The sequence below is a fragment of the Christiangramia marina genome, assembly GCF_048285865.1.
GTDB lineage: Bacteria > Bacteroidota > Bacteroidia > Flavobacteriales > Flavobacteriaceae > Christiangramia > Christiangramia marina.
The window spans coordinates 784224-836024 of the sequence record NZ_JBLVTK010000002.1 but is presented as its reverse complement, the minus strand read 5'-3'; the positions used below and the strand labels follow the sequence as shown (position 1 = coordinate 836024).

Genomic DNA, 51801 nt, shown 5'->3' with positions numbered 1-51801 from the left:
TCCAATATTATGGAGGTGCCAAAACTGGAGAAGATAGTAATCAGCCGTGGAGTTGGTGGAGCAGTGGCAGATAAGAAACTTATCGACCATGCAATCGACGAACTTTCTGCAATTAGTGGACAGAAGGCTGTTGCTACGATCTCTAAGAAGGATGTTGCATCATTCAAATTACGTAAAGGAATGCCAATTGGCGCTAAAGTTACTTTACGTGGATATAGAATGTATGAGTTCCTGGATAGATTGATTACAAGTGCATTGCCACGTGTTCGTGATTTTAATGGTATCAAATCTAATGGATTTGATGGTAGAGGAAATTACAACCTTGGAATCACTGAGCAAATCATCTTTCCTGAGATCGATATCGATGCTGTGAATAGAATCGCTGGAATGGATATCACTTTTGTTACTTCCGCGGAAACCGATAAGGAAGCAAAAGCATTGTTAACCGAACTAGGATTACCTTTTAAAAAGAACTAATTATGGCTAAAGAATCAATGAAAGCCCGTGAGGTGAAAAGACAGAAATTGGTAAAGAAGTATGCTGAGAAACGCGCTGCTCTTAAAGAAGCAGGTGATTACGAAGGCTTACAGAAACTACCAAAGAATTCTTCTCCGGTTCGTTTGCATAACAGATGTAAACTAACTGGAAGACCAAAAGGGTATATGAGACAATTTGGTCTTTCTCGAGTAATGTTCAGAGAGATGGCTAACCAAGGTCTTATACCAGGTGTTAAAAAGGCAAGCTGGTAATATTATAAACTGGATGAAGGTTCAATAAGGAAAACCACATCCGCAAATAAATTTAAATGAATACAGATCCTATTGCAGATTACTTAACAAGAATCAGGAATGCAAATGCTGCAAACCACAGAGTTGTGGAAATTCCTGCTTCCAATGTTAAAAAAGAGATCACTAAGATATTATTCGATCAGGGATATATTCTAAGTTACAAATTCGAAGACACTACCGCTCAGGGAGTGATCAAGATCGCGCTTAAGTATGATAAGATTACTAAAGAGCCAGTAATTAAGAAGATTCAACGAATAAGTAAACCTGGTTTACGTAAGTATGCCGGATCAACAGAGATTCCAAGAATCCTGAATGGTCTTGGTATCGCGATTGTTTCAACTTCTCACGGAGTAATGACTGGAAAACAGGCTAAAGCCGACAAAGTTGGCGGTGAAGTACTGTGCTACGTTTACTAATACTTAAAAGACTAAAGAAATGTCAAGAATAGGTAAAAATCCAATTACAATTCCAGAAGGTGTGACAGTAGAGCACAAAGATGGTCTTGTAACGGTAAAAGGAAAGTTAGGAGAGCTTAAGCAGCAGGTACAGGATATCGATGTTAAAATCGAAGATAATGTAATTACTTTTGAGCGTACTTCTGATAAAAGTGATCAGAAAGCAAAACACGGTCTTTATCGTGCTTTGGTTAATAATATGATTGAAGGTGTATCTAATGGATTCACTAAATCACTTGAACTTGTAGGTGTTGGTTATAGAGCTAGCAACCAGGGTAACAAGCTTGATTTGGCTGTTGGTTATTCTCACAATATTATACTAGATTTGGCTCCCGAAGTTAAAGTGGAGACGATCTCAGAAAAAGGTAAGAACCCTGTCGTTAAACTTACTTCACATGACAAGCAACTTGTTGGACAGGTAGCTGCGAAGATCCGATCAATGAGAAAACCTGAACCTTACAAAGGGAAAGGTATCAAATTTGTTGGTGAGCAATTGAGAAGAAAAGCAGGTAAATCAGCATAATAAAGATAGTTATGGCAGTGTCAAAACAAGATAGAAGAAATAAAATTAGAAAACGTATCCGTAGGGATATCGTTGGAACAACAAGCCGTCCTAGATTATCTGTATTCAGAAGCAATAAAGAGATTTATGCTCAGATTATCGATGACGTTGAAGGTAAAACTTTAGCTTCAGCATCTTCAAGAGATAAAGATATCGTGTCTGCTTCTGCAGATAGAAAAGAGCAGGCTCAAATGGTTGGAAAAGCCATTGCTGAGAAAGCGAAAAGTGCTGGTATCGATACAATCTCCTTCGATAGAGGTGGATATCTATATCACGGTAGAGTTAAATCATTAGCAGAAGGTGCTCGCGAAGGAGGACTTAAATTCTAGAAAATATGTATCAAGATTATAAAAACGTAGAACATGTAAAACCAGGAGGTCTTGAATTGAAGGACCGTTTGGTTGGAGTACAACGTGTTACTAAAGTTACAAAAGGTGGTAGAGCCTTTGGATTCTCAGCTATAGTAGTAGTTGGAGATGAAAATGGTGTAGTAGGTCAGGGACTTGGAAAATCTAAGGAAGTGGCAGATGCTATCTCTAAGGCTGTAGAAGACGCTAAGAAAAATCTGGTACGCATACCTTTACATAAAGGAACATTACCTCACGAACAAAAAGGTAAGTATGGCGGAGCAAGAGTTATGCTACTTCCAGCTGCTGCTGGTACCGGTATTATTGCTGGTGGAGCGATTCGTGCGGTACTTGAGTCTGTAGGTGTGCATGATGTACTTTCTAAGAATCAGGGATCTTCGAACCCACACAACGTAGTTAAAGCTACCTTCGATGCTTTACTTCAATTAAGAAGTGCTGAAACTGTTGCAAAACAGAGAGGTGTTTCTTTAGAAAAAGTATTTAAAGGTTAAAATCAAGGAATAAGATGGGAAAGATAAAAGTCACTAAAAGGAAAAGTGCTATTAATCGCACAAAAAATCAAAAGCTTGTTCTTGAGTCTTTAGGACTTAAGAAAATCGGGCAGACGGTTGAACATGACGATACGCCAAACATCCTTGGTATGGTAAATAAAGTTAAACACTTAGTTTCTGTAGAAGAAACAAAATAATAATCTCTCATGGATTTAAGTAACTTAAAACCTGCAGAAGGTTCAGTTAGAAAGAATAGCAAGCGTATTGGTCGTGGTGAAGGATCTGGTAAAGGTGGAACCTCTACCAGAGGTCACAAAGGAGCCAAGTCTCGTTCTGGTTATTCGAAAAAGATCGGATTTGAAGGAGGGCAGATGCCACTTCAAAGACGTGTACCTAAGTTTGGATTCACAAACAGAAATCGTAAGGTTTACCAGGGAATTAACCTGGATACTCTTCAATCTCTTGTTGATGAAGGAAGAATTAAGGATACAGTTGATATGGACGTGCTTGCAGAAAACGGTCTTGCCGGAAGAAACGAGCTTGTTAAGATATTAGGTAGAGGTGAATTAAAGGCAAAGTTGAAAATATCTGTTCATAAATTTACGGCCTCAGCGAAAGAAGCTATCGAAGCTGCCGGAGGTGAAGTTGTTACTTTATAATAGATAATCAAATGAAATTCATCAATACGATTCAAAATATTTGGAAAATCGAGGAACTAAAAAACAGAATTTTAGTAACCCTCGGTTTGCTTTTGGTATATCGTTTCGGGGCGCAGGTAGTGCTTCCCGGAATTGATGCCGCTCAGCTTTCAAGCCTGGCTAACCAGACAGATAGTGGACTATTAGGTCTACTTAACGCATTTACGGGTGGAGCGTTCTCAAATGCTTCAGTATTTGCTTTAGGTATTATGCCTTATATCTCTGCTTCTATTGTGGTGCAATTAATGGGGATTGCTATTCCTTACTTGCAAAAGCTTCAGAAAGAAGGTGAAAGTGGACGTAAAAAGATCAATCAAATCACCCGATGGTTAACCATCGCAATTACATTGGTGCAGGGGCCTGGTTATATTTATAACCTGTTTGCAACCCTTCCTGGAGAAGCATTCTTGCTTGGAGATAACTTAACTTTTGTTATCTCTTCAGTAATAATACTTACCACAGGTACAATTTTTGCAATGTGGTTAGGTGAGAAGATCACAGATAAAGGGATTGGTAATGGTATTTCATTGTTAATTATGGTGGGTATTATTGCTACTCTTCCACAGGCATTCATTCAGGAATTTGCTTCCAGAGTATTTGAATCCAACGGTGGTATGGTAATGATCCTTATCGAACTTGTGATCTGGTTTGCTATCATCATGGCATCTGTAATGCTGGTAATGGCAGTACGTCAAATACCTGTACAGTATGCAAGAAGATCTGCTTCTGGTGGATATGAAAAGAACGTTTTTGGTTCTAGACAGTATATACCTTTGAAATTAAATGCATCTGGTGTAATGCCAATCATTTTCGCTCAGGCGATCATGTTCATTCCTGTAGCTCTTGCGGGTCTATCAGACTCAGATACTGCTCAGGGTGTAACAGCAGCATTCCAGAACATCTTTGGTTTCTGGTATAACCTTGTATTCGCTCTATTGATTATTGTTTTTACATATTTTTATACAGCGATCACGGTGCCAACAAATAAAATGGCAGATGATCTTAAAAGAAGTGGTGGTTTTATTCCAGGGATTCGTCCAGGAACTGAAACTGCTGAATACTTAGATAGGATCATGTCTCAAATTACGCTTCCTGGATCTATTTTCCTGGCTCTTATTGCGGTGTTCCCTGCAATAGTTTTCTCTTTGTTGGGTGTACAGCAAAGTTGGGCGTTGTTCTTCGGAGGTACTTCACTTCTGATTATGGTTGGAGTTGCAATAGATACTATGCAGCAGGTAAATTCTTATCTACTGAATAGACACTATGACGGATTAATGAAAACAGGTAAAAACAGAAAAGCAGTAGCTTAATTATGGCAAAGCAGGCAGCGATTGAACAAGACGGAACCATTATTGAAGCATTGTCTAATGCGATGTTTCGAGTGGAATTAGAAAATGGTCACGTAGTGACTGCACATATCTCTGGAAAGATGCGTATGCATTACATTAAATTACTTCCTGGAGATAAGGTGAAACTGGAAATGAGTCCTTACGATTTAACTAAGGCTCGAATAACTTACAGATACTAAAAAGTAATTTTCAGCCTTTTATAAATTTTTTATACTTTTGCACTCTGAAAAATTTATGACGGCTAAAATTTCACAAAAAGGATAATTCCTTGTAAGTGAATTAAAAAGAGATAAGATGAAAGTTAGAGCATCAATAAAAAAGAGAAGTGCCGACTGCAAGATTGTTCGCAGAAAAGGGCGCCTTTACGTTATTAACAAAAAGAATCCTAGATTTAAACAAAGACAAGGCTAATTATGGCAAGAATTGCAGGGGTAGATATACCTAAACAAAAGCGAGGAGTTATAGCGTTGACCTATATCTTCGGAATTGGTAGAAGCAGGGCTCAAGAGATACTTGCACAAGCTAAAGTAGACGAGAGTAAGAAAGTTTCTGAATGGGACGATGATGAAATCGGTAAAATTCGTGAAGCCGTTGGTCAGTTTACAATCGAAGGTGAGTTGCGTACTGAAGTTCAGATGAGCATCAAGCGTCTTATGGACATTGGATGTTACAGAGGAATTCGTCACAGAGCTGGTTTACCTTTAAGAGGACAGCGTACTAAGAATAACTCGAGAACCAGAAAAGGTAGAAGAAAAACAGTTGCTAACAAGAAAAAAGCGACTAAATAGTAATTAGTATGGCAAAGAAGACAAATCAAAAGGCCGGTAAGACTCAGAAGAAACGTAAAGTAATCGTTGAATCCAACGGTGAAGCTCACGTTACTGCTTCTTTCAACAACATTATAATTTCCCTTACCAACAAAAAGGGTGATGTTGTTTCGTGGTCATCTGCTGGTAAGATGGGCTTTAGAGGATCTAAGAAAAATACACCTTACGCTGCGCAATTAGCTGCTGAAGATGCTTCCAAAGTAGCACATGAGGCTGGAATGCGTAAAGTAAAGGTATATGTTAAAGGTCCTGGAAATGGTAGAGAGTCTGCTATTAGAGCAGTACACAATAGTGGTATCGAGGTTACTGAAATTATCGACATCACTCCACTTCCACACAATGGATGTCGTCCACCTAAGAGACGTAGAGTTTAATAAAATTTAATCATAGAGAAGGATTAAGATTATCGAAGGACTTATGCCTTAATTCATAATCCCTTCTCAAAACAACTTAAGTAATGGCAAGATATACAGGTCCAAAAACTAAAATAGCCCGTAAATTCGGTGAAGCTATTTTTGGTGACGACAAATCTTTCGAAAAAAGAAATTATCCTCCAGGACAGCACGGTAATAACCGTCGTAGAGGAAAGAAATCGGAATATGCAATCCAGTTGATGGAAAAGCAAAAAGCTAAGTATACGTACGGTATTCTTGAGCGTCAATTCCGTAATATGTTTGAAAAAGCAACCAGAGCACAGGGTATTACTGGTGAGGTTCTTCTTCAACTTTGTGAGTCTCGTTTAGATAATGTAGTGTACCGTATGGGTGTAGCGCCTTCAAGAAGAGCTGCGCGCCAGTTAGTAGGTCACCGTCATATCACTGTAAACGGAGAACTTGTAAATATTCCTTCTTACCACCTAAAGGCTGGTGATGTTGTTGGGGTAAGAGAAAAATCTAAATCACTTGGTGTGATTCAGGAGTCATTATCTAATAGCAGTAATGTTTACGAATGGCTTTCATGGAATTCTGAAAAGAAAGAAGGTACTTTCGTATCTGTTCCGGGAAGAGTTCAAATTCCTGAAAACATCAACGAGCAATTTATAGTCGAATTATATTCGAAATAATAATTCATCATACAGAAGTCGAAATATGGCAATACTAAATTTTCAGAAGCCCGATAAAGTTATAATGATTGATTCTACAGATTTCGAAGGGAAATTTGAATTTCGCCCTTTGGAACCTGGATATGGATTGACTGTTGGTAACGCTTTAAGACGAGTGCTTTTATCTTCTTTGGAAGGTTTCGCGATCACTTCAGTAAGAATTGAAGGTGTAGATCATGAATTCTCTACCATCGCAGGTGTAGTGGAAGATGTAACTGAGATCATTTTGAACCTAAAACAAGTTAGATTCAAAAGACAGATCGATGAGATCGATAACGAATCAGTAACAATTTCAGTTTCCGGAGAAGAGCAATTAACTGCCGGTCACTTCCAGAAATTTATCTCAGGTTTTCAAATCCTAAATCCAGATCAGGTGATCTGTCATATGGATAAGAAAGTAAGCCTGAACATGGAAGTAACTATTGAAAAAGGTAGAGGTTACGTTCCGGCAGAAGAAAACAAGAAGGCCAATGCACCACTAGGTACCATATTCGTAGATTCTATTTATACTCCTATAAAGAATGTAAAATATAGTATCGAGAATTACCGTGTGGAGCAGAAGACTGACTATGAGAAGCTGGTATTCGAAATCATTAGTGATGGTTCTATCCACCCTAAAGATGCTTTAACTGAAGCTGCAAAAACTCTTATACACCACTTTATGTTGTTCTCTGATGAGAGAATCACTTTAGAGGCTGATGAGATCGCACAGACTGAAACTTATGATGAAGAAAGTCTTCATATGAGACAACTGCTCAAAACTAAACTTGTCGACCTTGACCTGTCTGTTAGAGCTTTGAACTGTCTGAAAGCTGCTGAAGTTGATACTTTAGGAGATCTTGTTTCTTACAATAAGAATGACCTTATGAAGTTTAGAAATTTCGGAAAGAAATCTCTAACTGAATTGGAAGAACTTGTAAGTAACAAAGGTTTGAACTTTGGAATGGATCTTTCAAAATATAAACTCGATAAAGACTAATATAAAGGCGGGATCTCTCGCCTTTCTTTTATAATTAAAATCTGTCATATTTTGCTCCCCATAAAGGGTAGAAGCAAGATGGCAAAAGATAAAAAGTCATGAGACACGGAAAAAAAACAAATCATTTAGGTAGAAAAACAGCTCATCGTAAAGCTATGCTTGCGAATATGGCATGTTCCCTAATTGAACACAAGCGCATCAACACTACAGTTGCAAAAGCTAAAGCTTTAAAAGTTTTTGTTGAGCCTCTAGTAACTAAGTCTAAAGATGATACTACTCACAACAGACGTATCGTTTTTAGTAAGTTAAGAAGTAAAGAAGCAGTTAGCGAACTTTTTCGCGAAGTTGCTCCTAAAGTAGGTGATCGTCCAGGTGGTTATACAAGAGTTATTAAACTTGGTAGTCGTCTTGGAGATGCTGCTGAAATGGCACTTGTGGAATTGGTTGATTTCAATGAGACTTACAATGTAAGCGGAGATAAACCTAAAAAGAAAAAGTCTACTCGTAGAGCAGGTAAGAAGAAGGCTGAAGAAACTACAGCTCAACCTGAAGAAGCGAAGGCTGAAACTAAAAAGGAAGAGTCTAAAGCTGAAGAGCCTAAGACTGATAATAAAGAAGATAAAAAAGACGAATAGAAATGAATCTTTTCAACTTCTAATTTTTAAAAAGGATAAGCTTTCAGAGTTTATCCTTTTTTTATATCCATACGATAATTGTTTAATTTTATTGCCACAACAACATAACTATGAAATATCAGGCTAAAAGAAAAGCGATCATTTTACTGGAAGATGGAACGATCTTCTACGGAAAAGCCGTAGGTAATGCGGAAGGAGAGGCTTCAGGTGAAGTATGCTTCAATACAGGTATGACCGGGTACCAGGAGATCTTTACAGATCCTTCTTATTATGGGCAGCTTATGGTGACCACTAATGCTCATATAGGGAATTATGGTACGAGCAAGGATGAGAATGAATCCAACGGAGCTAAAATTGCAGGTTTAATTTGTAAAAATTTCAGCTACGTTCAAACCAGACCTTCAGCTGATCAAACACTACAGGAATTTTTAAATGCCAATAAGATCTTTGCAATATCTGATGTAGATACCCGTGCGCTGGTTACTTATATTCGTGAGAATGGCGCCATGAACGCTATTATATCTACAGATGTTGAGAATATTGAATCTCTTCAGAATAAGCTTAAAAAGGTTCCTGATATGAACGGTCTTGAACTTGCTTCCAAAGTTTCCACAAAAGAAGCTTACTATTATGGAGATCAAAATTCAGATTTAAAGATAGCAGCTTTGGACGTTGGCATTAAAACCAACATTCTACGTCACCTTGCTCAACGTGGAGCTTACATTAAAGTTTTTCCTTTTGATGCCAGTTACGAAGATATGAAGTCATGGAACCCGGACGGTTATTTCCTGTCCAATGGTCCCGGAGATCCTCAGCCACTTGAAAACGCAATAAGTGTAACGAAACAGATCATAGAAAACGATCATCCTTTATTCGGAATTTGCCTTGGTCACCAGATCATTGCACTTGCTAATGGTATTGAAACTTATAAGATGCACCATGGTCACCGCGGAATCAATCACCCGGTAAAGAACCTGATTACAGGTAAAGGCGAGATCACTTCTCAAAATCACGGCTTCTCTGTCGATAAAGCTCAAACTGAAGCTCACTCCGATGTAGAAGTAACCCATGTATGCCTAAACGATCAAACGCTAGGTGGATTAGCTATGAAATCAAAGAATGTGTTTTCTGTGCAATATCACCCGGAAGCTGGTCCAGGACCACATGACGCTAGTTATCTTTTTGATGAATTTATAGATCGAATCAAGAAAAAGCAGTCAGCATAGTAAAAAGCCGGAGTTCAAACTCCGGCTTTTTTTTGTTACTCTTACAGGTAGAATAAATTTGTTTGCTAACTTGAATGGTCTAGATTTGATTGCAAATCTACATCATGAAAAAAATCATCGTTATTTTCCTATTACTAACAGGAATTTCAGCTAATTCCCAATCCACAGAAAATCAGTTCTCCATAAATTTTTTAATGCCTTCAGCAGAATATGAGCTTGCCCTAGGTGAAAATACGAGTCTTGATGCTATCCTCGGTTTGGGTTTCGGCTATCATTATTCAGACTTTACAGATGAAAGTGAATTCGGCGTTTATCCCAATCTAAGAGCGCAATACCGCTGGTACTATAATTTTGATAAAAGAATCGATAAAGGAAAGAAAGTTTCTGAGAATAGCGGGAATTATGTAGCCGGAATACTATTGTTATCCAGTGGTGAGCCAATCATTGGCGATATGGAATTGCGAAATGATCTGTCAGGATTTGTAGGTCCAGCCTGGGGATTACAACGAGTATATGGTAGCAATTTCAAACTAAACCTAAATTTGGGGATTGGATATGGTTTTAACGATAATGGTGATGGCTATGTTTCTCCCCTTATCGATATTCAACTAGGATTTAAGCTGGGAAAAGATAAAAGCTAATGTTTATAATACCTCACAAATCAATCCTAATCCTGGCATCATACCGAAATTTTCGCTTTCCTAACTGGTGCAACTTCGAAAACGTTTTAGTAAATTTCCTGTTATAAATGCTTTAAAACTAGCTCTCTCAGTCGGAATTTAATCCTTGTATTCGTATCTTGCCTGTAATTCAAATAAAAATTAAAATACAGAACATGAGCGCAATTTTAGATATACATGCACGTCAAATTTTTGATTCTAGAGGAAATCCAACCGTAGAAGTAGATGTTTATACAGAAAATGGAATAATGGGTAGAGCTGCAGTTCCATCTGGAGCATCCACCGGAGAGCATGAGGCTGTTGAACTTCGTGATGGAGGAGATGACTTTATGGGTAAAGGAGTGTCTAAAGCGATCGAGAATGTAAATGGGGAGATAGCTCAAAAGCTTCTTGGTTTTTCTGTATTTGAACAAAATCTTATCGATCAAACGATGAGAGATCTTGATGGTACTCCGAACAAATCAAAGTTAGGTGCGAATGCCATTTTAGGTGTTTCTCTTGCTGTCGCTAAAGCAGCTGCGAATGAACTTAACATGCCGTTGTATAGATACATTGGTGGAGTTAGTGCTAACACGCTACCTGTACCTATGATGAATATTATTAACGGAGGTTCACATAGTGACGCTCCTATCGCATTTCAGGAATTTATGATCATGCCGGTAATGGCTGAAAGTTTTTCTCATGCTTTAAAGACTGGTACAGAGATCTTCCATAATTTGAAAAAAGTACTTCATGATCGTGGGTTGAGTACCGCAGTAGGTGATGAAGGTGGTTTTGCTCCCACTCTTGATGGAACTGAAGATGCACTTGACACGATTTTAAAAGCTATAAAGCAGGCTGGATACGAACCAGGTAAGGAAGTAATGATTGCACTGGATTGTGCTGCTGCTGAATTTTTCGTTGATGGTAAGTATGATTATACCAAATTTGAAGGTGATAAAGGTAAAATTAGAACTAGTGAAGAGCAGGCAGAATACCTGGCAGAATTAGCTTCTAAATACCCAATTATTTCTATTGAAGATGGTATGGACGAAAATGACTGGGAAGGTTGGAAAGCCGTTACCGACAAGATCGGAGATAAAGTTCAGTTAGTTGGAGATGACCTGTTTGTGACAAATGTGGAACGTCTTGGAAGAGGAATTAAAGAAAATATCGCCAACTCGATACTTATCAAAGTAAACCAGATTGGTACTTTAACTGAAACTATCGCTGCTGTCAACATGGCTCACAATGCTGGGTATACATCAGTAATGTCACACCGTTCAGGAGAAACAGAAGATAATACAATTGCAGATCTTGCAGTTGCGCTGAATACGGGACAAATTAAAACAGGGTCTGCATCAAGAAGTGATAGAATGGCTAAATACAATCAACTACTTAGAATTGAAGAAGAATTAGGAGAGGTTGCATATTATCCACAGGACAAAGCTTTTAAGATAAAATAAGCAAAACATATATATTTCTAAAGCCTCTTCAGTTTGAAGGGGCTTTTTTTGTGAAGTAAATAGTATATTAACAATCATTTAATTAAAAGAATACTTCGGTATTCAATAGAATCCTTATTTTCAATTAAATAACCAACCATACTATTGAAATCTAAATTCTTATTTGTCGCTGCGGAAAATGATGCAATTCCACGTTGTAAAGCTGGGGGAATGGGCGATGTTGTAAGGGATGTTCCAAGGCAGATCGCTGCGAGAGGCGACGAAGCAATTGTGATTACTCCATCTTACTCCAGGATCCATCTTCAGGATAGCAATCGTATTTCTGAAATTAAATTTACTTTTAGAGGGGTGCCTCATACCGGTGAGCTTTATGAAGTTCAGGGGAAAAAAGTAATTGAAGGTATACGGCATTTCGTATTTCACCATCACGATATAAAAGCAGGTGATATTGCGCATATTTACTTTAATGATGCTGACCAGCCATTTTTCACAGACGCTAACATATTTTCTCTCTTTTGTTCTGCAGTTGCAGCTACCATAAAAGATGGTGTCTTCGGAGAGATCAATTTTGTTCATTTACACGACTGGCACACCAGCATGTTATTATTCTTGCGAGAATTCGATCCTGAGTATAAACTTCTGCAAAGCATTCGTTTTGTGTATTCGATTCACAACCTGGCAATACAGGGGATAAGACCTTTCAGTAATAATTATTCCTCGGTAGATGCATTTTTTCCAGATGTTCCTTATGATCATGAAGTTTTGATTGATAGAAGATATCCAGATTGTATAAACCTTATGGCTGTTGGAATCAGGCTTGCTGATGCTGTTCATACAGTTTCACCATCTTATATGGAGGATATACAGAAACCGAGTGATCCACCTCACTTTATTGGTGGAGAAGGTCTGGAAGATGACCTTAAGAAGGCAAATCAGGAAAACCGACTTTTTGGAATTCTCAATGGTGCGAATTATACTGATATAAATTCCGTAGAAAAAGGAATACTATTTAGACAATGCATCCGTCGACTTTTTCGATGGTTACAGGAAGAGAACAAGGATTATAAATCACATTACTTAGCGCATACAGGTGAAAAACTTACACGCTGGCAGCAAAAGCAGCCGGATTTTATCTGTAGCAGCGTAGCACGTTTAACGGAGCAGAAGTTCTTTTTCTTCAGGGAGAATCCAGACCTTTTACCAGCTTTAATGAAAAAACTTGAAGAAGTAAATGGCATATATCTTTTGTTAGGTACAGGTGCGCCGGAATACGAAACAATATTTAGAGAAGCTAGCTATCAATACAAGAATTTGATCTTCATCAACGCCCAGTCTGAAAGTGTTATTGATATGCTTTATCAGGAATCTGATCTTTATCTGATGCCAAGTCAGTTCGAGCCTTGTGGAATTAGTCAGATGCTGGCTATGAGAAATGGTCAACCCTGTTTGGTTCATAATACCGGAGGTTTAAAAGACACGGTTATTCATGGTGTAACCGGTTTTAGTTTTGATGGTGAAACTACCGCGGAAAAGACGGCCGACTTTTTAAAGCAGTTCTCTTATGCGGTTGATCTTTTCTTTCAGAATAAAAATGCATGGAAGACAATTAAACAGAATGCTAAAAAACAGCGCTTCACCTGGGATAAATCTGTAGATGCATATTACGAGTTTTTGTATAAAGCTAAAGTGGATTCGGTAGACTGATTTTCTCCTGCTTCTAATCTAATAACCGGATACTTGCCGGCATATTTTTTCCATATTATTTTCGGAATTATTAAATCAGGCCAGACTTAATCATCAGACTTAGTTAAAATTCACGAAAACGGAAGAAAATAGGGGTATTTCTGAAATTTCGTTAGTCGGCTTAAAATAATTTTAACACTAAAATTCGTAAATTAGCAATCCTTAAAAATTAATCTAAAGAACAATATATAATATGTCTAAAACAGCAACTTTCGAATTTGACGGAAAGAAATATGAATTTCCCGTTACTGTGGGAACTGAAGATGAAATTGGTATAGATATCAAGACGCTTCGTGGAGAAGCCGGACTTATCACATTGGACCCAGGATTTAAGAACACTGGTAGCTGTGAAAGTGCGATCACCTTCCTGGATGGTGAGAAAGGAGTTCTTAGATATAGAGGTTACGCAATTGAAGATCTTGCTGAAAAAGCTGATTTTCTTGAAGTAGCTTACCTTTTGATTTTTGGCGAGCTTCCAGACAAGTCACAACTTGATAAATTCACTAAGGATATTAAAGAGCAGTCTCATGTTGATGAAGAAATGAAGAAGATCCTTGACGGTTTTCCTAAATCTGCTCATCCTATGGGTGTTCTTTCATCATTAACCAGTGCTCTTATCGCATTCAATCCATCTTCTGTAGATGTTTCTTCAGAAGAAGATATGTACAAAGCAATTGTAAAGATTCTTGGGAAATTCCCGGTTCTTGCTGCATGGACATTGAGAAAGAAAAACAGTCTTCCGCTAAATTATGGAGATGAAGATCTGGGTTATGTAGAGAATCTGCATAAGATGATGTTCGAGAAACCAAATAAATCGTACAGTGCAGATAAAGCGGTGATTGAAGCTCTAGATAAACTATTAATTCTTCATGCAGATCATGAGCAGAACTGTTCTACTTCTACGGTAAGAATGGTAGGTTCATCACATGCTGGTCTTTTCGCATCTATTTCAGCAGGTATTTCAGCTTTATGGGGTCCATTACACGGTGGAGCTAATCAGGCTGTAATCGAAATGCTTGAAAAGATCAAGGAAGATGGTGGTGATACGCATAAGTTTATGCAAAAGGCGAAAGATAAGGAAGATCCATTCCGTTTGATGGGATTTGGACACAGAGTCTACAAGAACTTCGATCCACGAGCTAAGATCATCAAGAAATCTGCAGATGAAGTATTAGGGCAATTAGGTGTGCAGGATCCTGTCCTGGATATCGCAAAAGGACTGGAGAAAGAAGCTCTTGAGGACGATTACTTCGTAGAGAGAAAATTATATCCAAACGTAGATTTCTATTCAGGAATTATTTACAGAGCATTGGGAATCCCAGTGGAAATGTTCACCGTAATGTTTGCTTTAGGTAGACTTCCAGGATGGATCGCACAATGGAGAGAAATGAGACTTAGAAAAGAGCCAATTGGAAGACCTCGCCAGATCTATATTGGAGAGAATCTTAGAGATTTTAAACCACTTGGAAGCAGATAATTTTCTGTTTATCATATTTTACGAATACCACAAAAAAGCTTCATCATCGTATGAAGCTTTTTTATATTTGTCAAAACCCTAGCAATGAAATTGCATATATCAAGTGAAACATCCAGATTACGCTCCGTAGTGCTGGGAACCGCCAAAAGTATTGGACCTATTCCAACTCTTGAAGAAGCATACGATCCCAAGTCTCAGGAACATATTAAAGCTGGAACCTATCCAACTGAAGAAGATATGGTGGCAGAAATGGAAGCTGTAGCCGCGGTGTTGGAGAAGTATGATGTTCAGGTTTTCAGACCTAAAATCATAGAAGATTATAACCAGATATTTACACGGGATATCGCTTTCGTGATCGATGATAAATTTATTAAATCAAATATATTGCCCGACAGAGATCAGGAGATCGAGGCCATAGAGCATGTAATGAGACAGTTCGACCCTGCAAAGATCATTACCTTGCCCGAGGAAGCTCATATTGAAGGAGGGGATGTGATGCCTATGGGAGATCATATATTTGTTGGGACCTATAAAGGAGAAGATTACCGGAACTTTATCACAGCCAGAACAAACCAACAGGCTGTAGACGCCTTAATAAGGGAATTTCCTGATAAAAAGGTGATTAGCTTTAGTCTTAAAAAAAGCAATCATATTGCTAAGGATAATGCTTTGCACCTGGATTGTTGCTTCCAGCCTGTAGGTAAGAACAAGGCAATTATTTACAAAGGTGGATTTTTGATAGAAGACGAGTATAACTGGCTTGTTGATTTCTTCGGAAAAGAAAACATTTATGAGATCACCCGTGATGAAATGTACCATATGAATTCCAATATCTTTTCCATTTCTGAAGATGTGGTAATTTCAGAAAAAGGATTTACACGACTTAATTCGTGGTTGAGAGAGCAGGGAATTACCGTAGAGGAAGTGCCTTATGCTGAAATATCGAAACAGGAAGGATTGCTTCGCTGTTCAACCTTACCATTAATCCGCGATTAACAGATAGCTATGAAACAGATTACAGATACTATTTTAATGGTTAGACCGGTAAATTTCAGAATGAATGAACAGACTGCGGTCAACAACTATTTTCAGAAGAAATTAGATAAATCCAATGTGAATAGCCTTGCAACTGAAGAGTTCGACACGTTCGTGAACAAATTGAGAGACGTAGGAGTAAAGGTGATCGTGGTAGATGATATCAAAGAAGAAGATACTCCAGATTCTATTTTTCCAAACAATTGGGTGTCATTCCACAGCGATGGAGAGATAGCTTTGTATCCAATGTTTGCTGAAAACAGGCGTAAGGAAAGACGACTGGAATATTTCTCCAAACTGGAAGAAGCTGGTCTTAAGATCAATAATATCGTAGATTATACTTCTGCGGAAGAAGATGATATTTTCCTTGAAGGAACGGGAAGTTTGATCCTGGATCGGGTAAATCAAAAAGCATATTGTGCAATTTCACCTCGTGCAGATGAAGATCTGGTCATTGAGTTTTGTGAGGATTTCGAATTTACACCGGTTATTTTCAATGCCTATCAAAGTGTTAAGGATAAGCGACTTCCAATATATCATACCAACGTAATGATGTGTCTCGCTGAAGAATTTGCGGTTATATGTCTTGATACCATAGATGACAAGAAAGAACGCAAGAATGTTGTGAAACATCTTAAAATGGATAGTAAAGAAATTATATCCATTAGTGAGGAACAAATGCACGAATTTGCTGGTAACATGTTGCAGGTCCAGGGTGCTGAAGAAAAGTTTTTAGTGATGAGTGCCCGGGCGCACAGAAGTCTTAATGTGGAACAGGTGAAAACTATAGAAAAGTACTGTAAGATCTTAAGTTCTGAGATCGAGACGATCGAAACCTGCGGAGGCGGAAGTGCTCGTTGCATGATGGCTGAGGTTTTTCTACCTAAAGCCTGATTCTTGCTAATTTCTCTTTTGTAGAAGTTTTTTGCTGAAGAGAAAAACTATAATTACGCTAAATATGGCAAATGGAAGGGAACTGATGATCAAAAATTTTTGCATTGCCGTGAGTACGTTGGAATCTGGTTTCGTATGACCGAGTACAATAATTGCCTCACAAAATATAAATATCAATACCGCCCATACCAGGCGGTATTTCTTTTTTGGTTCGGTATTTCCTTTATCTGTAAACATACTGAGTACAAAGATGGCCGAGTCTACTGAAGTAACCAGGAAACTAATCAATAGTAATATTACGACTAAACTGGATACGGCAGGTAGAGGATAATTTTCGAAAAAGATAAAAACTGAAGTAAAGACATTACTAAATTCGTTACTGTAAGTACCAGCATCTTCAATGAATTCAAATGCGGAAGTTCCAAATATGCTAAACCAAAAGAAACTTCCCAGGGAAGGAATCAATAGAACTCCAAAGATCAACTCTCTAATGCTTCTGCCTTTCGAAATTCTCGCTATAAATACGCCCGTGAAAGGCGCCCACGCCAACCAAAATGCCCAGTAATAATATGTCCAATCGGTAAGAAATTGCTTTCCCGGATCGAGATTTCCTCCGGCGAGACTCAGCGGGATAAAATCGAAGACATAGTGATATAATGAATTCAGGAAATTTGAGATAATTTCAGGGATGTTTCCCAGTACGAAAACAAATAATAGCAATGAAATAGTGATATAAATATTCCAGTTGGAGATCCTTTTTATACCCTTATTTACACCGGCCCATGCCGAGAAGAATGCCAGCACGCATATGATAAGAACGAGAAATAAGTTCGTTAATAGGTCCCCGGGATCTTTTGATTGTAAATGACTTATTCCTCCTTCGATTTGCGAAGTTCCAAGTCCAATTGCGGCGACTAAACCGATCACGGTGGTTAGAATCGTGAGAATATCAATAGATTTTCCCCAGCGATTACTATGAAATACTTTGAAACTGGAACTTAGTCGTATATCCTGTTTTTCTACAAATAAGCTGTAAGCAATGATCAATGCAAATAATCCATAGAAGGCCCAGGCAGTAAAACCCCATTGATAAAATGTGTATTCCAGAGAGATGATTTCTGGAGCAGAACCTGTTGCTATCGGTGGGTTCATGAACATGAATACCGGTTCCTGAACAGCTCTTAATAAAATGCCTGCTCCCATTCCGGCACTGTAAAGCATTGCTATCCAGGATAACCTGTCATACTCCGGTGGAGATTTTCCTAATCTTATCCTTCCGATTTTTGAAATAGCGATTATAAGGAGGAACAGAACGCAGCCTAATCCAAGCCATAAGTAGAACGTTCCGAAGTATTCGCGAACCCATAAAGATCCATTTTCTATAGCTTCATAAAATCTGTCTGTAAATAGAAAGATGAAAACCGATCCTGATAATAAAATCGAACCAGAGAAGGTGAGTACTTTATTTCTAAGCAATTCTTTCATGGAACGCAAACAGAGCCGCCTTTAAGATTTTTTGCCGGAGGGGCCATAGGCGATTTTGTTGATCATCCCTTCAAATATGAAGAAATGAAACGGGTACATCGCATACCAGTAAGCACGACCTAAAAGTCCTTTCGGTCTAAAAGTGGCATTTTGATGAAGCACATTGTTTTCATCGATCTTAAATTCCAGCCAGGCTTCCCCGGGAACTTTCATTTCTGCAAATAACAAAAGTCTTTTTTCTTCTTTATCGGCAAGTAAAACTCTCCAGAAATCTAGAGAATCACCTGCATGAAGTTTTGTAGCATGTGTACGGCCTCTGCGAAGTCCAACACCACCTACAAGTTTATCCAGATATCCTCTAATCTTCCAGAGCCAGTTTCCATAATACCATCCGGTTAGTCCACCAATTGCCCATACTCTTTCAAGTACTTCTTCAGTATCGCCTATTTCCTTGGATTTCTTATCCAGCATACACCCGTATTTGGGTATTTGTATGTATTTATTCAGCTCCCTGCGAAAACGACCACTACTCATGCTGTCTTTCCAGCTAGAGATGACTTCATTCTGCTCGATCTTATAGAAGGCCATTCTAATAGCTTCTTTATACGGAATAAGGTCAACGTTTAAAAGTTCCTGTAAACGTGTGTCTTTTGTGATCACTTCTACAGACATGCTATCTACCAGGTTCTGCGCAAGTTTATAGGATGTTGAGGTCACAAAATAAAGCCAGTACGAACTTAGTTTTGGAGACATGATGGGAACACGAAAAATCCAGAGCTTTAATTTTCTGACCTCTGCATATTGTAACATCATTTCCTTATAGGTGAGAATATCGGGACCTCCTATGTCATAAGATTCGTTATAGCAGTCCTCGCAGCCAATAACCCGAATAAGATACTGTATCACATTCCTAATAGCAATTGGTTGTATACGCGTGTCTACCCATTTTGGAGTTACCATTACAGGTAACTTTTCACAAAGATCGCGTATGATCTCGAAGGACGAACTCCCACTACCTACGATGATCGCAGCACGAAGAACCGTGACATTAAATTCTCCTTTATATAGGATTTCCTCAACGGCCTTTCGTGACTTTAAATGTTTGGATAGTTCTTCCTCATTGATAATTCCACTGAGGTAGATCACTTGTTCTACGGAAGTTTCAGCCATCATCGTATTGAAGTTCGTAGCGGCTTGAGCTTCCTGTTTGTCAAAATCATCAGTAGAGCCGGTCATCGAATGGATGAGATAATAGGCGGCATCAATATTCTTAATAGCTTCCGGCGCTTTTGAGTCTTCAAGATAATCGATCTCTACGATCTCTACCTTTTCCCGGAGTTCCTCATTAGAAGTGAATCTATGTTTATTTCGAACTGCACAAACTACATCATGGCCTTGTTCAAGTAATTGAGGCAGAAGCCTCATGCCAATATAACCGTTAGCACCGGTAAGTAGTATGCGCATTTGAGAAATTTGATCTTCAAATTATAAATTAAATTGCTACTTTCACCTGAGATTAGTAAAACTTTATTAAATGAATAACGTACTCAAATTTGTTCTGCTCATCATTGGGATAGGGCTTATTGGCTATGGGTTGTATGATATTCTGACTCCTGAATTTTCCATCGATGCTGGACCCCTTCAGGTAGAAGCTCATGGTGATAACACACAATCTTATGCAATGATCGCATTTGGAGTGCTCGCTCTGGTAGGAGGTTTAGCATTTGGCAAGCGTTAATTACAGACTTATTGTTCGGAAAATATTGATCACAGAGGAACTTATATATTCAATTCCAATGGCGATCACAATAAAACCTATGATTCTGGAAATAGCATTAATCCCAGATGCACCAAGTATGGACACTATATAATAGGAGCTTCTAAGAACTAGCAGCGTAGCTAAACAAACACTAAAAATTGCTCCTACCGCAATTAGTTTCTCATTCCAGGTCGCATATTCCTCGTATAGTCCAATCAAAAAAGATATGGATCCAGGGCCAGCCAGCATAGGAATGGCCAGTGGAGTGAGCGATACGCCATCACGCTGAAAAGCGTCTTCCTGAACCTTCGGCTTATCCATACCTTTATGCTTAGCAAAAGAGCCAGTTAGCAAGGCAAAACCAGAAGTAGTAATAATTAAGCCTCCAGCAATTCTTAAAGAATCGAGGCTTATTCCGAAGAAATTGAGGATATATCTGCCAGTAAAAAAACTTATAAGCAGGATCACGAAAATATTGATCGCTGTAAGGAGGGAAGTACGAGACCGCTCAGATTTAGTGTCCTCTTTGGTAAGTCCAACGAAAATAGGGACAGTGCCCAGGGGATTGATCACAGAGAACAAAGCAGCGAAAACATAAATGAATAGTTCCATTGATTTTTTTCCGCAAATGTGCATCGATAAACGATTTACCGCGGAAAGTTGAAATCAATTTTAGGTTAAGGAATTGTTTCGAAATTCGCTTGAAATTACACATTTATAAGTCATCGATCTGCGTAGGAGCATTGTCGGTCTTGTAATTAATAATTTTCTGGAAGAACTTATGAATACCGGGCTTGTCTGCCTTGACCTTGATGAAATGATGATCCCTGTAAATACTATATTCTTCAGCTTTTCCTTTATATAGATTTAATTTGTAATAAGGAATCACGAGAGCGTAAGTTTCAAGTAGTGATCTAAACATTACGATAATCCCGTTGCCTCTCATTTCAGCATTGCAAACATTGGCATTATTATCTAAAATGAGCAGGTTGTAGATTTCTATACTGGAGGAAGTTATCTGTAATTTTGGAGATCCTGAGCCACGAAGTTTGACCCGTTCCATTAGCGTAAATGGTTTTCCTACTTCAGCACTAATCTTTTCTGAGATCGCAGGACGATTGTAAGAGATATTAATTAGCATTTCTTTTTTCCTAAATATAAGGATTTGCGCTAAAAGGCTGGCGACCGGAACTTCAATTCTTTTTATCTTTGCGCACTTAATAGAATACAAAACAGGCATAAAAGCGTTGAAAATGACCATAGAACAAATTCTTGCAGCAAAAGTTAATGAAGCAGTTACCAAACATTACGAGGTGGAAGCTCCAACCATTGAGTTCCAGCCAACACGCAAGGATTTTGAAGGAGACATCACTTTAGTTGTATTTCCAATGCTAAAACAAATAAAGACCAATCCGGCTCAGCTGGCAGAAAACATTGGGAGCTATTTAAAAGAAGAGGTAATTGAAGTAGCAGATTATAATGTAGTAAAAGGATTCCTTAATATCGTAATAAGCGATGCTTACTATATTAATTTCTTTAATCAAATCAAAGATCGATCAGATTTTGGAGTGCTGTTGCCCCAAAGTGATGCCAGCGGGATCATGATTGAATATAGTTCGCCGAACACCAACAAACCTCTACACCTTGGTCATATTCGAAATAATCTCTTAGGTTTTTCTGTAGCCGAAATCTTAAAAGCTGCGGGAAATACTGTCCACAAAGTACAGGTGATCAATGACCGTGGAATACATATTTGTAAGTCTATGGTGGCCTGGCAGAAATTTGGAAATGAAGAAACACCAGAATCTGCCGGTTTGAAAGGTGATAAATTGGTTGGGAACTATTATGTAAAATTTGATCAGGAATATAAAAAAGAGATCGCTGAATTAAAGGAACAGGGGAAATCTGAAGACGAAGCAAAGGCGGAAGCTCCGATTTTTGTTGAAGCTCAGCAAATGTTACGTAACTGGGAGGCGAACGATCCCGAGGTTGTAAAGTTATGGTCTACCATGAACCAATGGGTTTATGATGGTTTTGAAAAAACCTATGATTCTCTCGGAGTCGATTTCGATAAGAACTATTATGAAAGTGAAACCTACCTTTTAGGTAAGGATAACGTTATGAAAGGTCTGGAAGATGGAGTTTTCTATCAGAAGCCTGATGGCAGTGTCTGGATCGATCTAAGTGATGAAGGCCTGGATGAGAAGATCGTACTTCGAAGCGATGGAACTGCAGTTTACATGACGCAGGATATTGGAACGGCCATCCAGAGATTTGCCGATTTTGATATCAATCAAATGGTGTACACAGTAGGAAACGAACAGGAATATCATTTCAAAGTATTGTTCCTTATTCTGAAGAAATTAGGCTACGACTGGGCAGATGCGCTTTATCATTTAAGTTACGGAATGGTGGATCTTCCAAGTGGTAAAATGAAAAGCCGTGAAGGAACTGTTGTAGATGCAGATGATCTTATCAAGGAAATGACCGAAACGGCTCGTACTATTTCTGAAGACCTTGGGAAACTTGATGGTTATTCAGATTCAGAAAAAGAGGAGCTATATAGAATTATAGGTCTTGGCGCCCTGAAATATTATATTCTGAAGGTAGATCCTCGAAAAAGAATTCTTTTCAATCCTGAAGAATCTGTAGACTTCCAGGGTAATACTGGACCTTTTATTCAGTATACCTATGCGAGAATCCAGTCGATCCTTAGAAAAGCAGATTTTGATACTACCGCGTCGCTTTCCGAAGATTTCAAATTTCATGAGAAAGAGAAGGAGTTGATCAAACAATTACAGTTATTCCCGGAAACCATTGCACTGGCGGCAGATAATCATTCACCTGCTCTAATTGCCAATTATACGTATGAACTGGTGAAATCCTTCAATTCCTTCTATCAAAATGTACAAATACTTGGTATTGATGATGAAGCTGAAAAGGTTTTCAGGGTACAACTTTCAGGAACTGTAGCCAGCGTAATTAAATCGGCTTTCAAGCTACTTGGAATCGAAGTGCCGGAACGTATGTAATGGTGATCGTGTAGTAGCGATATTTAAGAAGATGGACTTTATACTTCAGCTTCAAATCATTAAATTTGCAATTCGCTGCCAGTCAGCAGGAGAATAAAACCACAGGAAAAATTATGTTTGATAATTTAAGCGATAAGTTAGATAGTGCCTTTCACGTCCTCAAAGGACACGGGCAGATCACCGAAATAAATGTTGCGGAAAGCCTTAAAGAGGTTAGACGTGCTTTAGTTGATGCCGATGTTAACTATAAGATTGCCAAGGAATTTACCAGTACGGTGAAGGAAAAGGCAATGGGTCAGGATGTACTAAAGACGTTAAAACCAGGCCAGTTAATGGTGAAACTCGTAAAAGATGAGTTGACCCAGCTAATGGGTGGTGAAGCGGAAGGAATTAATTTAAGCGGGGATCCATCCATTATTCTTATGTCTGGTTTACAGGGTAGTGGTAAGACCACTTTTTCCGGTAAACTCGCAAATTTCCTTAAAAATAAAAAAACTAAGAAACCTCTATTGGTAGCCTGTGATGTTTATCGTCCGGCGGCGATCAATCAGCTGCATGTTGTTGGAGAACAGATTGGAGTGGAGGTATTTTCGGATGAAGGGAATCAGGATCCGGTGGCGATCTCTAAAGCGGCAATTGCCTATGCTAAAGAGAATGGTCATAATGTAGTGATCATTGATACCGCAGGTCGACTTGCTGTGGATGAAGCGATGATGACCGAGATTTCCAACATTCACAAAGCGATCCAGCCTCAAGAAACATTATTCGTAGTGGATTCCATGACGGGTCAGGATGCGGTGAATACGGCCAAAACATTTAATGAGCGCCTTAATTTTGATGGTGTTATCCTTACTAAACTGGATGGTGATACTCGTGGTGGTGCGGCAATCTCCATTAAATCTGTTGTAAATAAACCAATCAAATTTATTGGTACCGGTGAAAAAATGGATGCGATCGATATATTCTATCCATCGCGTATGGCAGACAGGATCCTTGGAATGGGGGATGTTGTTTCGCTTGTGGAAAGAGCTCAGGAGCAGTATGACGAAGAAGAAGCTAGAAAACTTCAGAAGAAGATTGCTAAAAATAAGTTCGGCTTTGATGATTTTCTGAATCAACTTCAGCAGATCAAAAAAATGGGATCCATGAAAGATCTTTTGGGAATGATACCAGGAGCTGGAAAAATGCTGAAGGATGTAGACATTGATGACGATGCATTCAAGGGAATTGAAGCGATCATTCACTCAATGACTCCGTTGGAAAGAAGTGAACCTAAAGTTATCAACGCCAGCCGTAAGAAAAGAATTGCTAAAGGTTCTGGTACAACAGTACAGGAAGTAAATCAATTACTCAAGCAATTTAATCAAATGGGTAAAATGATGAAGATGATGCAAGGTGGCGGAGGCCGAAAAATGATGCAAATGATGAAGGGAATGAATTAATTCCCTTTTTTAATACAACGCAAACACAACACACAATGACAATACTCGATGGTAAACAGGTGAGTAGCGATATCAAAAATGAGATCGCTACTGAAGTTACCAAACTAAAATCTCGTGGAGAAAAAGTACCACATCTTGCTGCGATCATCGTAGGAAAGGATGGAGCAAGTTTAACTTATGTGAACAGTAAAGTAAAGGCCTGTGAAAGAGTAGGATTTCAATCCTCACTTTACAGAATGCCGCATACTGTAAGCGAGATCGAGCTGCTGGACAAGATCCAGGAATTGAACGAGAATGATGATATTGACGGATTCATAGTTCAGCTTCCTTTGCCACCACAAATTGACACTCAAAAGGTATTGAATGCAGTTGATCCAGATAAAGACGTAGATGGATTTCACCCTACGAACTTCGGAAAAATGGCATTAGATATGACCACCTTCATTCCTGCAACACCATTTGGAATACTGGAACTTCTTGAGCGCTATGATATTCCTACAAAAGGGAAGCATACAGTGGTGATAGGAAGAAGTTATATCGTAGGAAGACCTATGAGTATCCTGATGGGTCGTAGTGGTTTTCCCGGTAATTCCACGGTAACCTTAACTCATGAGTTTACAAAAAATATTACGCAGGTAACTTCGCAGGCAGATATCATTATCATCGCAGTAGGAATACCAGATTTTCTAAAAGCTGAAATGATCAAGGACGATGCTGTGATTATTGATGTTGGAATTACCAGAGTACCAGATGATAATACAGAGAAAGGTTATGTTATTAAAGGAGATGTAGATTTTGAAAACGTGAGCAAAAGGGCTTCTTATATAACACCGGTTCCAGGTGGAGTTGGGCCAATGACGGTTTCGATGTTACTTAAAAATACACTTCTTGCAAGGGAGCGACATAAAAAAAGAGCAGATATCAAGTTGTTAGAACGATAAAAAAAAGAGGGAATTTAATTCCCTCTTTTTTTTTAAGCTTCCTCTTCAATTTTCCAGTCGAGATAATTATGAAGATCAGACTCTATAAATCTCAATCCAAAAGTAAAGATTGCCATATCATCAATATATCCCAGACCTGGAATAAAGTCGGGTATAATATCAAGTGGATTCAAAATATAAAGAAAAGAGAATGCGACAGTAGCAATTGTGAACCAGGGCACCTTGCTATAAACACCTCTTCTATAGTCTTTTAGCATCCCATACATTAACTTTGCTAGCTCGCTATATTTCTGTAATAACCCCGAATTGTTGATCTTATCATCAACTTTATCCTGGCTATCCATAGCGATGCTTACATCATTGTCGTCGATCTTTGTTACTTCAGTTTTAAAGTAATCTTCGTCTATTTTTTTCTTTAGGTTTCCAAACATAGTTTTTTCTTTTAGTTATAATCGGTGGTGAGCATTTCCATACTCTTTCTTGTAGATCTTCAGAATTAATAAAAACAAGGATACCAGTAATGGTCCAAATATCAATCCTATAAATCCAAATAGTGGTACTCCCACGATCACCCCAAAAAGTGTGATCAATGGATGAACACTTGCCAGTTTTTCAAGTACATAAAGTCGTATAATATTATCAGTTGAGCCTACAACCACTAGTCCGTAAATTAACAGAGCTATTGCCTGGAAGTCGTTTCCCTGCGCGAATAATAGAATGACCGCGGGTAGGACTCCTATAGCTGTTCCTATGAATGGAATCATCGAGCCAATTGCAGTGATCACAAACCAGAAAAATGGGTCTGGAACTCCAAATATCAAGTAACCTATAAGTGCTATTACACCCTGCACGATGGCTACCAGTGGAATTCCCAAAGCATTACTTCTTACCAATTGATCACTTTCGTCGCCAATCACCCGAATATTATCCTTTCCTAACGGAATATAATCGATCAGGGAATGTCTCATTGATTTCTGATTCATAAGCATGTAGTACAGCATGAAATACATGATCCCGATCGCAATAAAGGCATCAAATGTTCCACCGGCGAGGTTCTGTAGGTTGTTCGACAGCCATCCTGTAATTGCAGAAGTGTCAATACTCTCGCTAATATTGTAACCTATATAATCTTCGGCTATATTCAGCTGGTCTTTTAAAGCGCTAAGCACCCTTTCAGAATTTGCAACGGCTTTTCCTATTTTACTGGTAAGCATAATTGCAATTAGTGTGACTGGAACCAGGATGCCAATAATACTTCCGGTCATTAACAGCGTAGCTGCTAAGGCTGGTTTCCATCCTCGGTTTACCAGTTTTTTTTGCCAACCCTTCATGATAACATAAAGTGTTACCGCACCCAGAACTCCAGAGAGGTAAGGAATTACCTCCCTAAAAATCAATACTGAAAGGAACAGTATTAATAGCAATACAAAAATTTGCCGTACAAGTGACGGTTTCAGTTTATCCATTTGATTGGTTGGTGATGAATAAAGGTTATTAACTCGCGAATAATTGACTCATGTCTTTAAATGCTTTGAACTCCAATGCATTTCCGCAGGGATCTTTAAAGAACATGGTAGCTTGTTCGCCTGGCTTTCCCTCAAACCTGATATAAGGCTCGATAATAAAATCGATATGTTTTCGTTTTAGGAGGCCGGCAAACTCATGAAATACATCCCATTGCAATACTACCCCAAAGTGAGGTACTGGAACATCCTTTCCATCTACAGGATTGGAAGTCGAACTGGCGCTTTTTTGTGGGTCCTGATAATGTATTACCAATTGGTGTCCAAAAAAATTGAAATCCACCCAGTGATCACTACTTCGGCCTTCGCCACAACCTAAAGTTTCTTTGTAAAATTTTCTACAGGACTCCAGATCAGATACTGGGATCGCTAAATGAAATGGCTGTACTTTCATAAAATTAAAATTGGTTGGTTCAAAATCATGAACGCATAAGGTTCATCCTCTAAATGTAAAAAGAACTACCAATATTAGTACAATAACCGGCCTAATTCTGTGTTAAGATTTGGAGATTCTGGGACGCTTTTTCTTCTCGGTTTGACTATCGTCAAGTACAGAGCCCTCTTCGGTTTTGGTAGATTCGCCGGTGAGTCCATTAATAGTGTCAAGCTCTTCCCTCGTAAGATCACGCCATTCACCTACCGGAATGTCCAGTGAGACGTTCATGATCCGTACCCTTTTTAAGGAGGTCACTTCGTAGTCTAAATATTCACACATTCTACGAATCTGTCGGTTTAAGCCTTGAGTAAGAATGATCTTAAAAGTATGTTTGCCAAGTTTTTCCACTTCGCATTCACGAGTTACTGTATCCAGAATAGGTATTCCTGAAGACATTTTCTGTATAAAATCTGATGTGACGGGTTTGTTGACGGAAACTACATATTCTTTTTCATGATTGTTTCGTGCCCGCAGGATCTTGTTCACAATATCTCCGTCGTTGGTAAGAAAGATTAGACCCTCACTAGGTTTATCTAAACGCCCGATAGGGAAAATCCGCTTTGGATAATTGATGTAATCAACAATGTTATCCTTCTCAACCCGTGTATCTGTAGTGCAAACGATACCAACAGGTTTATTAAAAGCGATGTAGACATTAGGTTCTTTTAGTTCGGCTTTGGATACTGGTTCTCCATTCACTTTAACCACATCTCCCGGTTTTACTTTAGTTCCCATTTCTGGAACTACGTCATTTATCGTGATGCGACCCTGGTCAATTAATTTGTCTGCCTCTCTACGGGAACAATATCCTAACTGACTCAAATACTTATTAATTCGAACTTCTTCTGCCATGTCACAAAGATAATAGATACAATCGGGACGTCGGAATTTGAAAAAAAATAAAATTTTTAAAACCTCAGGCAACCTTTCGTAACTTTCTCTCGTCTATATAAATAGAAGGCCTTTTAAAAATGGTAAAAGTAATACAGCTTTTTAAAAACGAATCCTCTCTCATCAAAAGAGCGAGTGCAGGAAACAGGGATGCCCAGAAGCAGATCTATGAAACGCACGCTCCAAAGATGCTAAGTGTTTGCCGGCAGTATATAAAAGATCTGCACCATGCCGAGGATACCATGTTGAAGGGTTTTATGAAAGTGTTCACTTACCTGGATACCTTTAAAGATGAAGGTAGTTTTGAAGGTTGGATTCGAAAGATCATGGTGAGAGAAAGCATTAGCTTTTTAAGACAGTTCAAAGAACTACAATTTCAGGAAGATGACGAATTTGGTCATGAAGTGGCAAATAATATTAATTCTGAAATGGACGTGGCAGACATACAGTCGCTTATAGATAGTTTGCCTGAAGGTTATAAAGCGGTTTTTGTATTATATGCGGTAGAAGGTTACAAGCATAGTGAAATTGCTAAGATGCTTGAGATAACCGAAGGGACCTCAAAATCCCAGCTGTTTAAGGCTCGAAAGATGCTTCAGCAAAAAATTAAATCTAATAACACATCTAGTTATGGCGCCAATTAAATTTGAAGAACATATCAGGGAAAAACTGGATTGCCGGGAGATCAGTCCATCAGCTGGAAGTTGGGATAAACTTAGTGAACAGTTAGATGAAAAGGAAAGCTCGGGAAAGAATAATAAATGGTGGATCTCCTCAATAGCTGCAATTTTTGTCCTTGCTCTCTGCGGAATCATCTACCTGAATATGAATAGTAGTGTCGAAAATACTATAGTGAATACTCCGGAAATCCAGAAGCCTTCTGAAAATGCAATCGATGAATTTGAGAGTCCGGTGCGATTAGTAGAACAGGAAAAAACTGAAGAATCCCAGGCTCAGCCGGAGTTGGAACCGAAGTATGTACAGAAGACAGCTTCCGAAGAGATAAGAACTACATCAAATAAAAAAGAGCAGATCGCATCAGTTGAAGTAGAGGAAATGATTAACATAGAGTCTATAAAAACTGCAACACAAGCTAGTTTGCAGGAATTAAAAATTTCCGAAGAGGTGAGTAAAGTATTGGCGGAGGTTTCCAGGCTAGAATCTCAATACGGAGATGTAAGCGATACTGAAGTGGAAGCATTGCTCAATAAAGCCATTGCAACTATAGAATATGAAAATGTGCAGAAGTCGAGTGAAATTTCGGCAGACGCTTTACTGGCCGATGTTGAAGCTGAGGTGTACGAATCATTTAAAGAGAAAGTTTTTGAGATCGTTAAAAACGGTTATCAGAAAGCTGCGGTGGCGGTATCCAATAAACTTGATCATTCAGAAGAAAAATAATTTTCCCTATCAGGGTCATTCATCAATCAATAACTAAATACCAAACATCATGAAATCATTACTAATTACATTCGCATTATGTATTCTCAGTTTTAGTCCATGTGACGCTCAAACTGTCGAGATCACCAGCGGGAACAAGATCGAAGTTTTAAAAAAACAGCGTGAAAACATTATTAAACAGGAAAAGGAAGAGCTTAAGGCAGCAGTAGAAGCCATCAATGAGCGGCTGGATAACGAAGAAATTTCCATGCAGGAAGCTGATGAGCTAAAGGAGGAAGCCGCTAAAAAGCATGCGCTGAATATCGAAAATCGCTTGGCTATCCTTGATAATAAAATCGCACTTCTGGAAAGAAACGAGGAATCTAAAGTTGAAAGTGACAAAACTTTCGTTTTCTCCTGGAAAGATGAGGACGACAAAGAAGATCCCGATTACGAGGACAAGCGTACAACTTCTACTTTAATGGTAGCTGCAGGATTCAATAATGCTTTACAAGATGGGCAGTCGCTCAATGATTCAGATTTCAAAATTGGCGGTAGCCGGTTTTTTGAAATAGGTTGGGTGTGGAGAACCAGAGTTTTCGATGAATCTAACTGGTTAAGACTTAAATACGGAGTTTCATTTCAGTTCAACGGACTCAAACCTACAGATAACAGATTCCTGGTTGACAATAATGGAATTACAGAATTACAGGAATTTGAGTATGACCTGAACAAGTCAAAATTTAGAATGGATAACCTGGTCATCCCTGTGCATTTTGAATTCGGACCTTCAAAGAAAATTGAAAATGATGGGGATTATACATTTTCGACTTATAAAAAGTTCAAAGTTGGTCTTGGTGGATATACCGGTTTCAGCTTAGGTGAAAGACAGAAACTGAAATATAAAGAGGATGGTGACAGAACCAAAGAAAAATTGAAATCTGATTATAACACGAACGATTTTATATATGGACTGAGTGCATATGTAGGATGGGGAAATACCTCGCTCTACGCAAAATATGATCTAAACCCGATCTTTGAAGATCCAAACCCAGAGTTGAATAATGTATCTCTTGGAATTCGTTTCGACCTTGATTAATTAGCCAATATAGTTTAGTTTTGCGGGGCTTTAAATTTGAGTAATCATTTTTAAAGCCCTTTCTTTTTTGAAGCCTTTTCATTTTGTATTTTTCCATTAAATAGTTGTGAAAATTTGATCTCCAGAACCACCATAGATAATGTTTTTGAAACCGCCCGTGTAGAGGAGGTGATCGAGGATTTCGTGCAATTAAAAAAGTCTGGTAGTAATCTGAAAGGGCTTAGTCCCTTTACAGATGAGCGTTCACCAAGTTTTATGGTTTCCCCGGTGAAACAGATCTGGAAAGATTTTAGTAGTGGAAAAGGAGGAAATGTAGTTGCTTTTTTAATGGAGCACGAACACTTCAACTACCCTGAAGCGATCAAATATCTCGCGAAAAAATACGGAATTGAAATAGAGGAGACGCAGCAGACTGATGAGCAGAAGGAGCAGGCCGATGAACGCGAAAGTATGTACCTGGTTTCAGAATATGCCAGTAAATATTTTCAGACGCAAATGCATAAGACCGATGAAGGCCAGGCAATAGGTTTAAGCTACTTTAAAGAACGTGGATTTACTTCTGAAACTATTAAAAAGTTCGATCTGGGATATTCTCCAGATGAATGGGATGCTTTCACGAAAAATGCACTCGGTGATGGCTATAAACTGGAATTTCTGGAAAAGACAGGTTTGACCATTGTTAAGGATGAAAAGACATTTGACCGTTTTAAAGGAAGAGTCATGTTTCCAATTCAATCAATGTCTGGACGGGTTCTTGGGTTTGGAGGAAGAATCCTCGGGAATTCGAAAAAAGCAGCCAAATACCTCAATTCTCCGGAAAGTGATATTTACCATAAGAGTAAAGTACTCTACGGAATCTATCACGCCAAGCAATCTATTGCCAAAGAAGATAATTGTTACCTCGTTGAAGGGTATACCGACGTCATACAATTCCATCAAAGTGGCATAGAAAATACGGTATCGTCTTCCGGAACTGCTCTAACTTCAGAACAGATCAGGTTGATCAACAGGTTGACCAAAAATATTACGGTGTTGTTCGATGGCGATGCTGCAGGAACCAGGGCTTCTATGCGAGGGATTGATCTAATTCTCGAGCAGGGCATGAACGTGAAAGTTTGTCCCTTCCCCGAGGGTGAGGATCCAGATAGTTTTGCCCGCTCGAATTCTGAAGCAGAGCTGGAGGAGTTTTTAAAGGAAAATTCTTACGACTTCATTACTTATAAGGCTTCCCTGCTTATGGATGAAGCCAAAAATGATCCTGTAAAGAAGGCAGATCTTATTCGGGATATGGTACAGAGTATAGCGAAAATTCCTGATAATATCCAGAAGGAAGTTTATTTACAGGAATGCTCGCGGATTATGGATATTTCAGAAGATGTTCTGTATGCAACCTTGGCTCAATTAGAAAAAAAAGACGGGAAAACTCCGGCGAGGGCCGAGAAAAAACCCATGCAGGTTATTCGAAATGAAGAAGCTGCTCCAGTCAAGAAAGTAGATCAGCTTTATATTCTGGAGAGAAAGATCATTAGTCTGCTTGTTCTCTACGGAAGGCAGGAAGGTGAATTTCATGATGTTATTCTAAAACATAATGATCAGGGTGAGCCGGTGTATGAATCTGAAGTGCAGGAGGCCAAGGTATTCGAAAAAATTTACCTGGATCTTCAGGAGGATGAAATTGAATTTACCAATAAGGATTTCAGAGAATTATTTTCGTTATTGATAGAGAAGCTTAATTCTGAGGATGAATTTGGAGTGGAAATGATCATCAATGACCTTGAGAAATCTCAGGCTGTTGAACTTACAGATATCCTGATGGAAGATGAGCAGTATGAACTTCATGACTGGGAACGACATGACATTCCAGTAAAAAGCAAAACTCAGGGAGTTGCACAATTCGTAACCCAGACTATACTTTCATTACGTAGATTTCTGGTTGGTCGTAAGATCAACGAACTTATGGAAGAAATACGTGAAGTCTCTTCAGAAGAAGAACGAACAGAAAAGATTCAGGATATTATGAGCTATACCAGTTTAAGTACGATTCTTTCCGATCGTCTGGGCAGGGTTATGTAGTATTGAGCTGTAATAATCTGGATTGCGTAATAAGATCTGCAACATTATCCACTTTAAGCTTTTTCAGCAATCGTGTTTTATAGGTGCTTACTGTCTTTTCGTTAATGTCCAGCGCTTCAGCAATATCCTTATTTCTTTTACCGGAAGAAAGCAGATTTAATACTTCCGTTTCGCGGGTAGAAAGCTTCTTGAATTTTGTAATCAAACTCTTACCTCTCGTGATACCGGAATTTAATTTTTCGGTGATCTTACGATTTAAGTAGATTCCGCCTCTTGCAACCTGGTAAATTGCCTTCTCCAGAGTTTCACTATCTGTATGTTTAGAAATATAACCTGCGGCTCCGGCTTTAATGGCGCTCAATGCATACATTTCTTCTGGATGTGAACTAAAAATAAGTGTTTTTACCTCAGGAAATTCCTGCTTGATCCTTCTAATGGCGTTGATACCGTTGATTTGTGGAAGATCCAGTTCCACGATCAAAACATCGGGAGCGTTCTTTTCTAACTGACTGAATAACTGGGTACCACTGCTTACTCTGCCTGTAACCTGTAGTGCCGGATTGTTCTGAAGTACGCATTTAATCCCTTCAAAAATTATTGGATGATGGTCTGCAATTAATACTCGATACATGATTCTAAGTTAAAAACAAGTCCGGGGGTAACTCGTTGAGTTTGGTTTATTTAACTTAAAAATACTGCTTTGACCCCTGATATGGGAAATCAGCTACACATATTCGATAAGATGATTATTTCAACAGATGAACGGGTATGTCGCAAACGGGTATTGGCACCATCTTATGTGTGTTCGCAGCATTCAAACGAGAATAGATCTGGAAGACTTCACGTTGTCTGCCTTCAAAATCTGAAGACTTTTTCCCCGCTTCTTTTGCAGTCATCGCCCATTCAAGTTCATCGTACGATGCTCCTAATTGATCTTCATCACTTCGGCTGTCACCAAAAAGTCCGTCGGTTGGAGCTGCAGTCATGATATCATCAATAATGTTGAGGTATTTCCCCAGGGCATAGACTTCACTTTTCATAAGATCTGCTATCGGACTAAGATCAACACCGCCATCGCCATATTTTGTATAGAATCCAACTCCAAAATCTTCCACTTTATTTCCAGTTCCTGCAACAAGGTATCCATGTAATCCAGCGAAATAATAAAGAGTAGACATGCGAAGTCTTGCTCTTGAATTTGCTAAGGTTAGATCCAGAGAAGCAGATTGTCTTTCCTGGGGCATGACAGATTTAAACTGTTCAAATACCGGGGTGAGATTTACTTCAAGGTTACTTACGTTCGCAAAATTGTGTTCCAGTTCGCTAATATGTTTTCTGGCGCGGGTAACCTGGCTGCTCGCCTGGTGAATAGGCATTTCCAGGCACAGTGTAGGCATTCCGGTTTTCGCGCAAAGCGTTGAGGTTACTGCAGAATCTATACCGCCACTAACTCCAACTACAAACCCATTCATATTTGCTTTTGTAGCGTACTCTTTTAACCAGTTTATGATATGATCAGCGACTTTTTCGGTTTGCATAATGTTGGGTGATTTAATTAGTAAGTAATACCTTTGCCTCACAAATCTAACACTAAAAGCCAATTTTTAAAAGATGGCTGCGTTAAAGCCTTCCTAATTGCCAGTTATGCTGAAAAAGATCCTGTTCTTTATTACAATTATTTCGGTGGTTTCCTGTAATAATCAGTCTGAAACCGAAGAAAAGATCGACAGGATCGATGTAGATCTGAAAGTTATAAGATTTGAACAGGAATTTGCCAGTACAAAACCTCAGCAATTACCTGAGTTAAAACAGAAATATCCATTTTTATTTCCTGTGCAGTTTCCAGATTCGGTTTGGATCGATAAGTTATCTGATACCCTTCAGCTGGAGATCAATCAGGCTGTAGAAGATGAGTTTTCAAATTTCACGAATCAGGAAGATGAATTATATGCACTTTTTCAGCATATGAAATACTACTTTCCGGAGTTTGAAGTACCTGTGGTAATTACGGTAACTTCCGAAGTGGATTATAAGAACAAAATAATTTATACGGGAGATTATTTATTTATTTCCCTCGATACGTATTTAGGTACAGATCATCGGTTTTACACCGGTCTTCAGGAGTATTTGAAAAAGAACTTTAATAAAGATCAGATAGTAGTAGATGCTGCGGAAGAGATTTCAAAAAAATACGTTCCAGGTCCAGATTCCCGAACGTTTTTAAGTCATATGGTATATTATGGTAAGATTCAGTATTTGAAGGAGATGCTCCTGCCAATGCTTGACCCTGCAAGAAGAATAGGCTATACTGAAGAGGAATTTAACTTCGCCGAAAACAATGAATCTCAGATCTGGAGATACTTCGTAGAGAACGAACTTATTTACGATACAGATAACCAGTTGCAGACTCGTTTTCTATTTCCTGCACCATTTTCAAAATTCTATCTTCAGCTGGATGCTGAAAGTCCGGCCAGATTAGGTCAATATATAGGACTTAAGATTGTGAAAGCATACATGGAAAAGAACGACATATCCCTGGACAGAATGCTAAATACATCTGCTGAAGAAATTTTCAATAAAGCCAATTTTAAACCGAAGAAATAATGCCAGAATTTAAAAAATCTGAGATCAATATAGAAGTTGTAACAGACGATAATCATGTACCTGAGAATATCACCTGGAGTGCTGAAGATGGGAATGTATATAAAGAAGATGCAAAAGCTTTGATGCTATCTGTTTGGGATAGTAAAGATCAGGAAACTTTAAGAATCGACCTTTGGACCAAGGAAATGCCAGTAGATGAAATGAAAAAATTCTTTCATCAAACGTTAGTTTCTATGAGTGACACATATTTTCGTGCTACCCAGGATGATAAAATGCGCGATACCATGAAGGATTTCTGTGATTATTTTGCTGAAAAAACTGAAATCAAGAAGAGCTAATTGGAAAAACTGATCTTTGTTTATAATGCCGACTCAGGTAAACTCAAATCGCTAATAGGAGCTTTCCAAAAGGTTGTGAATCCCGATTCCTACGACTGTAATTTATGCAAACTTACTTACGGTGCTTTCGATGAAAAGAAGGCCTGGAGAGACTTTCGTAAAAACGGAGATCTTGATATGGAATTCCTGCACAGAGATGAGTTTTTGAAAAACTATGCTTCTAAATTCGGACATAAGTTTGAATTTCCTATCATTCTCGCGCAGAATCAGAAAGGTCTGGAAGTTTTGGTGTCAACTTCAGAATTAAAGGAAATAATGGATGTAGAGGAGCTTATTTCAAGAATTAAGGAAAGAACCTAATTTTTCTGATCTTCCGGAAAAAACTGTGACCAGTTTTCATCCATTAAGAATTTAGCAAAAAAATCAATTCTACTTTCACCGTTCCTAACCAATATTTGACCATTTGGCTTAATAGCTGCAAATGAATTACAGAGCGTTGGCTGAGTGAAAATATTGTTTCTGAAGTAATTCTCTTGATCAATATAAAATTTCTCTTCCGGATCATCTGTATCATTCACTAAATCAATTCCTTTCTCGAACAGATATATAATGTTGAGATCGGAATCTTTTTCTAGTTGTTCCCAGAATGGTTTCAAAAATTTTTTGCGTCTTCGAATGCGACTTTTACTCCAGTTTTCATCGGGATGTGAACTGGTACAGAGGTCTCCTTTGAATTTAAAAACAAGTAAAATAGGGGAGCTTGCCTTTATACTCTTTCCAGTTATCTTAGATAATTCAGTAGCTATAGTTCCCGGATCTGAAACAAACCCTTGAAATAAGTTTTTATTCAATGTATTGACTCGAGTGTTAGTACTGTTTATTGAGTCCCATCTTGCACTATTTCTCCATTGTTCCCTGAATTTTTGCTGACTTATGGTTTTACCTTCGGCATCAATAAAAATATCTTTGCTTCTGTCGACTTTTTGAGCAAGTAAACTAGTTTGCAGACCAATGATCATGCTGAGGATAAATAGATATTTCATTCCGCCAAAGCTCTATTTACTATTTAGCTGCTCGTTGATGCTTTCAATATAATCTAATACTTCATCCTGTCCTAAACCTGCAGATGCTGAAGTAATGAAATATTCCGGCATCTCTTCCCAGGTTTCCAGCATCTCCGCCTTGTAGTTGGCAATATGCTTGTCAAGAACCTTCGGTTTGAGCTTATCAGCCTTAGTGAAAATGATACAGAACGGGATCGCGTTTTCTCCCATCCACTGCATAAATTCCATGTCTATAGGTTGAGGAGAATGTCTAGAATCAATAAGAACAAATGCGCAAACCATTTGTTTGCGTTGCTCGAAATAGGCGGTAATGAATTTCTGAAATACTTTTTTGGTAGATTTTGAAACCTGCGCATAACCATATCCCGGTAGATCCACCAGGTGCCAGTTCTTATTGATCAGAAAATGATTGATCAACTGGGTCTTTCCCGGTTTCGCTGAAGTTTTTGCCAGGGACTTCCTACCTGTAAGCATATTGATAAGTGACGATTTCCCAACATTACTACGGCCAATGAATGCATATTCCGGCAGGGAGCTGTTTGGACAATGATCAACTTTGGAATTACTTATGACGAATTCTGCAGTTTTGATCTTCATAATAAAAGATTTTTAGATAGCTCTTTCTTTAAGCCATGCGTGAAGCACTTCATTGAATTCCTGGGGATGTTCCATCATAGCAGCATGACCACATTGATCGATCCAGTAAAGATCTGAATCTGGTAATAACCTCTGGAAATCCTCAGCAACTTCAGGAGGAGTGACCGTGTCATTTTTCCCCCAGATAATGCAGGTAGGCGTTTTCATCTTTGGAAGATCCTTCGCCATATTGTGTCGAATTGCACTCTTGGCAATGGCCAGTGTCTTTACCAGTTTATTTCGATCACTTACTGTTTCATATACTTCATCCACGATTTCCTTGGTTGCAACCTGAGGATCGTAAAAAACAGCTTCAGCTTTTTTCTTGATAAATTCGTAATCACCACGTCTTGGATAACTCTCGCCCATGGCATTCTCATATAAACCAGAACTACCGGTAATAACCAAAGCTTCCACACTTTCAGGAAACATTTTAGTCGCCAGTAGTGCAATATGACCTCCAAGGGAATTACCAAGCAGAATCACTTTTTCGTAACCTTTATGGTCCAGAAATTCTTTAAGATATTTCGCGAACGTTCCTACACTGGTCTTGAGAAGGGACATTGAGTAAAGTGGTAATTCCGGGATTAACACCTTATAGCCATTTTCTGGAAAGTGACTTACAACTCCGTCAAAATTACTTAGGCCTCCCATAAGTCCGTGAAGAATAACAATCGGGGTGCCTTCGCCTTTTTCAAGATATGTGAATTTACCCTCCTGCCTTAAGTGATCTTTCATTGATAGCCTTTGCGGTTAGCAATCGCAAATATAGCGATTTCGATACAAGTATAATCATTTTTGATTAACTGCAAACTCATTTTTGGTAAGTGGCAATATAAGATTTCAGAGAAAAATTAAACTAAATGCGCCACTTTATCCCACGAATTTTCAAGAGTCTGAATAATAAGGAAATAGAGCTATTTCAAAGGTTTTCAATCACATACGGTGGTAAAACTTATCAACATTGTGGTAGAAAGTGGTAAAATGTGGTATTATTTTCAATATATTTGACTTTATAAAGTCAGATCGTGGTAAATCTCATTGGAACATACGAATGTAAAGTAGATGCTAAGGGCCGGTTAATGGTTCCTTCAGCATTGAAAAAGCAATTGACTCCAATGTTGCAGGATGGTTTTGTGATCAAAAGATCAGTTTTTCAGCCTTGTCTGGAATTATATCCTATGGAACAATGGGATATTATGATGACGAAGATCAATAAACTGAACAGGTTTAAAAAGCAAAACAATGATTTTATAAGAAGGTTTACGGCCGGTGTGAAAACAGTGGAAGTAGACTCGAATGGTCGACTTCTAATTCCGAAGGATCTAATAGGTTTTGCCGGAATTGATAAGGAGATTGTCCTGTCTTCTGCGATTGCCATTGTGGAAATATGGGATAAAGATAAATATGAAAACGCCATCGAAGGTTCTTCAGATGATGACTTTGCAAGTCTTGCTGAAGAAGTGATGGGTAACGACGAGCATGATGGACTATCATAATCCTGTTCTTTTAAAGGAATCTGTTGATGGCTTGAATATCCAGCCAGATGGAGTTTACGTAGATGTGACCTTTGGAGGCGGTGGTCATTCCAGGGAGATTTTGAGTAGGCTTGGACCTTCCGGGAAATTATACGCCTTCGACCAGGACAGGGATGCGTTGGAGAACAAGATAGAGGATGAACGTTTTACACTTATCAATGAGAACTTTAGATTTCTGAAGAGATTTCTAAGATTCTACGGTGTAAAGGAAGTTGATGGAATTCTTGGTGATTTTGGTGTTTCCTCACATCAGTTCAATGAAGCTGAAAGAGGGTTTTCAACAAGATTCGATGCCAGGCTGGACATGAGAATGAACCAGGGAGATAAGCTTAGTGCATACGAAGTCATTAATGAATACGAAGAGGAGCAATTGAAGAAGTTGTTCTATGCGTATGCAGATTTGAAAAACGCACCCAAACTTGCCCGTACCATCGTGGAAGAAAGAAAGAATGGAGCTATAGAAACCAGTGAGCAACTAAAGGATCTATTGAAGCCGCATTTATTCCGCGGAAAGGAAAATAAGATCCTGGCGCAGATCTATCAGGCAATTCGTATAGAAGTGAATCAGGAAATTGAAGTGCTCAAAGAGTTTCTTCAGCAAACTGAAGAAGTGATCTGTAAAGACGGAAGGTTGAGTTTGATCTCTTACCATTCTCTTGAAGACAGGTTGGTAAAAAGATATATAAGGAGTGGGTTGTTTGAAGGAGAACCGGAGAAAGACATGTATGGCAATATAGATGTCCCTTTCAGGAAAACAAGCGGACTCATCATTCCCTCGAAAGTTGAAATAAAACAAAATAACCGGGCGAGAAGTGCCAAATTAAGAGTGGCGCGTAAGCTTTAAGAATTATGAAGAAAGGGTTTTACAATATACTCAAGGCTAATTTTCTTATTAGCGAAGATGCTGTAAAAAACTGGCGGTTCATTGTCTATTGTACGGTTCTGGCAATTATCATGATCGCCAGTTCTCACAATGCAGAGAAGAAGGTGCACCAGATCGCAAGATTAAGCACAGAAGTGAAGGAGTTGAGAAGTGAGCATATTGAACGAAGATCAGATCTAATGAAGATCAAAATGGAATCCACTATCACCGAATCTATGTCGGGTAAAGGTATTGGGCCGTCTGATACGCCACCGAACAAAATTAGAGTCATCATAAAAGAATAAACCTTAAATGGCAACAACAGAAAAAAGCATCCTGAATCGTATGTATTTCGTGGCCGGCTGCCTGTTCCTCTTCGCAATCGCGGTAGGGGTGAAATTGCTGAATATCCAGTTTGTTCATGGTGAACATTACAAAAGTCTTGCGGAAGAGCGTACTCTAAGAAATTTTAAAATTCCTGCGAATCGAGGGAATCTTTACGATTCTAATGGAAATCTACTGGCTACTTCAGTTCCCAAATATGACATTCGATTTGATGCCGTAACTGTTTCAGACAAAAATTTTGAAGAGAACATAGGAGAGTTGTCTGCTGAGCTGTCCAAAATGCTAGGACGTTCTACTTCCTATTATTCCCAGAAATTAAGAACAGCGCGTGTAAATAAACAGCGCTATGTATTGATCGCTAAGAATCTTGGATATTCAGAATACATGAAGATCAAGAGTTTTCCCATGTTCAATCTTGGTGCTTTCAAAGGTGGAATGATCACGGAACAAAGCACGGTTAGAGAGCATCCGCTAGGCAAAATGGGAGAACGAACCGTGGGCTATGAGCGTAGGGATGAGAATGGATATTTTACACGCGTTGGCCTGGAAGGCGCATTTAGTAACTACCTGAGAGGTACAGATGGTCGTCGTTTAAAGCAAAAGATAGCTAAAGGACAATGGAAGCCTATTAGTGATAATAACGAAATGGAGCCGAAAGATGGTTATGATGTCATTTCTACGATCGATGTAAATATCCAGGATATAGCTCATCATTCACTATTACGTCAATTAGAATATTTTGAGGCAGATCATGGTACTGTGGTGGTGATGGAAACCGCAACTGGCGAGATCAAAGCAATGTCAAATCTTGGGCGCACAGAAGACGGGACTTATTTCGAAAAAAGAAATTACGCAGTATACGAAGCCCACGAGCCTGGTTCTACTTTCAAATTAATGGCGATGGTAGCTGCACTGGAGGATGAGGTAGTGGATACCAGCCAGGTTATTGATACAGAAAAAGGTGTGGTGCGGTTTTACGGTCGCCCTGTACGGGATTCACATCATGGTGGTTATGGTGAAATTTCGGCGGCGAAGGCATTTGAATTGTCTTCTAATACAGCCTTTACCAAAATGATTACTGAAGGTTATAAGAATGACCCGTCCAAATTCGTAGATAGATTATACGACATGGGTCTTAATGATAAGATAGGTCTTGAAATTAAAGGTGAGGGCTCTCCCCGAATTCCTCACCCTCAGGACAAATCCTGGAATGGCCTGAGTTTGCCTTGGATGGCCTTTGGTTATGGGGTGGCAATTACGCCTTTGCAAACGCTAACTTTTTACAATGCGATCGCAAATGACGGTGAAATGATCAAGCCGCGATTTATAAAGGCAGTGAAAGATCGGGACAAGTCAATAATGACTATGGATAAGCAGGTGATGAACCCATCTATTTGTTCTCCTGAAACTGCGGCCAAGGTTCGTGAGATGATGAAGAATACGGTTGAACGAGGCACAGCTGCCAATATCTATACTGAAAACTTTTCGATGGCCGGTAAGACAGGAACATGCCAGACAGAATACTGGATAGAACCAGGTAGATATATAGCTTCTTTTGCCGGATATTTTCCTGCCGAAGATCCTAAATACTCCTGCATCGTCGTGATTCATAAGCCTAATAGAAGAAAAGGGTATTACGGAAATATCGTGGCAGCTCCTGTTTTTAAAGATATTGCCAGAAAGATCTATACAGATACACCGGTGATGGATGAGCTCGAAAATCTTGATTTTGAAGACGAGGATATCCAAGCCGACTTTGACACTTACTACGCAAGCATACAGGATGAAAAAATGCTGATGCCAGATGTTACCGGAATGCCGGCAATGGATGCGATCTCCATCCTTGAGAATCTTGGGATTCAGGTTCGATTGAATGGAAAAGGAGTAGTGAAAAGACAATCTGTTTCGGCAGGAAAGAAATTAGATAATAACGCCATCGTAAATCTTGAATTGAGTTAATGCAGGTTTTAAAAGACATACTCTATAAAGTAAATATTAAGTCGGTTTCCGGAGATACCGGGGTGACCGTACGCGATATTCATTTCGATTCCAGAAAAATTTCTCTTAATGATGTTTTCATCGCTATTCGAGGAAGCTTAAGTGATGGTCATGATTATATTAAAAATGCTGAAAATCAGGGAGCACTTGCTATTGTATGTGAGGAGCTTCCGAAGGAAAAGGTGAATGGTGTTACTTATATTGAAGTAGCAGATTCCAAGAGGGCGTTGGCGTATATTTCAGCTAATTATTACGAGAATCCCTCAGAAAACCTAAAACTGGTGGGAGTTACTGGTACCAATGGGAAAACGACCATTGCGACCTTGCTATATGATTTGTTTACCAAAGCTGGATTCAAATGCGGACTACTTTCTACTGTGAAAATCATGGTTGGAAATGAAGAACGTACCGCCATTCGAACGACTCCAGATTCCATAAGTATCAATTCACATCTAAGTGATATGAATGATGCCGGTGTGGAATTCTGCTTTATGGAAGTAAGTTCGCATGGAATCGATCAGCATCGTACGACGGCTCTCAAATTTCAAGGCGGAATTTTCACGAACCTCTCGCATGATCACCTGGATTACCATAAGGATTTTGCAGAATATCGTGATGTAAAAAAAAGGTTTTTTGATGAATTACCAGCTTCAGCTTTTGCACTTACTAATATCGATGATAAGAATGGTGATGTAATGCTTCAGAATACAAAAGCGAAGAAATACAGCTACGCTTTAAAATCCTATGCAGATTACCAGGCTCAGATTCTTGAAAACAATTTTACAGGATTGCTTCTGAAGGTGAAAGATCAGGAGTTGTGGTCCAGGCTCATAGGTACTTTTAATGCTTATAACGTGCTGGCTATTTACGCTACTGCGGAATTGTTAGGTTTAAAAACCCTGGAAACACTTCGTATCATAAGCGAACTGAATTCTGTTAGCGGAAGGTTTCAATATATCATTTCAGAAAGAGAAAAAATCACTGCGATCGTAGACTACGCTCATACTCCAGATGCTCTTAAGAATGTCTTGGAGACCATCAACAGCATTCGTACAAAAAATGAAAATCTTATTACAGTTGTAGGTTGCGGAGGTGATCGCGATACTACGAAACGTCCTAAAATGGGGCATATCGCATCGGCACTAAGTAGTAAAGTGATCTTTACCAGTGATAATCCAAGAACAGAGGACCCAGATAAGATCATAGCAGATGTGGAAGCCGGTGTGGAGCCACAGAACTTTAAAAAGATCATGAGTGTTACCAATCGCAAGCAGGCAATTAGAACTGCATGCCAGATGGCGACCAGTAACGATATTATTCTAATTGCCGGGAAAGGTCATGAGACCTACCAGGAGGTGAATGGAGAACGATTTGATTTTGACGATCTCAAAATTGTAAAGGAATTTCTAAAAACTCTGGATAAATAATGCTGTATTACCTGTTTAAATTTTTAGAAGATAGATATCAGCTACCAGGAGCACAGTTATTTGAGTTCCTGTCATTCAGGTCTGCAATGGCGATCATATTATCGCTGGGAATTTCTACGATCTATGGAAAACACATTATCAATTACCTGAGAGCTAAACAAATAGGTGAGAGCGTTAGAGATCTTGGACTAAAGGGTCAGACAGAAAAAGCAGGCACGCCAACCATGGGAGGCGTGATCATTATCATTGCTACACTTATCCCTGTGCTGCTGTTTGCTAAACTTGAAAATATCTATGTAATTCTGTTGATCATTACCACCTTGTGGATGGGAGCGATCGGTTTTCTAGACGATTTTATAAAAACCTTTAAAAAAGATAAGGAAGGATTAAAAGGCATATTCAAGGTGATTGGCCAGATTGGTCTGGGTCTAATCGTTGGATGTACCATGTATTTCCATCCGCAGATTACTACAAAGGAAGTAATTACAGACACGAATCCTACTGAAAATGTGATTGCCAGAGCTGAGGTTGTGGATATGGGTCCGGAAGTAAAGGATACCAGTACAACCATTCCGTTTGTTAAGGACAACGAATTTGAATACTCCAGTCTAATAAGCTGGATAGATGCAGATCTTGTAAACTATGCGTGGCTGATATTTATTCCTATTGTGATCTTTATCGTAACGGCAGTGTCTAATGGTGCGAACCTTACTGATGGTATTGATGGACTCGCCGCTGGATCATCGGCTATTATAGTGTTAACCCTGGGAATCTTTGCCTGGGTTTCGGGTAACATCATATTTTCAGATTACCTCAATATAATGTACATCCCACGGTCTGGTGAGATGACCATTTTTATAACGGCTTTTGCCGGTGCTTTAGTAGGTTTCCTTTGGTATAACACATATCCAGCCCAGGTTTTTATGGGAGATACTGGAAGTTTGACAATTGGAGGAATTATCGCAGTGCTTGCGATTGCGACCAGAAAGGAATTACTAATACCATTACTATGTGGAATTTTCCTGGTGGAAAATCTTTCAGTAGTACTACAGGTAGGCTGGTTCAAATGGACTAAGAGAAAATTTGGTGAAGGAAGAAGGATATTTTTGATGTCCCCTCTTCATCATCATTATCAGAAAAAAGGCAGACATGAAAGTAAGATCGTGGTAAGATTCTGGATTATCGGAATTTTCCTGGCGATACTTACCATCGTCACCTTAAAAGTACGCTAGGATGGAAAGACTGGTGATACTTGGAGGTGGAGAAAGTGGAGTTGGTACGGCAATTCTCGGGAAAGAGAAGGGCTACGAGGTTTTTCTTTCAGATAAAGGAAGGATCAAGGATAAGTACCGTGATGTTCTTACAAAACTGGAAATAGATTGGGAAGATGAGAAACATTCAGAAGAAAAGATTCTGAATGCAAATGTGGTGATGAAAAGCCCTGGTATTCCAGAAACTGCTGCACTTGTTGTAAAACTTCGGAAGAATGACATACCTGTTATATCAGAAATTGAATTCGCTTCCTGGTTTTCTGAGACTCCGGTAATTGGAATTACAGGAAGCAACGGTAAAACAACGGTGACCAACCTGATACAGCATTTACTGAAGAACGGCGAGGTAAATTCAGGAATGGGTGGAAATATTGGAAACAGCTATGCGAAAATGGTTGCTGAAAATAAGCATAATTGGTTTGTTCTGGAATTATCCAGTTTTCAACTGGATGGAATCGAAGATTTCAAACCGCATATAGCCATTTTGACCAACATTACGCCAGATCATTTAGATCGCTATGATTACAAATTTGAAAATTATATAGAATCAAAATTCAGAATAACAAAGAATCAAACAGCCGAAGATTATTTCATCTACGATGCAGATGATCCAGTGATCACAGAATGGCTTGAGAAAAATCCTGTGAAAGCACAAAAGTTGCCATTTTCGATGGAAAAGAAACTTGAAAAAGGCGCCTATTTAGAAGATACAAATATTGTTATAAAAATAAATAATACCGAGTTTACTATGTCAACATCAGATATATCCCTACAGGGCAAACACAACACCAAGAATGCAATGGCTGCGGCCACCGTTTCTCAGTTGCTTAGAATTAGAAAGCAAACCATAAGAGAAAGCATGGCTAATTTTCAGGGTGTGGAACATCGTCTTGAAAAGGTGCTAAAGATCAACAATGTGATGTATATCAACGATTCCAAAGCGACCAATGTAAATGCAACTTATTACGCATTAGAAAGTATGGAATCTGAAACAATATGGATCCTTGGAGGTGTGGATAAAGGCAATGTTTATGATGATCTACTTCCTTTAGTGAATGAAAAAGTAAAGGCGATCATCTGTTTAGGAGTTGATAATGAGAAAATCAAAAGAGCTTTTGGTAATATCGTGGAGAACCTTGTAGAAACCGGATCTATGGATGAGGCAGTTAAAATGGCTTACAGATTAGCAGATAAAGGTGATAATGTGTTATTGTCTCCGGCATGTGCGAGTTTCGATCTATTCGAAAATTATGAGGATAGAGGCAGACAGTTTAAGAATGCCGTTCGTAATCTATAAGAATTAATAAAATTATTGAATAGGATAATGAGCAACGTATTTGCAAATTTAAAAGGTGATAAAGTGATCTGGGCGGTAGCAGCTTTGCTGGCGATCTTTTCCTTTTTGCCGGTGTACAGCGCCAGTAGTAACCTGGCCTATCTCCACGGAGATGGTAGTACTACCGGATTTCTTATCATGCACTTTTTTCACTTGCTTCTTGGTTTTTGCCTGTTATTCGCGGTACATAAAATACCTTATCATTACTTTCGGGGAATAAGTATTTTGCTACTACCCATAGTAATTGTTTTGCTGATTTTTACAATCGCCCAGGGGACCACTATTGATGGTGCCTATGCCAGTAGATGGATACGTATTCCGGTATTAAATGTATCCTTCCAGTCTTCAACTCTGGCTTCGGTCGTATTGATGGTTTATGTAGCAAGATATCTCTCTAAGATCACCGAGAAAAAAGTAACATTTAAGGAGACAATAATTCCGCTATGGGCGCCTGTTTTCGCCGTATTAGTGCTAATTTTGCCGGCCAATTTCTCCACAACGGCGATCATTTTTGTCATGACGCTGATACTGATGTTCTTAGGAGGTTATCCTATTAAATACCTATCAGCCATCGTTGGTGTCGGCATTGTAATGCTGGGAATTTTTGTGCTAACAGCCAAAGCATTTCCAGGTTTATTACCCAACAGGATCGATACCTGGTCAAGCCGAATTGAAACCTTTTTCGATGGAGAGGAAGCAGATGAGCAATACCAGGTAGAGAAGGCTAAGATTGCGATCGCTCAGGGTGGTATTACAGGAACTGGAATTGGTAAAAGTGTACAAAGAAATTTTTTACCCCAATCTTCTTCAGATTTCATCTACGCGATCATCGTGGAGGAAATGGGGTTAATAGGAGCTTTTGGAGTAATGCTGGCTTATTTGCTTCTGTTATTCAGGATTGTCATCGTTGCTACCAAAGCAAGCAGCATATTTGGTAAACTGGTGGTAATGGGCGTAGGATTGCCTATAGTTTTCCAGGCGCTTATCAACATGGGTGTCGCGGTGGAATTATTTCCGGTAACGGGACAAACCTTGCCACTGGTAAGTAGTGGGGGAACGTCCATCTGGATGACCTGTATCGCACTTGGAATTATACTGAGTGTAAGTGCAAGAAGAGAAGAGATTAAAGAGTTTGAAAATGAGAGCCTGAATGGCGAGGAAGAGAATCCTCTGGATATTTTGAGCGAAGCGATATGAAGAAGAACATGCGAGTTATATTATCAGGTGGCGGAACAGGTGGACATATCTATCCTGCGATCGCTATTGCAGATGAGATCAAAAGTCGTCATCCAGAAGCTGAGATATTGTTCGTAGGTGCGAAGGACCGCATGGAAATGGAGAAGGTGCCTCAGGCTGGTTATAAAATAGAAGGTCTTTGGATCACAGGGATCGATCGTTCCTTAAGTCTAAGAAATTTATCTTTTCCTTTAAAGTTAATTAGTAGTATCTCAAAATCGAGAAAGATTGTAAAGAGATTTAAGCCAGATGTAGTCATTGGTACGGGTGGATTTGCCAGCGGACCATTACTGCGTGTAGCGATCTCCAGAAATATTCCAACGCTGGTGCAGGAACAGAATAGTCTTCCAGGTATCACAAATAAAATACTAGCCAAGAACGCAAGTGTTATCTGTGCTGCCTATGAAAAAGTAAAAGATTATTTCCCTGCGGAAAAAACTGTCATTACTGGGAACCCGGTTAGACAGGATTTGCTTAAGGTAAATACACTCAGGCAGGAAGCCCAGGAATATTTTAAACTGAAGCCAGGAAAGAAAACCGTACTTATTCTAGGCGGAAGCCTGGGAGCAAGAAGGATCAATAAACTTATTGAAACCTATTTGAAAAGGTTCGAACAGGAAAATGTACAATTGATCTGGCAAATTGGGAAATTGTATTATTCAGATTATAAAAAGTACGCTTCAGAAGCTATTGTGGCTAAGGAGTATATCAATCGTATGGACCTTGCCTATGCAGCTGCAGATGTGATCATCTCAAGAGCTGGAGCTGGAAGCGTTTCAGAATTATGTATTGTGGGAAAACCGATATTGTTTATCCCATCCCCGAATGTTGCTGAAAATCATCAGGCAAAAAATGCCATGGCGGTAACAGATCATGATGCGGCATTGATGATCACTGAAGATGAACTTACAGAAAAATTTGATCCATGCTTTTTCAGCTTTTTAAAGGATGAAAGAAGACTGGAAAGATTTTCAAGAAATATAAAACAACTGGCGCTGCCTAACGCAACATCAGATATCGTAAACGAAGTAGAAAAGCTGGTAGAAAGAAACTAATGAAGAACCCTGATCACATAGAACATTTTTATTTCATCGGTATCGGTGGGATTGGGATGAGTGCGCTCGCTAGATATTTTCAGGCGAAAGGCGCTAAGGTTTGTGGTTACGATCGTACACCTTCGAAACTTACAGCAGAACTGGAGATGGAAGGAATTAATATTAGTTATGCAGATGAGCTTGAGGCTATTCCACAGAATATTTTAGAGGATGTGGAAAACAGTCTCGTGGTGTATACTCCTGCAGTTCCAAAAGATCACAAACAGTTTGGATATTTTCAGCAGGAAGGATTTGAGGTCGTTAAAAGATCTGAATTACTGGGAATGGTTACCGCTAATAAATACTGCCTGGCCGTTGCCGGTACTCACGGAAAAACTACCACAACCGCTATTTTAGGTCATTTGCTTAAAGAAACTGGCGCGAAAGTAACTGCATTCCTGGGTGGTATTAGTGAGGATATTCAGTCAAACCTGATCATGCAGGGCGATGAGGTCGTAGTAGTAGAAGCAGATGAGTTTGATCGTTCATTCCTTCGGCTTTCTCCCAATACTGCGGCGATAACTTCTATGGATGCAGATCATCTTGATATCTACGGAAGTAAAGAAGAACTGGAAAAATCATTTAAGGACTTTGCTGCAAAAATTCCTGAAAGCGGCACTTTATTTGTAAATAACAAATTATCTCTAAGCGGAAAGACACTTGGCATAAATGATGCGAGTGATTATTCAGCTAAGAACGTAAAGATTGAGAATGGTACTTATGTCTTTGATCTAAAGACTCCTTCTCAAACTATAGAAAATTTAAGATTTAATCTACCCGGCAATCACAATTTGCTGAATGCTATAACAGCCCTGGCGATGGCGATCGAATACGGATCCCCAACCATCGATCTGGCCAGGGCTTTATATACTTTCAAAGGTGTAAGACGTAGATTCAATTATAAGATTAAAACCGATAAACTGGTGTTAATTGATGACTATGCTCATCATCCTACAGAGATTTCTGCAGTACATCAGGCGGTTCGTGCAATGTACCCCGATAAAATTGTTCTTGCGGTTTTTCAACCCCACTTGTTTAGCCGTACCCGTGACTTCGCTGAAGATTTTGCCTCCAGCCTTTCAGAATTTGATAAGGTCTTTCTCATGGATATTTATCCTGCGCGAGAAACCCCAATCGAAGGCATCACTTCAGCCTGGTTACTGGAACAAATAGAAAACGATTACAAGAGACTTGTTAGTAAACATCATCTTATTGAATCTATAAGGTCTGAATATGCAGATGTTATAGTGATGATGGGTGCTGGTGATATAGGAGATGAAGTTGAATCTGTTCAAAAAGCCTTACAGAATGAAGCGTAGTCTGAAGTTTATACAGCCTCTAATTTTAATCCTGCTAATAGGAGGACTTTATGGTTTTGCAGAACATCGCCATAAGAACAGAAAATTAACCGATATCAAGGTTAGTTTTACCGAGACGGAAAACCTCTATGTGACTGAGGAAGTGGTTAATAAATTGTTAATACAATCTAATGACAGTGTCTCGAGCATAGATAAAGAAACTTTAGATTTGAATAGAGTGGAAGCTATGCTGAACGATCATGACATGATTGAAAATGCAGAAGTATTTCTAACACTCGACGGAAAACTGAAAGCGACCGTAAGTCAGAGAAAGCCAATTGGCAGGGTAGCTGGAAATTCTTCATTTTACCTGGATAGAAATGGAGAGATCATGCCATTATCAGAATATTACTCGGCTAGAGTGCCGCTAATGTTTGGTTTTGATGGAAGTACTGTAGCTGAAGTTTACGGGATCGTAAGTTATGTTCAGAATGATGATTTTCTAAGGAAACACATAACGGGAATTACTCGTTTAAATGCTGAAGCCTATGCTTTAGAACTTAGAGAGAATGATTTTCAAGTTTATTTTGGAGATACTACAAAGATAGATCTCAAGTTTAACAATTTTAAGGCCTTTTACAAAAAGGCTACTAAGGATAAGAAATTAAATACCTACAAAAAAGTGAACCTACAATTTGGAGATCAGGTTGTGTGCACGAAAAAATAGTTTATGGAACAGAACGATATTGCAGTAGGATTAGATATTGGAACTACCAAGATTGTGGCTATGATCGGCCGCAAGAATGAGTATGGAAAAGTAGAAATCGTAGGCATAGGAAAATCCAAATCTCTGGGCGTACATCGCGGAGTGGTGAATAATATCACCCAGACGATTCAGTCTATCCAACAGGCAATACAGGAAGCAGAAGCCGATAGCGGTTTAAAGATCAGTGAAGTGGTAGTGGGAATTGCGGGACAGCATATTCGAAGCCTTCAGCATAGTGACTATATCACCAGGCAAAATCCTGATGAGGTTATAGATTCTGAAGACATTCATACGTTGTGCAACCAGGTCCATAAACTGGTAATGTTACCGGGAGAAGAGATTATTCATGTCCTTCCGCAGGAATTTAAAGTAGACGGGCAGGCGGAGATCAAAGAACCTATCGGGATGTACGGTGGAAGACTGGAAGCCAACTTTCATGTAGTTGTAGGACAGGTTTCTTCCATAAGAAATATTGGTCGATGCGTGAAAAGCGCCGGCCTGGAACTTTCAGCAGTAACGCTGGAACCTCTAGCTTCAGCTAACGCGGTTCTCAGTCAGGAGGAGAAAGAGGCAGGTGTGGCACTTATCGATATAGGTGGTGGTACGACAGATCTTGCAATTTTTAAAGATGGTATCATCAGGCATACTGCAGTAATTCCTTTTGGTGGAAATGTGATTACTGAAGACATCAAGGAAGGATGTTCAATCATTGAAAAACAAGCAGAATTACTGAAGATCAAATTTGGATCTGCCTGGCCAGGTGAAAACAAGGATAATGAGATCGTTTCCATCCCAGGTTTACGTGGAAGAGAGCCGAAGGAAATCACTTTGAAGAATCTCTCCAAGATCATCCACGCACGAGTAGTAGAGATCATCGACCAGGTTTACCTGGAGATCAAGAATTACGGTCACGATGAGCAAAAGAAAAAATTGATCGCAGGAATCGTTCTTACCGGAGGTGGTGCTCAGTTGAAGCATCTTAAGCAACTGGTAGAATATATTACGGGAATGGATACAAGAATAGGGTATCCTAACGAACATCTGGCCGGGAATAACGATTCAGAAACCACCAGTCCGGTATATGCTACGGCAGTTGGTTTGGTAATGAATAGCCTTGAAAAAGGGAATAACAAGTATCAGGAGGAAGTTGTGCTCTCTAAAAACCAAATGGTA

At 39.1% G+C, this 51801-nt stretch carries 59 protein-coding genes; 46 read left to right on the top strand and 13 right to left on the bottom strand.

Features of this window, described 5'->3' with window-relative positions:
- The 23 genes from rplE to ctlX form a co-directional block, all read left to right on the top strand.
- Window positions 1-477: 50S ribosomal protein L5 (gene rplE / locus ACNKXS_RS10415; RefSeq protein WP_417920781.1), on the top strand; the 477-nt coding region annotated here is incomplete at its 5' end.
- A 2-nt stretch (window positions 478-479) separates the two neighbouring features.
- Window positions 480-749: a 30S ribosomal protein S14 gene (gene rpsN, locus ACNKXS_RS10410; protein WP_011710683.1), complete on the top strand. Its 270-nt coding sequence runs from the start codon at window positions 480-482 to the stop codon at window positions 747-749.
- A gap of 56 nt (window positions 750-805) precedes the next feature.
- Complete coding sequence (rpsH, locus tag ACNKXS_RS10405; protein ID WP_141876843.1) at window positions 806-1204, top strand: 30S ribosomal protein S8; 399 nt, start codon at window positions 806-808, stop codon at window positions 1202-1204.
- A 19-nt stretch (window positions 1205-1223) separates the two neighbouring features.
- Entirely contained in the window at window positions 1224-1766 is a 543-nt protein-coding gene (gene rplF, locus ACNKXS_RS10400) for a 50S ribosomal protein L6 (protein WP_298248034.1), read from the top strand.
- A gap of 11 nt (window positions 1767-1777) precedes the next feature.
- On the top strand, window positions 1778-2134 hold the full coding sequence (gene rplR, locus ACNKXS_RS10395; RefSeq protein ID WP_141876845.1) for a 50S ribosomal protein L18: 357 nt from the start codon (window positions 1778-1780) through the stop codon (window positions 2132-2134).
- Between the two features lie 5 nt (window positions 2135-2139).
- Window positions 2140-2664, top strand: a complete 525-nt coding sequence (rpsE, locus tag ACNKXS_RS10390; RefSeq protein WP_011710679.1) for a 30S ribosomal protein S5 — start codon at window positions 2140-2142, stop codon at window positions 2662-2664.
- A 14-nt stretch (window positions 2665-2678) separates the two neighbouring features.
- Window positions 2679-2861, top strand: a complete 183-nt coding sequence (gene rpmD, locus ACNKXS_RS10385; RefSeq protein ID WP_026915162.1) for a 50S ribosomal protein L30 — start codon at window positions 2679-2681, stop codon at window positions 2859-2861.
- Window positions 2862-2870: 9 nt separating this feature from the next.
- On the top strand, window positions 2871-3323 hold the full coding sequence (rplO, locus tag ACNKXS_RS10380; protein WP_141876846.1) for a 50S ribosomal protein L15: 453 nt from the start codon (window positions 2871-2873) through the stop codon (window positions 3321-3323).
- A gap of 11 nt (window positions 3324-3334) precedes the next feature.
- Entirely contained in the window at window positions 3335-4672 is a 1338-nt protein-coding gene (gene secY, locus ACNKXS_RS10375) for a preprotein translocase subunit SecY (RefSeq protein WP_026915164.1), read from the top strand.
- A 2-nt stretch (window positions 4673-4674) separates the two neighbouring features.
- Complete coding sequence (gene infA, locus ACNKXS_RS10370; RefSeq protein WP_011710675.1) at window positions 4675-4890, top strand: translation initiation factor IF-1; 216 nt, start codon at window positions 4675-4677, stop codon at window positions 4888-4890.
- Between the two features lie 115 nt (window positions 4891-5005).
- Window positions 5006-5122 carry a type B 50S ribosomal protein L36 gene (gene ykgO, locus ACNKXS_RS10365; RefSeq protein WP_010519235.1) on the top strand — a complete coding sequence of 39 codons (117 nt, stop codon included), beginning with the start codon at window positions 5006-5008 and terminating at the stop codon, window positions 5120-5122.
- A gap of 2 nt (window positions 5123-5124) precedes the next feature.
- Complete coding sequence (rpsM, locus tag ACNKXS_RS10360) at window positions 5125-5499, top strand: 30S ribosomal protein S13 (protein ID WP_141876847.1); 375 nt, start codon at window positions 5125-5127, stop codon at window positions 5497-5499.
- A gap of 8 nt (window positions 5500-5507) precedes the next feature.
- Window positions 5508-5912, top strand: a complete 405-nt coding sequence (gene rpsK / locus ACNKXS_RS10355) for a 30S ribosomal protein S11 (RefSeq protein ID WP_141876848.1) — start codon at window positions 5508-5510, stop codon at window positions 5910-5912.
- An 83-nt stretch (window positions 5913-5995) separates the two neighbouring features.
- Complete coding sequence (gene rpsD, locus ACNKXS_RS10350) at window positions 5996-6601, top strand: 30S ribosomal protein S4 (protein WP_026915167.1); 606 nt, start codon at window positions 5996-5998, stop codon at window positions 6599-6601.
- 25 nt (window positions 6602-6626) lie between these two features.
- Window positions 6627-7619 (top strand): DNA-directed RNA polymerase subunit alpha, encoded by a 993-nt coding sequence (locus ACNKXS_RS10345; RefSeq protein WP_298248036.1) that lies wholly within the window; start codon window positions 6627-6629, stop codon window positions 7617-7619.
- 98 nt (window positions 7620-7717) lie between these two features.
- Complete coding sequence (gene rplQ / locus ACNKXS_RS10340) at window positions 7718-8254, top strand: 50S ribosomal protein L17 (protein ID WP_298525462.1); 537 nt, start codon at window positions 7718-7720, stop codon at window positions 8252-8254.
- Window positions 8255-8364: 110 nt separating this feature from the next.
- Window positions 8365-9480 carry a glutamine-hydrolyzing carbamoyl-phosphate synthase small subunit gene (gene carA / locus ACNKXS_RS10335; RefSeq protein ID WP_417920780.1) on the top strand — a complete coding sequence of 372 codons (1116 nt, stop codon included), beginning with the start codon at window positions 8365-8367 and terminating at the stop codon, window positions 9478-9480.
- A gap of 104 nt (window positions 9481-9584) precedes the next feature.
- Window positions 9585-10121, top strand: a complete 537-nt coding sequence (locus tag ACNKXS_RS10330; protein ID WP_417920779.1) for a hypothetical protein — start codon at window positions 9585-9587, stop codon at window positions 10119-10121.
- 194 nt (window positions 10122-10315) lie between these two features.
- Window positions 10316-11605 carry a phosphopyruvate hydratase gene (gene eno, locus ACNKXS_RS10325; protein ID WP_141876852.1) on the top strand — a complete coding sequence of 430 codons (1290 nt, stop codon included), beginning with the start codon at window positions 10316-10318 and terminating at the stop codon, window positions 11603-11605.
- 144 nt (window positions 11606-11749) lie between these two features.
- On the top strand, window positions 11750-13309 hold the full coding sequence (locus ACNKXS_RS10320; RefSeq protein ID WP_417920778.1) for a glycogen synthase: 1560 nt from the start codon (window positions 11750-11752) through the stop codon (window positions 13307-13309).
- Window positions 13310-13541: 232 nt separating this feature from the next.
- On the top strand, window positions 13542-14825 hold the full coding sequence (locus tag ACNKXS_RS10315) for a citrate synthase (RefSeq protein ID WP_295182158.1): 1284 nt from the start codon (window positions 13542-13544) through the stop codon (window positions 14823-14825).
- An 84-nt stretch (window positions 14826-14909) separates the two neighbouring features.
- Window positions 14910-15821 carry a dimethylarginine dimethylaminohydrolase family protein gene (locus tag ACNKXS_RS10310; protein WP_417920777.1) on the top strand — a complete coding sequence of 304 codons (912 nt, stop codon included), beginning with the start codon at window positions 14910-14912 and terminating at the stop codon, window positions 15819-15821.
- A gap of 9 nt (window positions 15822-15830) precedes the next feature.
- Window positions 15831-16754 (top strand): citrulline utilization hydrolase CtlX, encoded by a 924-nt coding sequence (gene ctlX, locus ACNKXS_RS10305; protein ID WP_417920776.1) that lies wholly within the window; start codon window positions 15831-15833, stop codon window positions 16752-16754.
- 6 nt (window positions 16755-16760) lie between these two features.
- Here the strand turns inward: ctlX and ACNKXS_RS10300 are convergent, their stop codons facing one another.
- Window positions 16761-18239, bottom strand: coding sequence for a BCCT family transporter (locus tag ACNKXS_RS10300; RefSeq protein WP_417920775.1), 1479 nt, complete (start codon window positions 18237-18239; stop codon window positions 16761-16763).
- A gap of 21 nt (window positions 18240-18260) precedes the next feature.
- Window positions 18261-19703, bottom strand: coding sequence for an SDR family oxidoreductase (locus ACNKXS_RS10295; protein WP_417920774.1), 1443 nt, complete (start codon window positions 19701-19703; stop codon window positions 18261-18263).
- Between the two features lie 70 nt (window positions 19704-19773).
- Here ACNKXS_RS10295 and ACNKXS_RS10290 point away from each other — a divergent pair, with 70 nt between their 5' ends.
- Window positions 19774-19977, top strand: coding sequence for a hypothetical protein (locus tag ACNKXS_RS10290; RefSeq protein WP_295182145.1), 204 nt, complete (start codon window positions 19774-19776; stop codon window positions 19975-19977).
- Here ACNKXS_RS10290 and ACNKXS_RS10285 read toward each other — a convergent pair whose 3' ends face one another.
- Both ACNKXS_RS10285 and ACNKXS_RS10280 read right to left on the bottom strand, forming a co-directional pair.
- Window positions 19978-20610 (bottom strand): MarC family protein, encoded by a 633-nt coding sequence (locus ACNKXS_RS10285; protein WP_417920773.1) that lies wholly within the window; start codon window positions 20608-20610, stop codon window positions 19978-19980. It lies immediately after the preceding gene.
- Between the two features lie 103 nt (window positions 20611-20713).
- Window positions 20714-21139, bottom strand: coding sequence for a hypothetical protein (locus ACNKXS_RS10280; RefSeq protein ID WP_417920772.1), 426 nt, complete (start codon window positions 21137-21139; stop codon window positions 20714-20716).
- Between the two features lie 112 nt (window positions 21140-21251).
- Between ACNKXS_RS10280 and argS the strand changes: the two genes are divergently transcribed.
- From argS to ACNKXS_RS10265, 3 genes are all read left to right on the top strand, one after another.
- Window positions 21252-23030: an arginine--tRNA ligase gene (gene argS / locus ACNKXS_RS10275; RefSeq protein WP_417920771.1), complete on the top strand. Its 1779-nt coding sequence runs from the start codon at window positions 21252-21254 to the stop codon at window positions 23028-23030.
- A 113-nt stretch (window positions 23031-23143) separates the two neighbouring features.
- Window positions 23144-24472 carry a signal recognition particle protein gene (gene ffh / locus ACNKXS_RS10270; RefSeq protein WP_295178098.1) on the top strand — a complete coding sequence of 443 codons (1329 nt, stop codon included), beginning with the start codon at window positions 23144-23146 and terminating at the stop codon, window positions 24470-24472.
- Window positions 24473-24507: 35 nt separating this feature from the next.
- Window positions 24508-25413: a bifunctional 5,10-methylenetetrahydrofolate dehydrogenase/5,10-methenyltetrahydrofolate cyclohydrolase gene (locus ACNKXS_RS10265; protein WP_417920770.1), complete on the top strand. Its 906-nt coding sequence runs from the start codon at window positions 24508-24510 to the stop codon at window positions 25411-25413.
- 32 nt (window positions 25414-25445) lie between these two features.
- Here the strand turns inward: ACNKXS_RS10265 and ACNKXS_RS10260 are convergent, their stop codons facing one another.
- The 4 genes from ACNKXS_RS10260 to rluF form a co-directional block, all read right to left on the bottom strand.
- Window positions 25446-25844, bottom strand: coding sequence for a YkvA family protein (locus ACNKXS_RS10260; protein ID WP_417920769.1), 399 nt, complete (start codon window positions 25842-25844; stop codon window positions 25446-25448).
- A 15-nt stretch (window positions 25845-25859) separates the two neighbouring features.
- Window positions 25860-26879, bottom strand: a complete 1020-nt coding sequence (locus ACNKXS_RS10255; RefSeq protein WP_417920768.1) for an AI-2E family transporter — start codon at window positions 26877-26879, stop codon at window positions 25860-25862.
- A 28-nt stretch (window positions 26880-26907) separates the two neighbouring features.
- Window positions 26908-27330, bottom strand: coding sequence for a VOC family protein (locus ACNKXS_RS10250; RefSeq protein ID WP_417920767.1), 423 nt, complete (start codon window positions 27328-27330; stop codon window positions 26908-26910).
- A 102-nt stretch (window positions 27331-27432) separates the two neighbouring features.
- Window positions 27433-28224: a 23S rRNA pseudouridine(2604) synthase RluF gene (gene rluF, locus ACNKXS_RS10245; RefSeq protein WP_417920766.1), complete on the bottom strand. Its 792-nt coding sequence runs from the start codon at window positions 28222-28224 to the stop codon at window positions 27433-27435.
- Window positions 28225-28343: 119 nt separating this feature from the next.
- Here rluF and ACNKXS_RS10240 point away from each other — a divergent pair, with 119 nt between their 5' ends.
- The 4 genes from ACNKXS_RS10240 to dnaG all read left to right on the top strand — a co-directional run bounded on the left by ACNKXS_RS10240 (window position 28344) and on the right by dnaG (window position 32815).
- Complete coding sequence (locus ACNKXS_RS10240) at window positions 28344-28907, top strand: RNA polymerase sigma factor (RefSeq protein WP_417920765.1); 564 nt, start codon at window positions 28344-28346, stop codon at window positions 28905-28907.
- Entirely contained in the window at window positions 28894-29664 is a 771-nt protein-coding gene (locus ACNKXS_RS10235) for a hypothetical protein (protein ID WP_417920764.1), read from the top strand. Before ACNKXS_RS10240 ends, ACNKXS_RS10235 begins: the two co-directional genes overlap by 14 nt.
- A 49-nt stretch (window positions 29665-29713) precedes the next feature.
- Window positions 29714-30742 (top strand): hypothetical protein, encoded by a 1029-nt coding sequence (locus ACNKXS_RS10230; protein ID WP_417920763.1) that lies wholly within the window; start codon window positions 29714-29716, stop codon window positions 30740-30742.
- A gap of 114 nt (window positions 30743-30856) precedes the next feature.
- On the top strand, window positions 30857-32815 hold the full coding sequence (dnaG, locus tag ACNKXS_RS10225) for a DNA primase (protein WP_417920762.1): 1959 nt from the start codon (window positions 30857-30859) through the stop codon (window positions 32813-32815).
- On the opposite strand, the gene ACNKXS_RS10220 is transcribed toward dnaG, so the two are convergent.
- The gene (locus tag ACNKXS_RS10220; RefSeq protein ID WP_141876873.1) at window positions 32808-33446 is read right to left on the bottom strand and encodes a response regulator; all 639 of its coding nucleotides are present in this window, start codon (window positions 33444-33446) and stop codon (window positions 32808-32810) included. The two genes, dnaG and ACNKXS_RS10220, sit on opposite strands and share 8 nt — an antisense overlap.
- Window positions 33447-33561: 115 nt before the next feature.
- Window positions 33562-34353: an NAD(+) synthase gene (gene nadE, locus ACNKXS_RS10215; protein ID WP_417920761.1), complete on the bottom strand. Its 792-nt coding sequence runs from the start codon at window positions 34351-34353 to the stop codon at window positions 33562-33564.
- A 106-nt stretch (window positions 34354-34459) separates the two neighbouring features.
- Here nadE and gldB point away from each other — a divergent pair, with 106 nt between their 5' ends.
- Genes gldB through ACNKXS_RS10200 form a run of 3 tightly spaced genes read left to right on the top strand, consistent with a single transcriptional unit; the run spans window position 34460 to window position 36117 of the window.
- Entirely contained in the window at window positions 34460-35419 is a 960-nt protein-coding gene (gene gldB, locus ACNKXS_RS10210) for a gliding motility lipoprotein GldB (RefSeq protein ID WP_417920760.1), read from the top strand.
- Window positions 35419-35757 carry a gliding motility protein GldC gene (gldC, locus tag ACNKXS_RS10205; RefSeq protein ID WP_141876876.1) on the top strand — a complete coding sequence of 113 codons (339 nt, stop codon included), beginning with the start codon at window positions 35419-35421 and terminating at the stop codon, window positions 35755-35757. Before gldB ends, gldC begins: the two co-directional genes overlap by 1 nt.
- On the top strand, window positions 35758-36117 hold the full coding sequence (locus ACNKXS_RS10200) for a GTPase (RefSeq protein ID WP_295178071.1): 360 nt from the start codon (window positions 35758-35760) through the stop codon (window positions 36115-36117). It begins immediately after the preceding gene.
- On the opposite strand, the gene ACNKXS_RS10195 is transcribed toward ACNKXS_RS10200, so the two are convergent.
- From ACNKXS_RS10195 to ACNKXS_RS10185, 3 genes are read right to left on the bottom strand one after another with little or no spacing between them, the layout of a single operon-like run.
- Window positions 36114-36776 (bottom strand): hypothetical protein, encoded by a 663-nt coding sequence (locus ACNKXS_RS10195; RefSeq protein ID WP_417920759.1) that lies wholly within the window; start codon window positions 36774-36776, stop codon window positions 36114-36116. The genes ACNKXS_RS10200 and ACNKXS_RS10195 overlap by 4 nt on opposite strands.
- A gap of 36 nt (window positions 36777-36812) precedes the next feature.
- On the bottom strand, window positions 36813-37418 hold the full coding sequence (gene yihA / locus ACNKXS_RS10190) for a ribosome biogenesis GTP-binding protein YihA/YsxC (RefSeq protein WP_417920758.1): 606 nt from the start codon (window positions 37416-37418) through the stop codon (window positions 36813-36815).
- A gap of 12 nt (window positions 37419-37430) precedes the next feature.
- Window positions 37431-38195 (bottom strand): alpha/beta fold hydrolase, encoded by a 765-nt coding sequence (locus tag ACNKXS_RS10185; RefSeq protein WP_417920757.1) that lies wholly within the window; start codon window positions 38193-38195, stop codon window positions 37431-37433.
- Between the two features lie 290 nt (window positions 38196-38485).
- Between ACNKXS_RS10185 and mraZ the strand changes: the two genes are divergently transcribed.
- The 12 genes from mraZ to ftsA all read left to right on the top strand — a co-directional run.
- Window positions 38486-38956: a division/cell wall cluster transcriptional repressor MraZ gene (mraZ, locus tag ACNKXS_RS10180; RefSeq protein WP_295178065.1), complete on the top strand. Its 471-nt coding sequence runs from the start codon at window positions 38486-38488 to the stop codon at window positions 38954-38956.
- Entirely contained in the window at window positions 38943-39839 is an 897-nt protein-coding gene (gene rsmH / locus ACNKXS_RS10175) for a 16S rRNA (cytosine(1402)-N(4))-methyltransferase RsmH (RefSeq protein WP_298248088.1), read from the top strand. The genes mraZ and rsmH overlap by 14 nt, the downstream gene beginning before the upstream one ends.
- Before the next feature lie 5 nt (window positions 39840-39844).
- Entirely contained in the window at window positions 39845-40162 is a 318-nt protein-coding gene (locus ACNKXS_RS10170) for an FtsL-like putative cell division protein (protein ID WP_141876881.1), read from the top strand.
- Between the two features lie 7 nt (window positions 40163-40169).
- Window positions 40170-42161: a penicillin-binding protein gene (locus ACNKXS_RS10165; RefSeq protein ID WP_417920756.1), complete on the top strand. Its 1992-nt coding sequence runs from the start codon at window positions 40170-40172 to the stop codon at window positions 42159-42161.
- Window positions 42161-43627 carry a UDP-N-acetylmuramoyl-L-alanyl-D-glutamate--2,6-diaminopimelate ligase gene (locus ACNKXS_RS10160; protein WP_417920755.1) on the top strand — a complete coding sequence of 489 codons (1467 nt, stop codon included), beginning with the start codon at window positions 42161-42163 and terminating at the stop codon, window positions 43625-43627. Before ACNKXS_RS10165 ends, ACNKXS_RS10160 begins: the two co-directional genes overlap by 1 nt.
- Window positions 43627-44859, top strand: coding sequence for a phospho-N-acetylmuramoyl-pentapeptide-transferase (mraY, locus tag ACNKXS_RS10155; RefSeq protein ID WP_417920754.1), 1233 nt, complete (start codon window positions 43627-43629; stop codon window positions 44857-44859). The genes ACNKXS_RS10160 and mraY overlap by 1 nt, the downstream gene beginning before the upstream one ends.
- Before the next feature lies 1 nt (window position 44860).
- A complete protein-coding gene (gene murD / locus ACNKXS_RS10150; protein ID WP_417920753.1) occupies window positions 44861-46195 on the top strand; it encodes a UDP-N-acetylmuramoyl-L-alanine--D-glutamate ligase in 1335 nt (444 codons plus the stop codon).
- A 27-nt stretch (window positions 46196-46222) separates the two neighbouring features.
- Window positions 46223-47431 (top strand): FtsW/RodA/SpoVE family cell cycle protein, encoded by a 1209-nt coding sequence (locus tag ACNKXS_RS10145; RefSeq protein ID WP_295178054.1) that lies wholly within the window; start codon window positions 46223-46225, stop codon window positions 47429-47431.
- Window positions 47428-48525, top strand: a complete 1098-nt coding sequence (gene murG / locus ACNKXS_RS10140; RefSeq protein WP_417920752.1) for an undecaprenyldiphospho-muramoylpentapeptide beta-N-acetylglucosaminyltransferase — start codon at window positions 47428-47430, stop codon at window positions 48523-48525. Before ACNKXS_RS10145 ends, murG begins: the two co-directional genes overlap by 4 nt.
- The gene (gene murC / locus ACNKXS_RS10135; RefSeq protein ID WP_417920751.1) at window positions 48525-49883 is read left to right on the top strand and encodes a UDP-N-acetylmuramate--L-alanine ligase; all 1359 of its coding nucleotides are present in this window, start codon (window positions 48525-48527) and stop codon (window positions 49881-49883) included. The genes murG and murC overlap by 1 nt, the downstream gene beginning before the upstream one ends.
- Window positions 49873-50589 carry a cell division protein FtsQ/DivIB gene (locus ACNKXS_RS10130; RefSeq protein WP_295178048.1) on the top strand — a complete coding sequence of 239 codons (717 nt, stop codon included), beginning with the start codon at window positions 49873-49875 and terminating at the stop codon, window positions 50587-50589. The genes murC and ACNKXS_RS10130 overlap by 11 nt, the downstream gene beginning before the upstream one ends.
- 3 nt (window positions 50590-50592) lie before the next feature.
- The coding region (gene ftsA, locus ACNKXS_RS10125; protein WP_417920750.1) for a cell division protein FtsA at window positions 50593-51801 on the top strand (1209 nt) is incomplete at its 3' end.

Coding starts and splice junctions, on each gene's coding strand:
- rpsN (WP_011710683.1), top strand. CDS start 480: ATGGCTAAAGAATCAATGAAAGCCCGTGAGGTGAAAAGACAGAAATTG.
- rpsH (WP_141876843.1), top strand. CDS start 806: ATGAATACAGATCCTATTGCAGATTACTTAACAAGAATCAGGAATGCA.
- rplF (WP_298248034.1), top strand. CDS start 1,224: ATGTCAAGAATAGGTAAAAATCCAATTACAATTCCAGAAGGTGTGACA.
- rplR (WP_141876845.1), top strand. CDS start 1,778: ATGGCAGTGTCAAAACAAGATAGAAGAAATAAAATTAGAAAACGTATC.
- rpsE (WP_011710679.1), top strand. CDS start 2,140: ATGTATCAAGATTATAAAAACGTAGAACATGTAAAACCAGGAGGTCTT.
- rpmD (WP_026915162.1), top strand. CDS start 2,679: ATGGGAAAGATAAAAGTCACTAAAAGGAAAAGTGCTATTAATCGCACA.
- rplO (WP_141876846.1), top strand. CDS start 2,871: ATGGATTTAAGTAACTTAAAACCTGCAGAAGGTTCAGTTAGAAAGAAT.
- secY (WP_026915164.1), top strand. CDS start 3,335: ATGAAATTCATCAATACGATTCAAAATATTTGGAAAATCGAGGAACTA.
- infA (WP_011710675.1), top strand. CDS start 4,675: ATGGCAAAGCAGGCAGCGATTGAACAAGACGGAACCATTATTGAAGCA.
- ykgO (WP_010519235.1), top strand. CDS start 5,006: ATGAAAGTTAGAGCATCAATAAAAAAGAGAAGTGCCGACTGCAAGATT.
- rpsM (WP_141876847.1), top strand. CDS start 5,125: ATGGCAAGAATTGCAGGGGTAGATATACCTAAACAAAAGCGAGGAGTT.
- rpsK (WP_141876848.1), top strand. CDS start 5,508: ATGGCAAAGAAGACAAATCAAAAGGCCGGTAAGACTCAGAAGAAACGT.
- rpsD (WP_026915167.1), top strand. CDS start 5,996: ATGGCAAGATATACAGGTCCAAAAACTAAAATAGCCCGTAAATTCGGT.
- ACNKXS_RS10345 (WP_298248036.1), top strand. CDS start 6,627: ATGGCAATACTAAATTTTCAGAAGCCCGATAAAGTTATAATGATTGAT.
- rplQ (WP_298525462.1), top strand. CDS start 7,718: ATGAGACACGGAAAAAAAACAAATCATTTAGGTAGAAAAACAGCTCAT.
- carA (WP_417920780.1), top strand. CDS start 8,365: ATGAAATATCAGGCTAAAAGAAAAGCGATCATTTTACTGGAAGATGGA.
- ACNKXS_RS10330 (WP_417920779.1), top strand. CDS start 9,585: ATGAAAAAAATCATCGTTATTTTCCTATTACTAACAGGAATTTCAGCT.
- eno (WP_141876852.1), top strand. CDS start 10,316: ATGAGCGCAATTTTAGATATACATGCACGTCAAATTTTTGATTCTAGA.
- ACNKXS_RS10315 (WP_295182158.1), top strand. CDS start 13,542: ATGTCTAAAACAGCAACTTTCGAATTTGACGGAAAGAAATATGAATTT.
- ACNKXS_RS10310 (WP_417920777.1), top strand. CDS start 14,910: ATGAAATTGCATATATCAAGTGAAACATCCAGATTACGCTCCGTAGTG.
- ctlX (WP_417920776.1), top strand. CDS start 15,831: ATGAAACAGATTACAGATACTATTTTAATGGTTAGACCGGTAAATTTC.
- ACNKXS_RS10300 (WP_417920775.1), bottom strand. CDS start 18,239: ATGAAAGAATTGCTTAGAAATAAAGTACTCACCTTCTCTGGTTCGATT.
- ACNKXS_RS10295 (WP_417920774.1), bottom strand. CDS start 19,703: ATGCGCATACTACTTACCGGTGCTAACGGTTATATTGGCATGAGGCTT.
- ACNKXS_RS10290 (WP_295182145.1), top strand. CDS start 19,774: ATGAATAACGTACTCAAATTTGTTCTGCTCATCATTGGGATAGGGCTT.
- ACNKXS_RS10285 (WP_417920773.1), bottom strand. CDS start 20,610: ATGGAACTATTCATTTATGTTTTCGCTGCTTTGTTCTCTGTGATCAAT.
- ACNKXS_RS10280 (WP_417920772.1), bottom strand. CDS start 21,139: ATGCTAATTAATATCTCTTACAATCGTCCTGCGATCTCAGAAAAGATT.
- argS (WP_417920771.1), top strand. CDS start 21,252: ATGACCATAGAACAAATTCTTGCAGCAAAAGTTAATGAAGCAGTTACC.
- ffh (WP_295178098.1), top strand. CDS start 23,144: ATGTTTGATAATTTAAGCGATAAGTTAGATAGTGCCTTTCACGTCCTC.
- ACNKXS_RS10265 (WP_417920770.1), top strand. CDS start 24,508: ATGACAATACTCGATGGTAAACAGGTGAGTAGCGATATCAAAAATGAG.
- ACNKXS_RS10260 (WP_417920769.1), bottom strand. CDS start 25,844: ATGTTTGGAAACCTAAAGAAAAAAATAGACGAAGATTACTTTAAAACT.
- ACNKXS_RS10255 (WP_417920768.1), bottom strand. CDS start 26,879: ATGGATAAACTGAAACCGTCACTTGTACGGCAAATTTTTGTATTGCTA.
- ACNKXS_RS10250 (WP_417920767.1), bottom strand. CDS start 27,330: ATGAAAGTACAGCCATTTCATTTAGCGATCCCAGTATCTGATCTGGAG.
- rluF (WP_417920766.1), bottom strand. CDS start 28,224: ATGGCAGAAGAAGTTCGAATTAATAAGTATTTGAGTCAGTTAGGATAT.
- ACNKXS_RS10240 (WP_417920765.1), top strand. CDS start 28,344: ATGGTAAAAGTAATACAGCTTTTTAAAAACGAATCCTCTCTCATCAAA.
- ACNKXS_RS10235 (WP_417920764.1), top strand. CDS start 28,894: ATGGCGCCAATTAAATTTGAAGAACATATCAGGGAAAAACTGGATTGC.
- ACNKXS_RS10230 (WP_417920763.1), top strand. CDS start 29,714: ATGAAATCATTACTAATTACATTCGCATTATGTATTCTCAGTTTTAGT.
- ACNKXS_RS10220 (WP_141876873.1), bottom strand. CDS start 33,446: ATGTATCGAGTATTAATTGCAGACCATCATCCAATAATTTTTGAAGGG.
- nadE (WP_417920761.1), bottom strand. CDS start 34,353: ATGCAAACCGAAAAAGTCGCTGATCATATCATAAACTGGTTAAAAGAG.
- gldB (WP_417920760.1), top strand. CDS start 34,460: ATGCTGAAAAAGATCCTGTTCTTTATTACAATTATTTCGGTGGTTTCC.
- gldC (WP_141876876.1), top strand. CDS start 35,419: ATGCCAGAATTTAAAAAATCTGAGATCAATATAGAAGTTGTAACAGAC.
- ACNKXS_RS10195 (WP_417920759.1), bottom strand. CDS start 36,776: ATGATCATTGGTCTGCAAACTAGTTTACTTGCTCAAAAAGTCGACAGA.
- yihA (WP_417920758.1), bottom strand. CDS start 37,418: ATGAAGATCAAAACTGCAGAATTCGTCATAAGTAATTCCAAAGTTGAT.
- ACNKXS_RS10185 (WP_417920757.1), bottom strand. CDS start 38,195: ATGAAAGATCACTTAAGGCAGGAGGGTAAATTCACATATCTTGAAAAA.
- rsmH (WP_298248088.1), top strand. CDS start 38,943: ATGGACTATCATAATCCTGTTCTTTTAAAGGAATCTGTTGATGGCTTG.
- ACNKXS_RS10170 (WP_141876881.1), top strand. CDS start 39,845: ATGAAGAAAGGGTTTTACAATATACTCAAGGCTAATTTTCTTATTAGC.
- ACNKXS_RS10165 (WP_417920756.1), top strand. CDS start 40,170: ATGGCAACAACAGAAAAAAGCATCCTGAATCGTATGTATTTCGTGGCC.
- ACNKXS_RS10160 (WP_417920755.1), top strand. CDS start 42,161: ATGCAGGTTTTAAAAGACATACTCTATAAAGTAAATATTAAGTCGGTT.
- mraY (WP_417920754.1), top strand. CDS start 43,627: ATGCTGTATTACCTGTTTAAATTTTTAGAAGATAGATATCAGCTACCA.
- murD (WP_417920753.1), top strand. CDS start 44,861: ATGGAAAGACTGGTGATACTTGGAGGTGGAGAAAGTGGAGTTGGTACG.
- ACNKXS_RS10145 (WP_295178054.1), top strand. CDS start 46,223: ATGAGCAACGTATTTGCAAATTTAAAAGGTGATAAAGTGATCTGGGCG.
- murG (WP_417920752.1), top strand. CDS start 47,428: ATGAAGAAGAACATGCGAGTTATATTATCAGGTGGCGGAACAGGTGGA.
- murC (WP_417920751.1), top strand. CDS start 48,525: ATGAAGAACCCTGATCACATAGAACATTTTTATTTCATCGGTATCGGT.
- ACNKXS_RS10130 (WP_295178048.1), top strand. CDS start 49,873: ATGAAGCGTAGTCTGAAGTTTATACAGCCTCTAATTTTAATCCTGCTA.